The organism is Syntrophotalea acetylenivorans (genome assembly GCF_001887775.1).
GTDB lineage: Bacteria > Desulfobacterota > Desulfuromonadia > Desulfuromonadales > Syntrophotaleaceae > Syntrophotalea_A > Syntrophotalea_A acetylenivorans.
Genome location: NZ_CP015519.1, coordinates 576,714 through 633,877 on the forward strand (window position 1 = coordinate 576,714; position 57,164 = coordinate 633,877).

General features: G+C 51.6%; 55 protein-coding genes, 3 tRNA genes and 1 pseudogene (2 of these 59 cut by a window edge). 45 read left to right on the plus strand and 14 right to left on the minus strand.

Annotated features, from left to right (window positions below; translation table 11 throughout):
• The 12 genes and pseudogenes from clpP to A7E78_RS14775 form a co-directional block, all read left to right on the plus strand.
• Positions 1–582, plus strand: the 3' portion of a protein-coding gene (gene clpP / locus A7E78_RS02695; protein ID WP_072282803.1) for an ATP-dependent Clp endopeptidase proteolytic subunit ClpP. The gene continues 3 nt to the left of window position 1, outside the view; only the last 582 of its 585 coding nucleotides appear in the window; the start codon falls outside the window, past its left edge; it ends in the stop codon at positions 580–582.
• Between the two features lie 21 nt (positions 583–603).
• Complete coding sequence (gene clpX, locus A7E78_RS02700) at positions 604–1,857, plus strand: ATP-dependent Clp protease ATP-binding subunit ClpX (RefSeq protein WP_072282804.1); 1,254 nt, start codon at positions 604–606, stop codon at positions 1,855–1,857.
• A gap of 39 nt (positions 1,858–1,896) precedes the next feature.
• Positions 1,897–4,305 (plus strand): endopeptidase La, encoded by a 2,409-nt coding sequence (lon, locus tag A7E78_RS02705; RefSeq protein ID WP_072282805.1) that lies wholly within the window; start codon positions 1,897–1,899, stop codon positions 4,303–4,305.
• 112 nt (positions 4,306–4,417) lie between these two features.
• Positions 4,418–4,690: an HU family DNA-binding protein gene (locus tag A7E78_RS02710; RefSeq protein ID WP_072285014.1), complete on the plus strand. Its 273-nt coding sequence runs from the start codon at positions 4,418–4,420 to the stop codon at positions 4,688–4,690.
• A 116-nt stretch (positions 4,691–4,806) separates the two neighbouring features.
• A tRNA-Asp gene (locus A7E78_RS02715) sits at positions 4,807–4,883 on the plus strand.
• A gap of 9 nt (positions 4,884–4,892) precedes the next feature.
• Positions 4,893–4,968 (plus strand) — tRNA-Val (locus tag A7E78_RS02720).
• A 15-nt stretch (positions 4,969–4,983) separates the two neighbouring features.
• A tRNA-Asp gene (locus A7E78_RS02725) sits at positions 4,984–5,060 on the plus strand.
• 231 nt (positions 5,061–5,291) lie between these two features.
• Positions 5,292–5,960, plus strand: coding sequence for a cell division ATP-binding protein FtsE (gene ftsE / locus A7E78_RS02730; RefSeq protein ID WP_072282806.1), 669 nt, complete (start codon positions 5,292–5,294; stop codon positions 5,958–5,960).
• 76 nt (positions 5,961–6,036) lie between these two features.
• Positions 6,037–6,933 (plus strand): permease-like cell division protein FtsX, encoded by an 897-nt coding sequence (ftsX, locus tag A7E78_RS02735; protein ID WP_072282807.1) that lies wholly within the window; start codon positions 6,037–6,039, stop codon positions 6,931–6,933.
• A 12-nt stretch (positions 6,934–6,945) separates the two neighbouring features.
• Positions 6,946–8,103 (plus strand): murein hydrolase activator EnvC family protein, encoded by a 1,158-nt coding sequence (locus A7E78_RS02740; RefSeq protein WP_072282808.1) that lies wholly within the window; start codon positions 6,946–6,948, stop codon positions 8,101–8,103.
• A 24-nt stretch (positions 8,104–8,127) separates the two neighbouring features.
• Positions 8,128–9,449 (plus strand): annotated as a pseudogene (locus tag A7E78_RS02745) (S41 family peptidase).
• Between the two features lie 244 nt (positions 9,450–9,693).
• Positions 9,694–10,704, plus strand: a complete 1,011-nt coding sequence (locus tag A7E78_RS14775; protein WP_158516057.1) for a divergent polysaccharide deacetylase family protein — start codon at positions 9,694–9,696, stop codon at positions 10,702–10,704.
• 13 nt (positions 10,705–10,717) lie between these two features.
• Here A7E78_RS14775 and A7E78_RS02755 read toward each other — a convergent pair whose 3' ends face one another.
• On the minus strand, positions 10,718–12,118 hold the full coding sequence (locus A7E78_RS02755; RefSeq protein WP_072282809.1) for a ParA family protein: 1,401 nt from the start codon (positions 12,116–12,118) through the stop codon (positions 10,718–10,720).
• A gap of 139 nt (positions 12,119–12,257) precedes the next feature.
• On the opposite strand from A7E78_RS02755, the gene xseA reads away from it, so the two are divergent.
• The 8 genes from xseA (at position 12,258) to bioC (ending at position 20,483) form a co-directional block, all read left to right on the plus strand.
• Entirely contained in the window at positions 12,258–13,481 is a 1,224-nt protein-coding gene (gene xseA, locus A7E78_RS02760) for an exodeoxyribonuclease VII large subunit (RefSeq protein ID WP_072282810.1), read from the plus strand.
• Between the two features lie 65 nt (positions 13,482–13,546).
• On the plus strand, positions 13,547–13,771 hold the full coding sequence (gene xseB, locus A7E78_RS02765) for an exodeoxyribonuclease VII small subunit (protein ID WP_072282811.1): 225 nt from the start codon (positions 13,547–13,549) through the stop codon (positions 13,769–13,771).
• A gap of 20 nt (positions 13,772–13,791) precedes the next feature.
• Complete coding sequence (locus A7E78_RS02770; protein WP_072282812.1) at positions 13,792–14,682, plus strand: polyprenyl synthetase family protein; 891 nt, start codon at positions 13,792–13,794, stop codon at positions 14,680–14,682.
• 180 nt (positions 14,683–14,862) lie between these two features.
• Positions 14,863–16,767: a 1-deoxy-D-xylulose-5-phosphate synthase gene (gene dxs, locus A7E78_RS02775; RefSeq protein ID WP_072282813.1), complete on the plus strand. Its 1,905-nt coding sequence runs from the start codon at positions 14,863–14,865 to the stop codon at positions 16,765–16,767.
• Positions 16,768–16,895: 128 nt separating this feature from the next.
• Positions 16,896–17,702, plus strand: a complete 807-nt coding sequence (locus tag A7E78_RS02780; protein ID WP_072285016.1) for a 6-carboxyhexanoate--CoA ligase — start codon at positions 16,896–16,898, stop codon at positions 17,700–17,702.
• The gene (bioF, locus tag A7E78_RS02785; RefSeq protein WP_072282814.1) at positions 17,699–18,874 is read left to right on the plus strand and encodes an 8-amino-7-oxononanoate synthase; all 1,176 of its coding nucleotides are present in this window, start codon (positions 17,699–17,701) and stop codon (positions 18,872–18,874) included. Before A7E78_RS02780 ends, bioF begins: the two co-directional genes overlap by 4 nt.
• Positions 18,871–19,677 (plus strand): alpha/beta fold hydrolase, encoded by an 807-nt coding sequence (locus A7E78_RS02790; RefSeq protein ID WP_072282815.1) that lies wholly within the window; start codon positions 18,871–18,873, stop codon positions 19,675–19,677. Before bioF ends, A7E78_RS02790 begins: the two co-directional genes overlap by 4 nt.
• Positions 19,674–20,483: a malonyl-ACP O-methyltransferase BioC gene (gene bioC / locus A7E78_RS02795; protein WP_072282816.1), complete on the plus strand. Its 810-nt coding sequence runs from the start codon at positions 19,674–19,676 to the stop codon at positions 20,481–20,483. The genes A7E78_RS02790 and bioC overlap by 4 nt, the downstream gene beginning before the upstream one ends.
• Positions 20,484–20,509: 26 nt before the next feature.
• Here the strand turns inward: bioC and A7E78_RS02800 are convergent, their stop codons facing one another.
• Positions 20,510–20,809: an ArsR/SmtB family transcription factor gene (locus A7E78_RS02800; RefSeq protein ID WP_072282817.1), complete on the minus strand. Its 300-nt coding sequence runs from the start codon at positions 20,807–20,809 to the stop codon at positions 20,510–20,512.
• Positions 20,810–20,949: 140 nt separating this feature from the next.
• On the opposite strand from A7E78_RS02800, the gene A7E78_RS02805 reads away from it, so the two are divergent.
• The 3 genes from A7E78_RS02805 to A7E78_RS02815 are packed head-to-tail and all read left to right on the plus strand — an operon-like array spanning position 20,950 to position 24,358.
• Positions 20,950–21,882 (plus strand): calcium/sodium antiporter, encoded by a 933-nt coding sequence (locus A7E78_RS02805; RefSeq protein ID WP_072282818.1) that lies wholly within the window; start codon positions 20,950–20,952, stop codon positions 21,880–21,882.
• Positions 21,879–22,712 (plus strand): DUF3108 domain-containing protein, encoded by an 834-nt coding sequence (locus A7E78_RS02810; RefSeq protein WP_072282819.1) that lies wholly within the window; start codon positions 21,879–21,881, stop codon positions 22,710–22,712. The genes A7E78_RS02805 and A7E78_RS02810 overlap by 4 nt, the downstream gene beginning before the upstream one ends.
• Complete coding sequence (locus A7E78_RS02815) at positions 22,709–24,358, plus strand: putative manganese-dependent inorganic diphosphatase (protein WP_235606786.1); 1,650 nt, start codon at positions 22,709–22,711, stop codon at positions 24,356–24,358. Before A7E78_RS02810 ends, A7E78_RS02815 begins: the two co-directional genes overlap by 4 nt.
• Before the next feature lie 82 nt (positions 24,359–24,440).
• Here A7E78_RS02815 and A7E78_RS02820 read toward each other — a convergent pair whose 3' ends face one another.
• From A7E78_RS02820 to A7E78_RS02840, 5 genes are all read right to left on the minus strand, one after another.
• Positions 24,441–26,582, minus strand: coding sequence for a thioredoxin domain-containing protein (locus A7E78_RS02820; protein ID WP_083552577.1), 2,142 nt, complete (start codon positions 26,580–26,582; stop codon positions 24,441–24,443).
• 392 nt (positions 26,583–26,974) lie between these two features.
• Entirely contained in the window at positions 26,975–28,054 is a 1,080-nt protein-coding gene (locus A7E78_RS02825; RefSeq protein WP_072282820.1) for a KamA family radical SAM protein, read from the minus strand.
• A gap of 4 nt (positions 28,055–28,058) precedes the next feature.
• On the minus strand, positions 28,059–28,541 hold the full coding sequence (locus A7E78_RS02830; RefSeq protein WP_072282821.1) for a GNAT family N-acetyltransferase: 483 nt from the start codon (positions 28,539–28,541) through the stop codon (positions 28,059–28,061).
• The gene (locus tag A7E78_RS02835) at positions 28,534–29,544 is read right to left on the minus strand and encodes a D-alanine--D-alanine ligase family protein (protein ID WP_072282822.1); all 1,011 of its coding nucleotides are present in this window, start codon (positions 29,542–29,544) and stop codon (positions 28,534–28,536) included. The genes A7E78_RS02830 and A7E78_RS02835 overlap by 8 nt, the downstream gene beginning before the upstream one ends.
• Positions 29,522–30,592 (minus strand): D-alanine--D-alanine ligase family protein, encoded by a 1,071-nt coding sequence (locus tag A7E78_RS02840; protein ID WP_072282823.1) that lies wholly within the window; start codon positions 30,590–30,592, stop codon positions 29,522–29,524. The genes A7E78_RS02835 and A7E78_RS02840 overlap by 23 nt, the downstream gene beginning before the upstream one ends.
• Before the next feature lie 430 nt (positions 30,593–31,022).
• Between A7E78_RS02840 and hcp the strand changes: the two genes are divergently transcribed.
• The 4 genes from hcp (at position 31,023) to A7E78_RS02860 (ending at position 36,436) form a co-directional block, all read left to right on the plus strand.
• Positions 31,023–32,654, plus strand: coding sequence for a hydroxylamine reductase (gene hcp, locus A7E78_RS02845; protein ID WP_072282824.1), 1,632 nt, complete (start codon positions 31,023–31,025; stop codon positions 32,652–32,654).
• Between the two features lie 285 nt (positions 32,655–32,939).
• Positions 32,940–33,245, plus strand: coding sequence for a cupin domain-containing protein (locus tag A7E78_RS02850; RefSeq protein WP_072282825.1), 306 nt, complete (start codon positions 32,940–32,942; stop codon positions 33,243–33,245).
• 327 nt (positions 33,246–33,572) lie between these two features.
• Positions 33,573–35,426 carry a molecular chaperone HtpG gene (htpG, locus tag A7E78_RS02855; RefSeq protein WP_072282826.1) on the plus strand — a complete coding sequence of 618 codons (1,854 nt, stop codon included), beginning with the start codon at positions 33,573–33,575 and terminating at the stop codon, positions 35,424–35,426.
• A 194-nt stretch (positions 35,427–35,620) separates the two neighbouring features.
• A complete protein-coding gene (locus A7E78_RS02860; RefSeq protein WP_072282827.1) occupies positions 35,621–36,436 on the plus strand; it encodes a glycerophosphodiester phosphodiesterase in 816 nt (271 codons plus the stop codon).
• Positions 36,437–36,554: 118 nt separating this feature from the next.
• On the opposite strand, the gene A7E78_RS02865 is transcribed toward A7E78_RS02860, so the two are convergent.
• Positions 36,555–37,958: an MATE family efflux transporter gene (locus A7E78_RS02865; protein WP_072282828.1), complete on the minus strand. Its 1,404-nt coding sequence runs from the start codon at positions 37,956–37,958 to the stop codon at positions 36,555–36,557.
• 316 nt (positions 37,959–38,274) lie between these two features.
• On the opposite strand from A7E78_RS02865, the gene A7E78_RS02870 reads away from it, so the two are divergent.
• A complete protein-coding gene (locus A7E78_RS02870; protein WP_072282829.1) occupies positions 38,275–39,756 on the plus strand; it encodes an AAA family ATPase in 1,482 nt (493 codons plus the stop codon).
• A 274-nt stretch (positions 39,757–40,030) separates the two neighbouring features.
• On the opposite strand, the gene A7E78_RS02875 is transcribed toward A7E78_RS02870, so the two are convergent.
• The 5 genes from A7E78_RS02875 to A7E78_RS02900 form a co-directional block, all read right to left on the minus strand.
• Positions 40,031–41,452, minus strand: coding sequence for a 2-oxoacid:acceptor oxidoreductase family protein (locus A7E78_RS02875; protein WP_072282830.1), 1,422 nt, complete (start codon positions 41,450–41,452; stop codon positions 40,031–40,033).
• A complete protein-coding gene (gene vorB / locus A7E78_RS02880; RefSeq protein WP_083552583.1) occupies positions 41,445–42,500 on the minus strand; it encodes a 3-methyl-2-oxobutanoate dehydrogenase subunit VorB in 1,056 nt (351 codons plus the stop codon). Before vorB ends, A7E78_RS02875 begins: the two co-directional genes overlap by 8 nt.
• Positions 42,501–42,522: 22 nt before the next feature.
• Entirely contained in the window at positions 42,523–44,409 is a 1,887-nt protein-coding gene (locus A7E78_RS02890) for an AMP-binding protein (protein ID WP_083552586.1), read from the minus strand.
• Positions 44,410–44,421: 12 nt separating this feature from the next.
• On the minus strand, positions 44,422–45,000 hold the full coding sequence (locus A7E78_RS02895; RefSeq protein ID WP_072282832.1) for a helix-turn-helix domain-containing protein: 579 nt from the start codon (positions 44,998–45,000) through the stop codon (positions 44,422–44,424).
• A gap of 384 nt (positions 45,001–45,384) precedes the next feature.
• Positions 45,385–45,633: a DUF1858 domain-containing protein gene (locus A7E78_RS02900; RefSeq protein ID WP_072282833.1), complete on the minus strand. Its 249-nt coding sequence runs from the start codon at positions 45,631–45,633 to the stop codon at positions 45,385–45,387.
• A 105-nt stretch (positions 45,634–45,738) separates the two neighbouring features.
• On the opposite strand from A7E78_RS02900, the gene A7E78_RS02905 reads away from it, so the two are divergent.
• From A7E78_RS02905 to A7E78_RS02945, 10 genes are all read left to right on the plus strand, one after another.
• The gene (locus A7E78_RS02905; protein ID WP_072282834.1) at positions 45,739–46,929 is read left to right on the plus strand and encodes a hypothetical protein; all 1,191 of its coding nucleotides are present in this window, start codon (positions 45,739–45,741) and stop codon (positions 46,927–46,929) included.
• A gap of 34 nt (positions 46,930–46,963) precedes the next feature.
• Positions 46,964–47,959 carry a methyltransferase gene (locus A7E78_RS02910; RefSeq protein WP_072282835.1) on the plus strand — a complete coding sequence of 332 codons (996 nt, stop codon included), beginning with the start codon at positions 46,964–46,966 and terminating at the stop codon, positions 47,957–47,959.
• Positions 47,960–48,301: 342 nt separating this feature from the next.
• Positions 48,302–48,601, plus strand: a complete 300-nt coding sequence (locus tag A7E78_RS02915) for a hypothetical protein (protein ID WP_072282836.1) — start codon at positions 48,302–48,304, stop codon at positions 48,599–48,601.
• Between the two features lie 83 nt (positions 48,602–48,684).
• On the plus strand, positions 48,685–49,104 hold the full coding sequence (locus tag A7E78_RS02920) for a rhodanese-like domain-containing protein (protein ID WP_083552589.1): 420 nt from the start codon (positions 48,685–48,687) through the stop codon (positions 49,102–49,104).
• A gap of 272 nt (positions 49,105–49,376) precedes the next feature.
• Positions 49,377–49,523 (plus strand): hypothetical protein, encoded by a 147-nt coding sequence (locus A7E78_RS15000; protein WP_158516058.1) that lies wholly within the window; start codon positions 49,377–49,379, stop codon positions 49,521–49,523.
• Between the two features lie 363 nt (positions 49,524–49,886).
• Positions 49,887–50,159: a hypothetical protein gene (locus tag A7E78_RS02925; protein ID WP_145924831.1), complete on the plus strand. Its 273-nt coding sequence runs from the start codon at positions 49,887–49,889 to the stop codon at positions 50,157–50,159.
• A 377-nt stretch (positions 50,160–50,536) separates the two neighbouring features.
• Complete coding sequence (locus A7E78_RS02930) at positions 50,537–50,779, plus strand: DUF6868 family protein (protein WP_072285020.1); 243 nt, start codon at positions 50,537–50,539, stop codon at positions 50,777–50,779.
• A 203-nt stretch (positions 50,780–50,982) separates the two neighbouring features.
• A complete protein-coding gene (locus tag A7E78_RS02935) occupies positions 50,983–52,032 on the plus strand; it encodes a type IV pilus twitching motility protein PilT (RefSeq protein ID WP_072282838.1) in 1,050 nt (349 codons plus the stop codon).
• An 8-nt stretch (positions 52,033–52,040) separates the two neighbouring features.
• Positions 52,041–52,490: a hypothetical protein gene (locus A7E78_RS02940; RefSeq protein WP_072282839.1), complete on the plus strand. Its 450-nt coding sequence runs from the start codon at positions 52,041–52,043 to the stop codon at positions 52,488–52,490.
• A gap of 45 nt (positions 52,491–52,535) precedes the next feature.
• Complete coding sequence (locus A7E78_RS02945) at positions 52,536–52,991, plus strand: response regulator (RefSeq protein WP_072282840.1); 456 nt, start codon at positions 52,536–52,538, stop codon at positions 52,989–52,991.
• Positions 52,992–52,993: 2 nt separating this feature from the next.
• On the opposite strand, the gene A7E78_RS02950 is transcribed toward A7E78_RS02945, so the two are convergent.
• Complete coding sequence (locus A7E78_RS02950) at positions 52,994–53,173, minus strand: Flp family type IVb pilin (RefSeq protein ID WP_072282841.1); 180 nt, start codon at positions 53,171–53,173, stop codon at positions 52,994–52,996.
• A gap of 300 nt (positions 53,174–53,473) precedes the next feature.
• Here A7E78_RS02950 and mltA point away from each other — a divergent pair, with 300 nt between their 5' ends.
• From mltA to A7E78_RS02985, 7 genes are all read left to right on the plus strand, one after another.
• On the plus strand, positions 53,474–54,502 hold the full coding sequence (gene mltA / locus A7E78_RS02955) for a murein transglycosylase A (protein ID WP_235606788.1): 1,029 nt from the start codon (positions 53,474–53,476) through the stop codon (positions 54,500–54,502).
• Between the two features lie 257 nt (positions 54,503–54,759).
• Positions 54,760–55,032, plus strand: coding sequence for a nucleoside triphosphate pyrophosphohydrolase family protein (locus A7E78_RS02960; protein WP_072282843.1), 273 nt, complete (start codon positions 54,760–54,762; stop codon positions 55,030–55,032).
• Positions 55,033–55,043: 11 nt separating this feature from the next.
• Positions 55,044–55,388 carry a type II toxin-antitoxin system RelE family toxin gene (locus A7E78_RS02965; RefSeq protein WP_072282844.1) on the plus strand — a complete coding sequence of 115 codons (345 nt, stop codon included), beginning with the start codon at positions 55,044–55,046 and terminating at the stop codon, positions 55,386–55,388.
• An 88-nt stretch (positions 55,389–55,476) separates the two neighbouring features.
• Positions 55,477–56,001 (plus strand): nitroreductase family protein, encoded by a 525-nt coding sequence (locus A7E78_RS02970; protein ID WP_072282845.1) that lies wholly within the window; start codon positions 55,477–55,479, stop codon positions 55,999–56,001.
• 89 nt (positions 56,002–56,090) lie between these two features.
• Positions 56,091–56,489 carry an NINE protein gene (locus A7E78_RS02975; RefSeq protein WP_072282846.1) on the plus strand — a complete coding sequence of 133 codons (399 nt, stop codon included), beginning with the start codon at positions 56,091–56,093 and terminating at the stop codon, positions 56,487–56,489.
• 43 nt (positions 56,490–56,532) lie between these two features.
• Complete coding sequence (locus A7E78_RS02980; RefSeq protein ID WP_072282847.1) at positions 56,533–56,928, plus strand: PaaI family thioesterase; 396 nt, start codon at positions 56,533–56,535, stop codon at positions 56,926–56,928.
• Positions 56,929–56,939: 11 nt separating this feature from the next.
• A protein-coding gene (locus tag A7E78_RS02985; protein WP_158516059.1) for an alpha/beta fold hydrolase crosses the window boundary here: on the plus strand, positions 56,940–57,164 show its start. It continues 294 nt past the right edge of the window; the window shows 225 of its 519 coding nt (coding positions 1–225); the start codon lies at positions 56,940–56,942; the stop codon falls past the right edge of the window.

Genomic DNA, 57,164 nt, shown 5'->3' on the forward strand with positions numbered 1-57,164 from the left:
AGTCTCATACCCATGGTGGTAGAGCAGACAGGTCGGGGCGAACGGGCTTACGACATCTACTCGAGACTGCTAAAGGATCGGATTATCTTTCTCGGTGGGGCTATAGACGACCATCTGGCGAATCTGATCATTGCTCAGTTATTGTTTCTTGAATCGGAAGACCCTGATAAGGACATCCACCTCTATATCAATTCTCCAGGTGGAGTGGTAACTGCGGGCATGGCGATTTATGACACCATGCAATACCTCAAGGCCCCTGTGTCGACCATTTGTGTTGGTCAGGCTGCCAGTATGGGGGCTGTTTTGCTGGCTGCTGGTCAGGCGGAAAAACGCTTTGCCCTGCCTAATGCCCGGATCATGATTCATCAGCCTCTTGGTGGATTTCAGGGGCAAGCAAGCGATATCAGTATTCATGCGCAAGAAATTTTGCGTCTAAGGGATAATCTCAATCAAGTTCTTGCCCATCATACCGGGCAAAGTCTCGAGACCATTGCTGCCGATACCGAACGCGATTTTTTCATGGGTAGCGAAGCGGCAAAAAAATATGGTATCGTAGACGGAACAATAGAGAGAAAGTCCTGATATTAGGTTTGGAGGCGCTTTGTGAGTAATAACGACGAAAAATCCGGGTATCTTACCTGCTCCTTTTGCGGGAAAGGGCAGGATGATGTCAAAAAACTCATTGCCGGGCCCGCTGTTTACATCTGTGATGAATGTATAGAATTGTGCAAGGATATCATCGCAGAAGAGGCCAAGCTTGAGGATACTTCGACCAGCGAGGCAGGAAGTTTGCCGCGCCCCGCTGAAATCAAAGACATCCTCGATGAATATGTAATCGGGCAGGAGATGGCCAAAAAGGTCCTTTCCGTAGCTGTTTACAATCATTATAAGCGCATAGAGTACGGTGCGGCGTCTCACGGTGATGTAGAGGTACAAAAAAGTAATATTCTTCTCTTGGGTCCGACGGGTAGTGGTAAGACTTTGCTGGCCCAGACCCTGGCTAAATTGCTCAATGTGCCCTTTGCCATTGCCGATGCAACCAACCTTACCGAGGCCGGTTATGTCGGTGAGGATGTTGAGAATATTATTCTCGCTCTTCTGCAGTCCGCAGATTACGATCTTGAAAAGGCCCAGCGCGGCATCATCTACATCGATGAAATTGATAAGGTGGCTCGTAAATCTGAATCCCCTTCGATTACTCGTGATGTTTCCGGGGAAGGTGTCCAGCAAGCTTTACTCAAAATCATCGAAGGTACTCAGGCCAGTGTGCCGCCCAAGGGAGGCCGCAAGCATCCGCAGCAGGAATTTCTCAAAGTCGACACGAGTAATATTCTGTTTATCTGTGGTGGGGCTTTTACCGGTCTGGAAACAATTATTTCCAGACGCTCAGGCTCCAAAGGTATGGGCTTCGGTGCCGAGGTGAAGCAGACGAAAGAGGTCGATCTCGGCGAACTGTTGGCTCAGGTTGAACCGATGGATCTAATTAAATTCGGTCTGATCCCAGAGTTTATTGGCCGGCTTCCGGTAATAGCGACCCTTGAAGAACTTGACGAGGAAGCCCTTGTGCAGATTCTCCAGGAACCCAAGAACGCATTGGTAAAGCAGTATCAGAAGCTTTTTGAGATGGAAAAGGTTAAGCTCAAGTTCACCGACGGTGCTCTGGTCGCGGTAGCTTCTCAAGCTCTAAAGCGTAAGACCGGTGCTCGTGGGCTGCGTTCTATTCTTGAAAATTCCATGTTGGATGTCATGTACGATATCCCGTCCCAGGACCGGGTCAAGGAAGTCGTTATCAATGAAGATGTTGTGCTGCATAAAGCTAAGCCGATCGTTCTCTATGATTGCGCTGAGTCGGCCTGATAAGGGGTTTTATAACTACTAGTGATTACTGATCATATTATGAATACATTGGAACAAGGCAAAGGCAGAAGCGTGTTACCGCTTCTGCCTTTGCGCGATATTGTCATTTTTCCTTATACGGTAACTCCGCTGTTCGTGGCCAGAGCCAAGTCGATTCTTGCTTTGGAAATGGCTATGGATGGCGAAAAACGAATCTTTTTGGCGACCCAGATCGATCCCCAGATTGATGAACCTAAAGCGGACGATCTATACTCCCATGGAACCATAGCGCAAATCGTGCAGTTGCTTAAACTGCCCGATGGCACTGTTAAGGTTTTGATGGAAGGGAAACAACGTGCTTCGATAGCCAATGTGCTCTATGAAGAAGATTGCTACCTGGCTGAAGTTGATGCTCTTGAAGAAGAACAGGTTGTCTCTGCTACGCCTGAACTTGAGGCCTTAATACGCAGTGTTAACGATCTTTTTGAGGTTTATGTCAACCTTGGAAAGAAGGTGCCTGCAGAGGTTGCCGCATCAGTCTCCTCGTCGGCCGATCCCGGCCGCCTTAGCGATACGATAATCGCCCATCTCAGTGTGCGCATTGAAGAAAAGCAGGAGCTTCTTGCTGAGACAGACCCTTATAAACGTCTCGAGGATATCGCGGTCCTTATCAGTCGGGAAGTTGAGATTCTGCAAATCGAAAAAACGATTCGTTCGCGAGTCAAAGGCCAAATGGAGCGCAGCCAGAAGGAGTATTACCTAAACGAGCAGATGCGTGCCATTCAAAAGGAACTTGGCGAACACGATGAGTTTACCAATGAAATACAGGAACTAGAAGACGCTATTCGCGGTCGGCGTATGTCTAAAGAGGGGCAGGATAAGGCCCTCGGAGAATTGCGCAAACTGAAAATGATGTCGCCTACTTCCGCCGAGGCCACTGTTATACGAAACTATATCGATTGGTTGGTTGAGTTGCCTTGGAAAAAAGGAACCCGGGACCGCCGCGACCTCGATCACGCCGAACGTATTTTGGAATCGGATCATCATGGCCTTGAAAAGGTCAAAGAAAGAATACTGGAATATCTTGCCGTACAAGCTTTGGTGAAGAAGATCAAGGGGCCGATCCTTTGTCTGGTCGGTCCTCCCGGGGTGGGTAAAACTTCGCTGGGAAGGTCTATTGCGCGCTCTTTGGGCCGAAAATTTGCTCGCATTTCTTTGGGGGGCATGCGCGACGAAGCCGAAATCAGAGGACATCGCCGTACCTATATCGGTGCCATGCCAGGGAAGGTTCTTCAGGCTCTTCGCAAAGTCTGTGTGAAAAATCCTGTAATTCTTCTGGATGAGATAGATAAGGTTAATAGCGATTTTCGTGGGGACCCTTCCTCGGCGCTTCTTGAAGTCCTTGATTCGGAGCAAAACAGCACCTTTGGAGATCATTATCTAGAGGTCGATTACGACCTTTCAGATGTTCTTTTTGTCGCGACAGCTAACAGTCTGCACGGCATTTCCAAGCCTTTGCTTGACCGGATGGAAATTATTCGAATTGAAGGCTATACGGAAGATGAAAAGCTGAATATTGCTAAGTCATACCTTGTCCCCAAGCAATTGGAAATTCACGGATTCAAGACTGAGCAAGTCGAATTTAAAGATCCGGCAATTTATGAAATTATCCGTCGATACACCCGTGAAGCCGGGGTGCGTAACCTCGAGCGGGAGATAGCAAATATTTCCCGGAAATTAGCTCGAAGGTTGGTAAAATCACAGGACAAGAAACAGCATTTCCTGATCGATAAAGGGCAAATCAAAGAATTGCTCGGCGTTACACGGTTTGAATATGGAATCAAAGAGGAGGAAAGCTGTGTTGGTCTTGCCACTGGTCTGGCTTGGACTGAGGTCGGTGGAGAGCTTCTCAATATCGAAGTAGCTGTATTGCCCGGACAGGGCAAACTTACCGTTACTGGCAAGCTTGGTGATGTCATGCAGGAATCTGCCAAGGCTGCTCTAACCTATGTTCGTTCTCGTTGGCGCGAACTTGGGATCGAAAAAGACTTCTATCAGATGATGGAAATCCATATTCATGTTCCGGAGGGCGCCATACCTAAAGATGGCCCATCGGCAGGCATTACCATGGCCATTGCCCTGGCCTCTGCGCTCACAGGGAGGCCTGTAGATCGCGATATCGCCATGACTGGCGAGATCACCCTGAGGGGCAGGGTGTTGCCCATTGGAGGGCTCAAGGAGAAACTCCTGGCCGCTAAACGAGCTGATATTCACACCGTACTGATCCCTCAAGATAACGAAAAGCAATTAGAGGAAGTCCCCGAGGCCATCCTTAAAGCCTTGCAGGTCATCCCTGTAGGCCATATGGACCAGGTGGTGGAAGAAGCTCTCAAGGTGGTGGCACCATTACCCCCTTCCAAAAATCAAGATGATGGACCCCTTTCAACCAAAGGTGAAATCCGTCACTAGAATTAGAATGCATTCTTCTGTAAATAAATTCTTGACACTGTTTTTGAAATTCTGATATAAGAACTGAGTTTTCGCGGGGCTTATAAAATCTCATCCAAGTGGAGGTATGACTGTGACTAAAGCCGATCTCGTAAATGCTATGGCAGATAAAGCTGGTGTTAGCAAAGCCGATTCCGAAAAAGCTCTTAAGGCCTTTATCGACGTTGTAACTGAAGCTCTGCAGGCTGGAGACAAAGTTGCTTTGGTTGGTTTCGGCACTTTCAGCGTCGGTGAGCGTGCCGCACGCATTGGCCAAAATCCCCAGACAGGCAAGAAGATTGAGATTGCCGCTTCTAAGACCCCCAAGTTCAAAGCGGGTAAGGGTCTGAAGGACGCAGTCAACTAAGAAAAAAAATATTCAGAGTAGCCATGTTGCTCTGGTTATAAATGGGAAACCGAAATAGTCTATTTTGTAAGACTTCTTCGCTTTGACTATTCGTTGTTTCCCATTCGTTTCTTTGCGGGGCTGTAGTAGAGTCGGTTACAACGCCGGCCTGTCACGCCGGAGGTCGCGGGTTCGAGTCCCGTCAGCCCCGCCATTTAGTTCCGGGCGAATAGCTCAGTTGGGAGAGCATCGGCCTTACAAGCCGAGGGTCACAGGTTCGAGCCCTGTTTCGCCCACCAAAATTCTGTATATGCGGGGCTGTAGTAGAGTCGGTTACAACGCCGGCCTGTCACGCCGGAGGTCGCGGGTTCGAGTCCCGTCAGCCCCGCCATTTTAAAAAAGGCAACCTGTAATAGGGTTGCCTTTTTTTATTTTCCTTCGCGAAAACAAAGGTTTTTAGAGACGTTTTCCCCGGCAAGAAATTTCTTGCAGCTCCTCTTTACCTTCCATGAGAAAACGTGGTACATCATTTCATTGAATGGCCCGGTTCTTTCGCTGACCATTTTCTTAAATCTATTTGTCTTCAACGCACGCTCATATTATTTAAAAAAGGTAGTCGGGTATGATTCAGCTTTACAACGTTTGTAAATCTTATCAAAAAGACTCTTCTGCTGCTCTTCATAATCTGAACCTGAAGATCCCCAAAGGGGACTTTGTGTATATCACGGGGCCATCCGGTGCCGGTAAATCTACCCTGCTTAAACTCCTGTATTGTGCCGAAAAGCCGAATCGGGGTCAGATCCTGGTTAACGGTCAAAACATCACCCGGATTGGAACCGGCCATATTCCGCTCCTGCGTCGGCGCACGGGTATTGTGTTTCAGGATTTTAAACTGCTCGAAAACCGTACACTCTTTGAAAATGTCGCTTTTCCGTTGGAAGTCCAGGGAAAAAAGCGCTACGAAATAAGCAATAAGGTCTACCAAACGCTTAAACATGTGGGGCTGCATGGGAAGCTTCATAAGTATCCTTTGCAGCTCTCAGGCGGTGAACAGCAGCGGGTAGCCATAGCCAGGGCTCTGGTTATTGATCCGCTTATTTTATTAGCGGACGAACCTACGGGAAATCTCGATTTTGAGGTGACTTTAGGGATTGTCGATTTATTCAAGGGAGCGAACGCCCGCGGTACCACCGTTTTGCTTGCCACCCATAACCGCGAGATGATTCGTCGCTTTCCCCGTCGCGTGATTGCATTGGAGAATGGACAACTGGTTGATGACTACACACCTTAAGGCTGTTGCTTTACATGGTCTCATTTTTCCTCTAATTTTACTTGGTTGCCGTTTTCGCAAGGTTGGGGGGTGAACCGTGTTGGACCGAACAATTTATTTGATACGCCGCGTTTTTCGGAATATTAAACAAAGTCCCATACTTTGTACTGCCGCCATCGGTACCGTGGCTGTCGCTTTGACCGTTCTTGCTTTTTTCGCTTTGATTGTGATCAACGTTCAATCTGTTGCATCCCATTGGAGCGAAGAAATCCATGTTGTCGCATACCTGGATAATGAACCGCAACCGACCCGACTTGCCGATTGGCGAAAACTACTTTTGAGTATGCCGGAAGTGGCCAAGGTCACTTATGTGGATCGCGATGAGGCTTTCCGTCGATTTAGTTCGCGCCTAGGACCCGATTCAGATCTTCTGGAAGGATTCGATTCTGAAATTCTTCCTGCGTCGCTCGAAATTTCACTGAAGGTTGATCATCGTAATCGCCAGGCCGCCGAAGCTGTTGTCTCACGACTTAAGCAAAACCCCGACTTTTCGGATTTTAGTTATGGTCAGGATTGGTTGGACCGTTTTGAAGCTTTCCTCGATACGCTGCGCTTTGGCGGTTATGTGCTTGGTGCCTTTTTGCTTTTTGCGGCCCTTTTCATTGTTTCCAATACCATCAAACTCACCCTCTATGCCCGCCGTGACGAGCTTGAGATCATGTCTTTGGTCGGGGCTACATCCTTGTTTATAAAAACGCCTTTTTTGCTAGAAGGGGCATTTCACGGCACGATCGGTTCGCTGATAGCGCTTGGTGGTTCTTTTGCGCTGTTTCAAATGTTTTTGCAGCGCGGACTGACATCCCTTTTGTTGGGTGCCGGAGGCGGGCAAGTCGTTTTTCTCTCCTGGCAACAACAATTATTGTTGGTTGCCACTGGAACCACTCTTGGGGTCATTGGCAGTGTTCTTTCATTGCGTAAATTTGTCCGTATCTAGAAAGGACCCTTGATGTCCTTTTATCAAATGCTACTTTATCTTCCTCTTCTTCTGCTGCTACTGTTCGGTCATCCGGGAGACCTTTTTTCGAAGGACCTCCATGGCAATCGACAGGAATTGAAGGAGATTCGGCAGCGTATTGAGAAGCTGTCTGCCAGCCTGGAAAAGGAACAGAAGAAGAAAACGACCTTGCAAAAGGACCTGGCCGGGGTGCAGAAGCAGTTAACCCGTTTACGGGCTCGTGAGGAAGAGCATGCCAGCAACCTTAAGTCATTAAAAAAGGATATTTCCGTTAAAGAGGAAGCTATCCGTAAAATCACGGCCGCGAGCCAGGAACGCCGTAAGTTGGTCGCACGCCGTCTTGGAGCCATCTATCGTGGAGGCCAGACGCGCTTTCTGCGTATCCTGTTCGCAAATCGTTCTCCGGCTGAAATAGCCGAAGATTATCATTACTTCAAAAAGGTAGTTCAACACGACCGGAGCCTGCTGGCATCCTTCCGTCAAGAGCAAGAGGCCCTTGCTGGTGAGCTCGCCTCTCTAGAGTCCTTCGAGGAACAGCGAAAACAGCAAATTGAGCAGCTCAAGATCAGTCGTGAAACGTTGAAGAAAGGGCGGCGACTGAAAAAACAGCTGCTCTCGAAACTTAAGCGCCGACAAGGCGCTTTGTCCGTAGAATTGAAAACCCTTAAGGAAAAAAGCGCACGCTTAGCTGCTCTGGTCAAAAAGCTTGAATCCGCCCCAACCAGCAAGTATACTCAGGTATTCGGCGACTTCTCCCGCCAAAAGGGGAGGTTAGCTTGGCCTGTAAAAGGGCGGATCAAGGTACCGTTTGGTACCGGTCGTCTGGCCGGTCTTGGGACCTTGTATGATAGCCAGGGGGTCGAAATTGAAGTATCCGGCAACCAGGCCATTCATGCCATATGGGGTGGTACGGTTATTTATGCCAATAACTTCCGTGGCTTTGGCAATATGATCATTGTTGACCACGGGGACAACTTTTATTCTCTTTATGCCCAAGCCAGTCGTTTACAAAAAAAAGTCGGGGATTCTGTTTCGACCGGTGAATTATTAGGCTACCCCGGGTTTGAAGATGCCGACAGCATTTACTTTGAAATCAGGCATCACGGCACTCCCCTTGACCCACTGGCTTGGCTTAAACCTCGTACTTAACTTTGTTTTACAGGAGTCCACCTAATGCAAAACAAAAAGCGCCCGACAGCATTGGCTCTTATGTTGGTGATGGTGGTTTTTGGCTGGCTGGCGACCAGTCAAGCCGATCGCGCTGCGACTGCTCAAGAGGTAGATAGCTATCAGGAACTACAACTCTTTACCGATGTTTTGTCGATTATCCGCAGAAGTTATGTCGAAGAGGTGGATATGAAAGAGTTGGTTTACGGTGCGGTTAACGGTATGTTGGCTTCTCTCGACCCCCACTCTTCATTCATGCCCCCGATGTCTATAAAGAGCTTAAAATCGATACGAGCGGTGAATTTGGTGGCCTGGGAATAGAGATTACTATTCGCGACGGCATTCTTACCATCGTTTCTCCTATAGAAGATACACCAGCAGACCGAGCCGGTCTGTTGGCCGGCGATATGATAGTGAAAATTGAGGACCGATTTACCAAAGACATGTCCATTATGGAAGCTGTCAAGTTGATGCGGGGTCGAAAGGGCACCACGGTCAAGATTTCGATCATGCGTGAGTCCTTGGCCAAGCCGACGGACTTTGAGATTGTTCGGGAGATTATTAAAGTAAAAAGCGTCAAGGCACGTACCCTTGAGGACAATTTTGGTTATATTCGAATCGCCCAGTTTCAGGAGCGGACCCAGGATGATCTAATCAAAGCACTTGCTTCGCTAAAAGCAGATAACAATGGCATTCTGAATGGTCTGGTGCTGGATTTGCGTAACAATCCCGGTGGCTTGCTTGACCAGGCGGTTAAGGTTTCCGACACCTTTTTGGAGCAGGGACTGATAGTTTATACCGAAGGACGAGAAGAGGGGAGCCAGATGCGTTTTTCAGCCCATGCTCCTGATACTGAACCGAACTATCCCATTGTAATCTTGATTAATGGCGGAAGTGCCAGTGCTTCCGAAATTGTGGCCGGTGCTTTGCAGGATAACGATCGAGCCGTAATTCTTGGCACCCAGAGCTTCGGTAAAGGCTCGGTGCAGACCATCATTCCCATGAATGACGACACCGGTCTGCGTTTAACCACCGCTCGATATTTTACGCCCAACGGTACTTCGATTCAGGCTAAAGGAATTGTTCCTGATATCCTGGTAAAACCTGTTGAGATAAAAGAAGTCGATGGATTACAGTCGTTTAGAGAGAAAGACTTAACCAATCACATTAACTCTCCAGATGAAAACCATTCGACACCTGTTCAAAAAACAAAAAATCTAAAGTTCACCCTCGACCCCAAAAGTCAACGAGATTATCAGCTGTTGAGAGCTCTTGATCTTTTGAAAGGCTGGCAAATCCTAAAAGGCCTTAACGGTAAGGCGGCCTGACGGTCATTCGTGATAACGGTTTGCATTTCAGGGGGGTGTTTTCATCCCCCTGTTTTTATGGATAAATATGGCCAAGAAAAAAACACCCCCCCGGAAAATAACCCGTCGAAAAAGTCGGGCCCAGCGTGCAGCAAGTCATCGCTTCAGGGTAATGCTGGCAGCATTGTTCGTGACGGGGTTTTTGATCCTCTGCCTGGTGGTACTTGGATATCTTCGACAAACCTGGCATTCAAGGCACCAACCCGTGCCGATATCTGTTGTACAAACACCGGCTATCGGAGATGTCCAGCTTGAATTGGATAGCATGTTGTGGCGGGCAGGCATCTCATTTGACCGGTTACAGATTACTCCTGAATCCGGATTCTTGTATTATGAGGTGCGAGCCCCATTACCGGCACCTAAAGATCTCAAGCAGTTGCAACATCGCTTAAAGAAACTGTCGAAAGAACTGTGGGTCGAGAACAGACAGCCCGGGGGACAGCTTGTTATCCGTTTTAACAAGGAAATTTTATTCCTCATCGATTTCAAGCCTTCCAAAATCGCCGAATCGGTTCCCGTTAGACCGCGGATGGCCATCATCATGGATGACCTGGGTCATGAAACCCATTCAGCCAAAACCCTTATCGACATTCAACTACCCGTTACTTTTGCTATTCTCCCTTACACGGCACAGGCCGGTACGGTAGCTCGTTTGGCGCACCAGAATGGTTATGAAGTGATGTTGCATATCCCTATGGAACCGCAGAACTACCCGGCTATCGATCCGGGACCCGGGGCCTTGATCATGAGCATGGACCCTTTTGCAGTCCAGAATCAATTACGACAATGGCTCGATGAATTGCCTTATGTGGTGGGAGGTAATAACCACATGGGTTCACGCCTGACGGAAGATCCAGAGTCCATGGGCGCAGTGCTGGAAGTTCTACGGGAACGAAGGATGTTTTTTATCGATAGTCGGACCAGTGCTTCTTCTGTTGCAATCATTGAAGCGCGCCGAAAGGGAGTCCCGGCCATCTCGCGGGATGTTTTTTTGGATAATGTACGAGAAGTTCCCGCCATCGCGCGAGAAATTCGTAAATTGGCCGGTATGGCCCGGCGGCGGGGTTCTGCCGTTGGTATCTGCCATCCTTATCCTGAAACTCTGGCGGCGCTACGACAAGAGGCAGAGGTGCTGCGTGAACAAGGAATTGATGTTGTGCCTGTGTCTCAGTTGCTGGTGAAAGCCAAGGGAAGGACGGTCGGCAAGGGCGGGTAGTAATTTGTCCTGACTAGCGCAGTTTTTTTGAAACGTTGGATAGGGTCTGCTCAAATGCTGAACGTTGTTCGGCGGGCAATATTCCTGGGGACGATGGTGACCCGGCTCTGCGAATGAGCAGAAAACAGTTGTCTGCAACGTTTTCAGCAAGCACTGTCGTCTCCAGCAAGCGATAAAGCCTGGTTTTCTCCCGGTGTAAAAAACGACTTTCGAACTCTTTGACCTCTATGGTTTTCTGAGAAATCTCCAGGCCATTTTCGTCAAATCGGTGGAAAGTAAGGCCGGGTTTTTCAAAACCGTTTTTAGTTGATGCCATCCGCATGACAAAATAGGAACGTTGAGCCGATTCTCGAAAAAGTTCTCGTAGAGGGTTGCTCGGTGAAATTTCTTTTTGCGAACGGTAAAAATGGCGGAATACTAAATCCGAGAAACAGGATTCTTCCAGATAGCCGCTGACCTGACCATCGGATGTTTCGCAATAATACTTTGCCGAAACATCTTCTTTTTCATCAAACAAGGATTTGCCGCAAATCAGACAGTCAGGCACAAGTCGTTCACGAAGTTTCAGCAGGGCCTGATCTTGCTGCCGTTGTTTTGCAGCCAAGTTCTGGCGAAGGTCATCGATACGAAATTGTTTGCACTCCTTGAACGACAGTAGTACCTGGCGGGCAAGATGAGAGAATTGTAAATGAACATTGGTTCCCCGGCCATGGGTCAAAACAGGATAGATTCGGCCTTCGGGATTTGTGTTCAACGATTCCACTTTGGGACTCTTGGCAATATAGCCCTCCATGCAGCGGTATCCCCGATTGATCGCATAGGCCTTTAGCAGCTGGTATGCATCGGTGAAAGGACCTTTATAGCGTATGCGAGAGTCGATCAAGCAGGGCAGCAGGCGCAGAGCACGTTTGGAAATGCCCTGGCTTTCACAAAAATCGTAGAGATTTTTACAGTTCTCCAGTGATGGGGCGTCCTTGACGGGAATAATAACTCGATCGGCTGCATACAATGCATTACGGGTTAATATATCCAGGGTAGGGCGGGTGTCTATTAACACAATCCCTTTCAGTGCTCCGGTCGCCAAGGTTCGTGCCAGCCGATCAAAACCGGCCTCCTTTACTTGTGGCAGGTCTTCGAGGCGGCGATTGGAAGGGATAAACTGGACTCCATATTCTCCAACTTCCAGTAATTCCTCCGGTCGGCTACCGGTGAACAGCCCGCTTACATCGGCGTCTCCCGGGCTTTTGCCGATACGGAACATGCGATCAACAGAGAAATGATTGTCAAAACTAAACAGGGTAACCGGTAGTTCTTCGTTCAAAGCCTTCAGGTAAATGGCCAAGTTGGTGGCCAGGGTCGTTTTACCGACACCGCCCTTTTCACTTGAGATTGTTATAACGTAGGGACTTTGCATGGAACGATCCTTGGTTGATTGCTAGGCTTATACCTTATAGAAGCAAGCAGTGCGGCCTGTCAATAAAAACCCCGGGATTCCTTAGAAGAAATCCCTTGATGGATTCTTTTAATTCGGTTCGTTACAGGAAATTTGCACAATGGATTCAGGAACTGTTTTAACCGTTTCGCGATTAGTCAACCTGTTAAAGGAACTGGTCGAAGACAATTTCGTGCAAGTAGTGGTTAGAGGTGAGGTAAGTAATTTTTCTGCTCCCGCATCCGGTCACTATTATTTTGCCCTAAAGGATGATCGCCACCAAATGAAGGCGGTTATGTTCCGCATGCATAATCGTGCTCTCGACTTCGTCCCTAAGAACGGGATGGAAGTTATGGCCCAGGGGCATATGTCCCTTTATGCTCAACGGGGAGAGCTGCAGCTTGTTGTCGACAAACTGCAACCCTGCGGCCTCGGCAGTCAGCAAGTCGCCCTGGAAGAGCTTCGGGCCCGCCTGGCAGGGGAAGGTCTGTTCGACCCTTCCCGTAAACGGAAGCTTCCGGCCTTCCCGGTAACTATCGGTGTCGTCACCTCCGCAACGGGTGCTGCTGTGCACGATATACTTAACGTGTTGCGCAGACGCGGCAGTGGGCTGAAAATCCTACTATGTCCTGTGCCGGTTCAAGGGGTCGGAGCTGCCAAACAGATTGCCGCAGCCATTCAGGACCTTAATCGTCATGCCCAGGCCGATGTATTGATTGTCGGGCGCGGCGGGGGTTCACCGGAGGATCTTCATGCATTCAACGAAGAACCGGTGGCCCGTGCTATTTACGCATCAGCCATTCCGGTTATTGCAGCCGTTGGTCATGAAATCGATTTTTCCATCGCCGATCAAGTTGCCGACCTGCGCGCCCCGACTCCAAGTGCCGCAGCCGAACTGGTGGTCAAAGAGCGGCGAGAGTTGGAGAGCCATATTGATCATTTGACCTTGCGTCTTTGCGGCCAGATGAACAATCGCTTGAGCTTGCTGCGTGAGCGTATTAACGGTCTTAAAAACCGCTTACAGGGCGGGCTTTATCGTTTTGATTCGTCCAGGCAAAAGGTCCTGGATCTGCTTCGGCGTGTGGAGGCTTCAATGCAGGTTCGTCTCCAGGATGCCGCCACCAAACTACAACTTGCCGCCGGACGTCTTGATAGCTTATCGCCTCTGGCTACGTTAAAGCGGGGCTATGCCATCGTTACTCGCATCGGTGATAATGCGGCTATTCGAGATACGGCGGAACTTGAAGTTGGAGTCCCCCTGCATTTGCGCTTCTCCCACGGTAGCGCAGAAGCGGTTGTGACTTCTCTTGATTCGGAAACTTTTCGACAGAAGCCCCTTGACTGATTAGGCTAAGGGTGTCGATAATCAAGATTGATTGATTTATTTATTTGAAAAGGATTTCATTCGGCATGGCCAAACAAGATAATTTTGAAACGGCGCTGCATACCCTGGAAGGGGTGGTAGACCGGTTGGAAAATGCAGATCTGTCCCTCGAAGAGGCTTTGTCTGCTTTTGAACTTGGTGTAAAGAGTGCCTCACGTTGTCAGAAACTGCTGCAGGCGGTTGAAACTCAGGTGGATGTTTTGCTTAAGAAACAGGACCAAACTCTTACTACTGAAAAATTTCAGGAATAACCTTCTCATTCGGAGATAGAATGGATCTCAAAAACTACCTTAAAGACCGTCGGCAGCGGATTGACGCTGCCCTCGATCAGTATCTACCTGCTGAGGATTCCTTGCCTGAACGTCTTCATCAGGCTGTGCGTTATTCGGTTTTCGCCGGTGGAAAGCGGCTTCGCCCGATCCTTATGCTGGCGGCCTGTGAAGCCGTTGGTGGCGATACGGAGAAGATCCTGCCGGCAGCCTGTGCCATGGAGATGATCCATACCTATTCGTTAATTCACGACGATCTTCCTGCTATGGATGACGACGATCTTCGCCGTGGCCGGCCAACCTGTCACAAAGTCTACGGGGAGGCCCTTGCCATTCTCGCCGGTGATGCGCTATTGACCGAAGCCTTCATTCAACTCTCCGGCATGAACGGTAATACCTTCCAGGCCGACGATGCCTGCCGCCGTGCGACGCATATAATCGCTCGTTGTGCCGGTTCCAGAGGCATGGTTGGCGGTCAGGTGGTCGACATGGAATCCGAAGGCAAAGAGATCAATCTGCCGACTCTGGAATATATTCATACCCATAAGACCGGTGCTTTGATTTTAGCCTCGGTGCAGGTCGGCGCCTTGCTTGGAGGTGCAGATGAAGCATCTTACGATGCATTAACTCGCTATGCCGAAGCATCGGGCCTCGCTTTTCAAGTGGCGGATGATATCCTCGATATCATTGGTGATCAGGATTTGCTCGGTAAGGATGTCGGCAGCGATGAGGCACGGGGCAAGGCGACCTACCCGGCATTGCTCGGACTAAGCGTCGCCCGGAACCGGGCGCGGGACCTGCGGGACTTGGCATTGGAAAGCCTGGCAGGCTTCGGTGAGGCCGCTGAACCCCTGCGCCAGATCGCCCATTATATCGTCGATCGCTCCTTTTAAATAAACATGGAGTACGCCAATCAATGATGGTGCCGCAAAAAGACACCCTGCTACAGGGCAATCATTTTTCAGGACTTCGACATGTACTAGGTATGCTTTCACCCCTGAAAAATCAGAGCACCTTGCAGGCCGAAACTTTTGCTCAAGCCATCTCGTGACTATTTGCGAAAGCATAATTCAATGAGTATTCTGCAGCAACTTCAATCACCCGCTGAATTAAAAGATCTGTCTCAGGGCGAACTTGAGCAACTCACCGCTGAATTGCGTGAAAAAATCATCTCCACAGTCTCAGCCACTGGCGGCCATTTAGCGAGTTCATTGGGCGTTGTCGAGCTGACCGTCGCCTTGCATCGAGTCCTGAATTCTCCGGAAGACAAAATAGTCTGGGATGTTGGGCATCAGGCCTATGCCCACAAACTGCTCACCGGTCGCCTTGAACAATTTCATACCTTGCGCCAGCTTGGTGGCATCAGCGGCTTCCCAAAACGCCAGGAAAGCCCCCATGATGCCTTTGACGTCGGTCATAGCAGTACTTCTATTTCCGCTGCTCTCGGTATGGCCGCTGCCCGGGACTGTCAGAATAAACAACAGAAGATGGTCGCTGTCATAGGTGATGGTTCTTTGACCGGCGGTCTGGCTTTTGAGGGACTCAACCATGCCGGGCACCTGAATAAAAATCTTATTGTCGTGCTTAACGATAATGAAATGTCCATTTCCCCCAACGTCGGCGCCATCTCTTCTCTCATCAGCCGTAAGTTGACTTCCGAATTGGCGGTGAGACTTAAAAAGGAAGCTGAGAATTTTCTCAACCACGTGCCACGTTTCGGCAAAGACCTGCTCAAAGTCGCTCGACGTGCCGAAGAGGCCCTGAAAGGCTTTTTCACCCCAGGCATGTTATTCGAAGCCCTCGGTTTTGAATATGTCGGCCCCCTTAACGGGCACCGTCTCGACCAACTGGTGGACGCATTTGAAAATGTAGTCAACCTCGATGGGCCGGTTCTCGTCCATGTTGTTTCCCGCAAGGGACGAGGCTATCAGCCTGCCGAGGAAAACCCTTCTTTGTTTCACGGGATTGGTCCTTTCGACCGGGAGACCGGTGTCCCTCAAGCCAGTAAGGGAGGAAAGACCAGCTATACCGGAGTGTTCGGGAAAACCCTGGTTCAACAGGCCGAACAGGACGAGCGTATTGTCGCCATTACGGCGGCGATGCTTGAAGGAACGGGTTTGAAGGACTTTTCTCAATGCTATCCCGACCGGTTCTTCGATGTGGGGATCGCAGAGCAGCATGCGGTCACCTTTGCCGCTGGCCTTGCCAGTCAGGGCCTGCGCCCTACGGTGGCCCTCTATTCAACCTTTTTACAACGGGCTTATGACAACGTGGTCCACGATGTGGCGTTGCAAAATTTGCCCGTCACCTTTGCTATCGATCGGGCTGGCCTGGTCGGTGCCGATGGGCCTACTCATCACGGGGTGTTCGATTTCTCCTATCTGCGCCATATCCCCAATCTCACTATCATGGCCCCCAGAGACGAATTGGAACTACAGCGGGCCATGGTAACCGCCACCACAGTCGAAGGTCCTTTTGCTTATCGCTACCCTCGGGGGCAGGCTCTCGGACTTCCCCTGGGAGACTTGCCCGCAGCTGCCGATATTGGTCGTGGAGAGAAATTGCGTGATGGTACCGACGGGGTTGTTTTTGCTCTTGGGGTAGTTTGTCGTGATGCTTTGCAAGCGGCTGCAGTATTGGAAAAAGAAGGGTTGTCGCTGGCTGTAATTGATGCCCGATTCCTTGCCCCTCTTGACAGATCAATGATCTCAGATGAAGCACGACGTACCGGTTTGGTCTTTACCGTAGAGGAAAACGTATTGGCCGGAGGTTTCGGTTCAGCGATACTTGAATTGCTCGCCGAAGAGCAACTTACCCCCCGTGTACTGCGTATGGGACTACCCGATAGTTTTGTTGAGCAGGGAACTCAACAGGAACTTCGCGCCTTATGTGGTATCGATGGTCCTGGAATTGCCAAACAGATTCGGAAATTTTGCAACATGGCTAAACCCGAGCCATCGGAAGAGTCCTCAAACTAAGGCAGAAACCAATTGATCGGGCCGCCTTCGGGCGGCCTTTTTTGTGTCGCCCCATATCCTATGCAACTGTCAACCAATAGTCCTCGGCAGGTTGACAATGTTTGGATGGCCATGCTAGCTTTCGAGCCATGAAAAGACCACTATTCAGTATTCGCATGCAGGCTTCAATAAACGGAAAGCACCTATCCGGCGCAGAGCGCCTGAGTGTCGCGGATGACCTTGAACGGTTAGCTGCAGGCATGGTGAAGAGGGCTTTGGGGCATATGCGAGGCAGGGCAGAGAAAATACAGCTTACCATTGAAGAAGTAGAAACTGGGCAAATCGACACTGGAGTCCTGCCGGATTTGCATACGTATCTAGTGGACGATTATCATCATGGCCGACGGGCCGCAACCGCTATTTTAGTTAAATCGGGCGTAACTCCTGTAGCAATCGCCAGGGCCATGGATGCTATGGCCTCCGGCGCAGCACCTGACGGTCGCAGTATGCGCGGAGCGATGCTTATCGATTCAAAGAACGGTAACCGTCTTGAACCGGATAAGGCGCGGGGAGTTCGTGTCAGTCGCATGGATCTGACCGAGCAAGCCCGTCATGAATTGATCCTCGGGCTGCAAGCTTTGGGCCTTGATAATGACCATGTTCGTGAAGCTCTGGTTTTAGCCGCAAAAGTTATTACCGCTCCCGGAATCGTAGCCGAGCTCTGTTGGTCCGATGATCCTGACTATACCGCCGGCTATGTAGCAAGTGTTCAGCAGGGGTATATGCGATTTCCTCATCTTAAACCTCTGGGGGACGAACGGGGAGGGCGGGCATTTTTCCTCGCATCCGGGGAGCATGATTTGTCAGAGCTTATGGATTATCTGCAATCCAAGCCTTTACTCTTTGATCGTATCGGTCGATTGTACCGGGCTAAACCCTGGAGTGAAGACTTATGATCGACTGGCAATCTCAGCTTAACAGCCTGAATGACAGGGGCTTGCTTCGCCGTTTGCGTACGGTCACTAGCGATCAAGGTGCATACGTCGAAATCGATGGCCAAAGGGTCCTGCTCCTTTGCTCTAATAACTATCTAGGCCTGGCTACTCACCCTAAAATAATCGAAGCAGCCCAAAGGGCGACAGCTCGCTACGGGGCGGGCAGTGGCGGCAGTCGGCTGATTTCCGGATCCATGAGGTGTCATCAGCTGCTGGAAGAAGACCTGGCGGCCTTCAAGGGAACTGAACGTGCGTTACTGTTCAATTCGGGTTATGCCGCCAACTGCGGAATCTTGCAGGGGCTTTTGGGGGAGGGCGATCTTATCTTCTCCGACTCCCTCAATCACGCATCCATAATCGATGGTTGTCGCCTGAGCAAAGCTCGAACGATAATCTATCCTCACGGAGATTTTGAGGCTCTTGATGCCCTGATGATGCAGGAAGTTTCTCGTCGCCAGGGCCGCTGGTTGATGGTCACCGATGGCGTGTTCAGCATGGATGGCGACTTGGCGCCATTACCTGAATTGGTAAAACTAAAGAAACGGTACGATGCCCTGCTAATGGTCGATGATGCCCATGGAACCGGTCTTTTAGGTGCCGGAGGTCGCGGCACCGGTGAATATCTGGAATGTCTGGAGGACATCGATCTGCATATGGGCACCCTGGGCAAAGCGTTAGGGGGGGCGGGGGCTTATTTGGCAGGACCCTCAGCGGCTATCGAGCTACTTATCAACCGGGCACGTTCCTTTGTTTTCTCTACCAGTCTTCCTCCGGGAGTCCCCGCAGCAGCTTCGGCTGCCCTGGAAATCGTTGCCGGATCAGAAGGCGACGAACTGCGACAAAGGTTGGTTGAAAATCGAATCCGCTTTATCACCGGTTTGCGTCAGGGGGGCCTGGAGGTAGAGGAGCACCCCAGTCCCATCGTACCTATACTTACAGCCGAACCGGCACCGACTATGGCTGCCAGCGAGCGTTTGATAACTGAAGGATACTTTGTTCAGGGGATTCGCCCTCCGACGGTGCCCGCTGGCAGTTGTCGATTGCGGGCCACCCTGATGTCCCTGCATCAGCCATCCGATCTGGATGCCGCGGCGAAGGCAATCGTACAAGCCGTGCAAGGAGCCTCTCAATGAAAGAGTGGAATTTGGCAGACGGTCGTGTCCTGCGGTTTCGTCAGGCCGGCAGCGGTCCCACCCTGGTGCTTCTGCACGGCTGGGCTATGTCTTCAGCGGTTTTTGACGAAGCGGTACAGAATCTAAGTAACGAATTTTGCGTACTGGCACCCGATCTGCCCGGGCACGGCCAATCGACGAGCTGCAAAGATTATAGCCTCGATTCTTTGGCCAGGGACCTGGCCTTATGGATGGAAGGGTTGCAACTCACCGATGTTCGTCTTCTGGGCTGGTCCCTCGGCGGTCAAATCGCCCTTCGACTGGCCAGCCTGACCAAACATCGTCTGTCCCGTCTATTACTAATAGCCACTACGCCACGATTCGTGGCTGACGAAGAATGGTCTCACGGGCTGGCCGAAGGCCAGGTGCGTATCATGGCGCGGGGGCTACAGCGTCGTTTTGCCAGGACCCTTGAGGACTTTTTCAACCAGCAATTCGGTGAACAGGAGATAAATTCAGGCCGTCGGCAGTGGCTCAGTGAACATCTTTCGCCATCGGTCATGCCACCGCAGCAGGAAGCCGCTTTAGGCGCCTTGGAGACCCTGCGAACGAGCGATTTGCGCGCAGAGTTGGTCGAATTAGAGCTGCCCACGCTGGTTCTGCATGGGACAGAAGACAAGATTATTCCTTTGGGTGCTGGACGTTATCTTGCCGGGACTTTAGCACAAGCCCGTTTTCAACCGCTGGAGCAGGCTGGACATGCCCCCTTTCTCAGTTGTCCTGAAGAGGTCTTTCAACTATGGCGGGAGTTTTGCCAACCATGATAGCAGCGGTAGATAGTCGCCGTTTGCGACGCAATTTCAGTACAAGCGCCGACAGTTACGATCACCATGCCCAGGTTCAAAAACAGGTCGTGGCCAATCTGTTGAACTTTATCGCACCCTCCTGCCCGGAACAGGGGACCTTCCTTGATGTCGGCTGCGGCACCGGGACTCTGTCTTACGAACTCTGTAGAATCCATCCTCAACTGCAGCCCGTTCTGTCGGATATTGCCCATGGTATGACCTTGCAAGGTCGCAGCCGCCTGTCTAAAGCATTGGCAGTCGATGCTGCCGCCGAAGCCTTGCCCTTTGCCGATTACAGCCTGGATATGGTCTGCTCTTCGTCCGTCTATCAATGGGTTCTTGACCTCCCAGGCGCCTTTGCCGAAAGTGCTCGGATTTTACATGAGGGAGGTCTCTTCGCCTTTGCATTGTTCGGGAAGAATACCCTCAGGGAGCTTAAAACAGCTTATCGGGAGGCAGCAAGAATCCATGGAGGGGAGACAGGACACCTGCACGAGTTGCCGGATATGGCTACCGTTGAACAGGCCTTGAATGCGGCCGGATTTGTGCAGATAGAGCTCCAACGGCAGGAACTTGTTGAATACCATAGGGATGTAACGGATCTGTTGCGCAGCCTGAAACGGATCGGTGCCGGCAATGCCAGTTCAAGAGCCCCCCGCGGTTTGGCATCCCGCAGCCAACTACAGAAAATGACCGCTATCTACCGGCAACGTTACGGGAAGAACGACCAAATTCCAGCAAGTTACGAAGTCCTATTCGGGATGGCGACAGCCCCGACACGATAATAATAACGTAAGATAGCCAGAGCGGGTTATTTGCAGGGGGCTTGTTTGAAGAGAGCTTGGATGATCAGGCGGGCTTGTTCCGAAATGACCGAATAGTAAACTTCTACGCCGCTGCGCCGTCCTTCTATTATGCCTTTGTTCTTGAGCAAGGCAAGGTGTTGGGATACGGTGGCTTGAGGCAGGCCAAGGCATTCCCATATTTTTTTGACATTACAGGCTTCCGACAGCAGGCCGGCGACTATTTTAAGCCGAATCGGGTGGCCGAGAACCTTGAGAATTTCTGCTTCTCGCTCGTAACTTTGGGTCTTGATAAAATCTTCTGGCATGTTTTCCTCTGTGTCGGAAGTATTGTAAGAAATTGAATATATGAATATTAGTGATCGGATTCTTTGATGTCAATCGCTTTTTCCAGCCATTAACAAAGTCATTCAGCAACGCTGATAATTTCCAGGAGATATTTCGATAAATGGTAGCCGCTTTCTTTTTTCTGCTCGGGTTGGCGATTCTATATGTTGGCGCTGAAACCATGGTCAATTCCAGTTCTCGTTTAGCCGCTTCCTATGGGATACGCCCATTGATTATCGGCATGACCGTAGTTGCTTTCGGTACCAGTATGCCGGAAATGATGGTGTCCTTGCTGGCTTCTTTTAAAGGATCGACTGATATTGCAGCCGGCAATATCGTTGGTTCCAATGTCGCCAATATCGGACTGATACTCGGTTTTACCGCATTAATAGCTCCGCTTTTAGTCCCCCGTTCGCTTCTTAGACGGGAGGTGCCCTTCATGATCGGCGCCTCGCTGTTGTTGTTCGTACTGGTGCTCGATGGATATCTCGGCTTTTATGACGGGGCGCTCTTATTTGCCCTGTTATTGGTATTTCTCGGTTATTGTCTGCGTACAGCACGCAAAATGGGAGATGACGCCGGTCAGGGTTCTTCCATGATGGCCAGCAGGTCCCGACCCAGGGATCTGTTTCTGGTGTTGATAGGGATTGCAGGCCTCGGCATCGGCGCGGAAATGATGGTTCGTTCTGCGGTGATCCTGGCCCGTGCATTTGGTATCTCGGAGTTGGTTATTGGGATCAGCGTGGTGGCCATCGGCACCAGTTTGCCGGAGTTGGCCGCCAGCGGTCTCAGTGCTTTGAAGGGACACGCCGATCTGAGTATCGGCAATGTGCTTGGCAGTAATATTTTCAATATTCTATTCGTGCTCGGGATCTGCCCCATGATTCGTCCCATGGCTGTCGACCCGTCGTTGTTGCAGTTGCAACTGCCTGTCATGCTGGTTTTCTCTATCGGTCTTATTCCTTTGCTGGGACACCGCTATAAAATCTGCCGCTGGAAGGGGCTCCTGCTTCTTGGCGGTTACCTGGCGTTTATTATAGGACTTTTTCTATGAGATTTATCTGGAAGCATCTCTTCATTGTTTTTGGATTATCATTCCTCCTTTTCGCTAGTGCAGAGGGTCAGGATCTCGCTACCACTGTTGACCCTGACGAAAAGAGAGAACCTGTACATCCCGCTGTCGAACAGTATCGCTACGATATTGCTTTTTTATGGTTTGATCGTCTGGCCGAAGCTCAATTAAGCCTTCAGCCGGTCGAAGAGCCGAACCGCTGGCAGGCAACCCTGGAAGCTAATACACTCGGTGTTGCAGCATGGTTAACCAGCGACCGTGCCCAAAGTTATGTCTCCTTGATGCAACTCGACAAGGAAGAGGGCTTTACTTCTTTACGCCATGATTCGAACATCAGTAAAACTAAAGAAGGCCGGAAGCGGGTGCGACTCAAAAGATACCTGTTCGACCACAAACAACAGAAAATAATCCAGAGGGTCACTCGTAACGGTCGGCAAAAAGAGGATCTTGTTCTACCGATGCCTCCGGTCAAACCTAACGATATTCTGACCGCCTTTTATAATTTCCGGCAAGGTGTTTACGGGCCATTGGTCAAAGGCGCAAAATATCGTATACCGACTTATAGTCGAATGGTTGCCAGTGAAATTATCGTTGAAGTGCTGGCAGATAAGCAGAGACCGCGCAGCCCCAAATTCCCCAAACAAGGGCTCCTTCTCAAAGTACAGATCGACAAAGAAGTCTTCGATACCGACAACGGCATCGTGTATGTCTGGCTGGATGCTCAGGGCAGGCCGGCTCAGGTCGTGGTAGAAGACGTTATCGGCATGGGGGATGTGCGTTGTACTTTACAACAGAAAGGGCAGAGTTCATGATCGAACCCCTGGTATATGTTGTCGGCCACAAGCATCCCGATACGGACTCAATATGCAGCGCCATCGGTTATGCCCGTTTGCGTCAATTGCAGGGTTTGACCGGCGTGACCGCTGCCCGTGCCGGAAATCTTAATCGGCAAACGGAATTTGTACTGAAACATCTCGTTGTCGACGTTCCGCCCTTGCTCACCGATGTTTCTCCCAGGGTACGGGATTTGGTCCGTTCTCCCGCCGTTACCATCGGTGGTGAGACCCCTCTGGCCATTGTTTTAGAACAACTCCATCATCATGATGTCCGTCTTCTACCGGTAATTGATGAGGAACAACGCCCGCAAGGCCTGATGATGCTCAAACGAGCGGCTGAAGGATTTTTACTGCCGTCCGATGAAAGTGCAAGCCGGCGGGTATTGACCTCTTTAGCGGCACTGCAGGAATGTCTGCAGGGCAGGGCCCTAAACAGCATCGACGATAGGAAACTCGAAGAGCTGGAACTTTATGTCGGCGCTATGGCCTTTGAATCCTTTGCAGAGCGGGTGGCCCATTGCGACCCGCGCCGGCTGCTTATCATTACCGGGGACCGACAGGAAATTCAGGCTCACGCCGTAAACCTCGGCGTACGCGTTCTGGTGATTACCGGTGGCGGAACCATCTCGCCGGAGTTATTGACGATGGCCCGTCAGAAACAGGTAACCGTTCTCAGTACAAACTTTGACACCGCCACAGCCGCCTGGCGAGCGCGGCTGTCGACCCCGGCTCATTGTCTTATGGAGCGCAACTGTCCTACGGTGGGTCTTCTCGATTGTCGCGAAGATTTACGGCTGAAATTGCTTCATGGGGGATGCCCTGGCGTCCTCGTCCTCGATAGCGCCGGTAAAGTCACCGCTGTAGCCACTAAAAGCGACCTTTTGGTTGAAACGCCCCTCAAATTGATTCTGGTCGATCATAATGAACTGTCCCAGGCCGTAACCGGTGCCGACCGGGTAGAGATTCTGGAAGTGATCGACCACCACAGGCTGGGGAACTTTCATACCGAGAAGCCGATTCGCTTTATCAACCAGCCATTGGGAAGCACCTGCTCTCTTGTTGCCAGTCTCTACCGTCAAGCTGGATTGGAACCCGAGAAAGAGTGCGCGGGTTTGCTGCTGGCCGGGTTGCTCTCCGACACGGTCCTCCTCAAATCCCCCACCACCACCGATATTGATCGAGAGTTAGCCTCCTGGCTGGGAGAGCTGGCACAACTCGATCCGCAAAACTTTGGTCAGGAGATGTTCGCCGCGGGCAGTGTCCTGAGCGCTTATGAAAGCACGGAACAATTGATCCTGTCGGACTTTAAGGAATATCGTGCAGGAGAACGCTTGTTCGGGGTAGGGCAGGTGGAAGTGGTTGGATTTGAAGAATTTCACGGTATTAAACAGGCCCTTCGTCAAGAACTTGCTGATTTGCGACAACGACGAGGCATGTCAGCCGCCGGACTGCTGGTGACGGATATCGTGCGGGAGACCAGTTTGTTGTTGGCCGACGGGGAAGCCGATTTGCCCTATCGAATTGGCTATCCGGAACTGGAACCGGGACTGTACGAACTGCAGGACGTGCTGTCCCGTAAAAAGCAGTTGGTGCCCCATCTGCTTAAAGTCTTGCAAGGCTAAGAGACAAATATTTACCTGTTGTTATCAGTACGCAGAAAAGCCGGGATTAAATCCCGGCTTTTCACGTTGGAAGCTGTTTTGGTCAACCTTCCAGCATGGCGATCAACTCGTCAACGCTGGTTACCGGAGCTTGACAGGTTTCGCCCCGGCAAAGATAGGCGGTTGTCTGACCATCGATGGCCGCCTTGCCCTGCAGCAAGGGGGTCAGTTCGTTGAGTTGCGTATCTTCCGCATCGGCGCATAACACCAGGGTGCGGGGTAAAAACCGCTCGCGCAGGGCCCTTAACATTTTATCCATGCCCGTCCCGTTTAGGTCGCTTGCCAGGACCACCACATCCTTGGGACCCAGAGCAAAGTCCAAGGCGCAGTAGAGCAGAGATGTGCCGGTGGGATAGCGGGCGGCTTGGGCAAGGCTGGTTTTAATAGCTGCCTCGCCCCGCTCGGTCATGGCTTGATCGCCGGTCAAGGCCGCAAGCCGCAGCAAATTCCAGGCAGCAGCCGAATTGCCCGCCGGTACGGCACCATCTATGATTGTTTTACTGCGAGTCAATACGGTTTCCGCATCTTCTGCACTGTCGAACAGGTTGCCCTGGCCATCCCCGAACAAACGTTCCATATCTGCAGTCAGTTCCAGAGCCATAGCCAGATAACGGCTGTCGAAGCCCGCCTGATAAAGTTCGATCAAGCCCCAACAAAAGAAGGCGTAATCGTCGAGGAAACCGGGCACCGCCGCTTCGCCCTGACGGTAACGACGCAACAGACGACCATCATCGCGGCGCAGGTTATTCAGGATGAAGTCTGCGCTGGCACAGGCGGCAGCCAGATACTCCTCCTTATCTAGAACCGTTGCCGCCCTGGCCAAAGCGGCGATCATCAAGCCGTTCCAGGCGGTCAGTATCTTGTCGTCCCGATGGGGCCTTATGCGTTCTTCCCGGGCCGTAAACAACATTTGCCGCCCAAGAGCCAGCACTTCGCCAAGCCGTTCCGGTTCAATGCCGAACCAGGCGGCCCACTGATTAACATCCATTTCCAGCCGAACAATGTTCTTGCCTTCAAAATTACCTTGTTCAGAGACTTCATAACAGTGAGAAAAGATGGTGCCGTGTTCATGACCGAGCACTTCCTCGACCTGTTGCGGCGTCCACAGGTAAAAAGTCCCTTCGACTCCCTCGGAATCGGCATCCTCACCGCTGTAGAATCCCCCCTGTTCATCGGTCAGGTCACGCAGAACATATTCGCTGACTTCGTCGACCATGGTGGAAAAGAAAGGATCTCTGCTGGTTTGGTAGGCATCCGCCGCGGCCAGGGTCAGCAAAGCCTGGTCATAAAGCATCTTTTCGAAATGGGGGACCCGCCAGTGGGCGTCGACGGCATAGCGATGCACACCAAAACCGATGTGGTCGTAGGTGCCGCTCAATCGAATGTTTTGCAGGGTTCGCATGGCCATGGTCTGCGCATTTTCAAGCCCGAGGCGCTGACCAAGGCGCAAAAGAAGGGAGAGGTTGTGGGGAATAGGGAATTTGGGCGCCTCGCCAAAACCTCCCCGGTCCTTGTCAAAGGTCTTGAAAAAATGGGAATAGGTTTGCTCCAGGGGCTCTTCGGTGAGGTGTTGGCCCTCGGTATTGCCTGTAGCCCCCTTCTCAAGATTTATCAGCGATTCAGTCAGTCTTTGCCCTGAATCGAGGAGTTGCTGGCGATTGCTCTGCCAGGTATTGCCGATCCGCTCGAGTATATCGGTGATACCGGCCATATCCCCCCGCGCCTCGCGGGGCATATAGGTGGCAGCGTAGAAAGGCTGTTTGTCCGGAGTGATAAAGACATTAAGGGGCCAGCCGCCTCCGCCGGTGAGGATCTGGCAGGCCGACATGTAGGTGTTGTCCACATCGGGGCGCTCCTCGCGGTCGACCTTGATCGGGACGAACAAGCGATTGAGAACGGCCGCCACTTCCTCGTTTTCAAAGGATTCGTGTTCCATGACGTGGCACCAGTGGCAGGTCGAATAACCAATGGACACCAGCACAGGTTTATCCTCGCGCCGGGCCAGAGCAAAGGCCTCTTCTCCCCAGGGGTGCCAGTCGACGGGGTTTTCGGCGTGCTGCAGCAGGTAAGGGCTCTTTTCGAAGATCAGGCGGTTATAGTGATCGCCGCCGTCGGCAGGCAGGGTGCTGGTATCAACGGCGGACAGGCGACTGACGGTGTCTTGCTGGACGGGGTCCTGTTTCATGACAGCTCCTCAGGGCGCGGAAAAAATTATCCATAATCAGATTTGATGCACTCGCAATAAAATCATAGGATGGCGAAGCAAAGATTTCATCCGACAAGGCTTGGTGTTTTTTCAGGGGGGTGAAGAAATACATCGAGGTTGTCGAGGTCCTGAAAAAACGCCGTGACGCCGCGGGTCGGACTTTTTGCGACACCATTATTTTTCAGGATAACAGAACCCGCCGATGCGGGCAAACCGCCGTCATGACTTGTGAAATAAAAAAGGCCCCATGAACGGAGGGCGGTCATGGGGCAAGGGCTGGCCGCTGAACAAAGCAGCGCGGCCGGCATCGCGTATAGTTTGGTCAGGCTGTGCCAGGCAAACCGTAGAAGCCATCGAATGCCGATTAAGACTCAGGCCTGAAGGGCGACCTGCCAAAGCTCTTCTTCCTTGGGCTGGGCGTTAGCGTATCGGTAATCGTGGCCCAGATAGTTTTTCAACAGAACCTCGCTGCCCAGGGATTGCAAGTATTCAGGCAATAGAGGAATTTTCCCGCCGCCTCCAGGGGCATCGATAACGAAGGCCGGCACCGCAATGCCAGAGGTGTGGCCTCGAAGCCAACGCAGAATCTCCAGCCCCTCTTCGACGGTGGTGCGGAAATGCTCGGTGCCCAGCACCAGGTCGGCCTGGTAGAGGTAGTAGGGCTTGACCCGGATGCTCAGCAGTTTTTGCATCAGCCGACGCATGGTGTGCGGATCATCGTTGACCCCGCGCAGCAGCACGGTCTGGTTGCCGAGGGGTATCCCTGCGTCGGCCAGGCGGGCGATCGCTTTGGTCGATGAGTTGGTGATCTCGTCCGGGTGGTTAAAATGGGTGTTGAGATACAGGGGATGATAACGGTGCAGCATGCGTACCAGTGCCTGGGTAATACGTTGGGGCAGCACAACCGGCATGCGGGTGCCGATGCGGATGATCTCCACCGTAGGGATGGCTCTCAGCTCCTTGAGTATCGCCTCCAGCTGCTCGTTGCTTAGCAGCAGCGGGTCGCCGCCTGACAGAATGACATCGCGGATCTCCGGATGGTTGCGGATATAGGCCAACCCCTGGGCGATGGTGTCGCGGCTGATCTGCATATTCTCCTTGCCGACCTTGCGCTTGCGGGTACAGAATCGACAATACATGGCGCACTCGGAGCAGACCATGAACAGCACTCGGTCGGGGTAGCGGTGCACCAGATTCGGCACCGGGCTCTGTTCCTCCTCGTCGAGGGGGTCGGCGCAGCAACTCCCTTCTTCCAGCTCGTCCATTGAGGGGACCGCCTGGCGCCAGATGGGGTCGCCTACCGATTGAATCAAACTCAGGTAGTAGGGGGTGACTCGCATCGGATAACGCTCGGCAACATCGGCTAGAGGCCGGGGGTCGATACCGTAACGACGGGTCAGCCGGGTCGGAGATGTGATGCTGGCTTGCAGCATTTTTTGCCAGAGTTCCATTACCTCAGGAGTCCTTCATAGTCGTAAAGCGTTTGACATAAGTCAGCCGGTCGTCTCCGGGGCGATAGAAGTCCCGGATGCGGTTTTCTTCGCAGTATCCGGCCTGGCGATAAAACTCACGAGTCCGCTGGTAATGGCCCTGGGACGAAGTTTCCAGGCAGATCATCCGTCCGCCGGCGGCACGGGCCTGCCGCTCGGCATGACGCATAAGCTGTCGCCCAATTCCCTGCCCCTGGCAATCCGGGTCAACGGCGATCCAGTAGATATCGTAGGTCCCCTCGGTCATGGGCACCGGACCGTAAAGGATATAGCCTTGCACCTCATCGCCGCCATTGGCAACGGCGACGCGGTAGTCCTGCTGCAGCGGATCGTTGATCATGATCTCCAACAACTCCAGAGCGCAAGCGATCTCCACCTCGGTAAAGGCCTCGCATTGGTGCAGAATCAAAATCAGGGCGGGCAGGTCGGTAGCGCGTAGTTCACGCATGAGATATCTCCTTGCGGCGCTGAGCCAGGCTCACCATCCGGGCAATGAATTCGGGATAGGTCATTCCTGCGGCGCGGGCCGCCCGGGCCAGGCCGGCGTCCGGTGCTATGTCGGGGTTGGCATTGACCTCCAGGATATAGGGCACCCCCTCCCTGAATCGGATATCGATGCGGGCGTAATCCCGGCATTCCAGGATTTTGAAGGCTCTCAACGCCACATCCTTGATCAGCACCTCTTCGCGAAAGCGCAGCGTTGCCGGGCAGACCGGGCTCGTGCCGCTGAACTCCGCGGAGTCTTCTTGCCACTTGCCGCTATAACTGACAATGGGGTGGGGCAGGGCCGGATCGAAGCGAATCTCCGAGATCGGCAGTACCACCGGCGGGCTGTTGCCGATGATGGCCACGTTGAATTCACGACCGACGATGAACTCTTCGACCAGGGCGTCCTGGCGATAGGTTTGATGGATATAGCGGATCCGGTTGTGAAGGGCCTTTTCGGTAGCGACGATGCTGTCGCCGGTAATGCCGAGGGAGGCGTCCTCAAAACGCGGCTTGACGATCAGGGGATAGGTTAGTCCCTTGATTTTTGGAAGCTGACCACCGTTCCGCACCAGGATATGGCGGGGGGTAGGCAGATGATGGGCGTTGAACAGGTCCTTTGAGCGGGCCTTGTCCTGGCTCAGGCCTAAGCAATAGGGAGTGGCGCCGGTAAAGAACAAGCCGAGCAACTCCAGCAGGGCGGCTACATGCATCTCACGGCTGCTGTCGCCCCAGAAGCCTTCGCACAGGTTGAACACCAGGTCGCAGGCACTGTTTCTTAGACAGGTGATAAATTCGCCGATGTCGGCAAGCAGGGGCACAAGTACCGCCTCATGGTGCAGGCTGTGCAAAGCCGCCAGTACCGCTTCGGCTTCGTGCCGGGCGCCCTGCTCGGACAGCAGGTCGATGGACTCCCCCCGGGCCGGAGTCGCCGGGGCTTCGTTAAAGCAGACAGCAATCCGCATGGCTAACCCCCTTAACCAGATGGTGACGGGCAATGGCCGCATCAGCCACACCGAGAATCAACTCGTCGTAAGACAGACCCGCTGCGCGGGCCGCCTTGGGGAAACAGCTGTTCTGCTCAGGGCGAGGCAGCACGCCGGGCAGGGGATTGAGTTCGATAATGTTTGGCTGACCGCTGGCGTCGAGGCGCACATCGATGCGGCACCAGTCCCGACAGCCCATAACCTGAAAGGCCTTTTTGCAAACCCTTTCGATGGCATTGTGCAGCGACGGATCAAGAGGTGCCGGGCAGGCAAAAATATCCAAGGGTTGCTCTTCGGTGTCCCAGATCCATTTGGCCTCAAAAGAATAGATAGGATTGACCCCGGCCGGCAAAGCGGCGAAGTCGATCTCGACAACGGGCAGTATACGCAGAGATTCGCCGTTTCCGAGCAGCGCCACGGTGAACTCACGACCAGGCAGAAACTCTTCGATCAGCACCGGCTGACGGTACGTTTTCAGCGACCATTCCACCTGACGCAGCAACTCCTTGCGGTTAGTCACCAGAGCGCGGTCGGTGACTCCCTTGCTGGAGCCTTCCAGAATGGGTTTGACGATCAGCGGATAGCGCAACCGGGCCGGAACATCTACCAGACTCTCTACCAGGGCGAAGCGTGGCGTCGGCACCCTATGGTAACTGAGAATCTCCTTGGTGCGGCGTTTGTCCAGACAGTTGCCGAGGGTCAGCGGATCGCTGCCGGTGTAAGGCAAGCCGAGCATGTCGAGCAGGGCAGGGATCTGGGCTTCGCGGCTGGCACCGAGCAGACCTTCGGCCATGTTGAACACCAGGTCCGGTCGCAGAGCCTGAAAGCTGGCAAAGGCGTAATGGTCGGCCTCCACCAGGGATACCCGGTGGCATTGAGAAAGGGCGGAGCGAACAGCATCGATCGTGTCGAAATCGTCCCACTCGGCGTAGAGGTCTTCCGCTGCGGCAAGAGGAGCGACGGAGGGCGAATTGGATGGCGCGCAGGCGGAATCCTGGCGCAGATTGAACGTGAGCGCGATGTGCATATGTAACCCCTTTTATAAAGCCTGACGGAACGAATTCCTCCATTTGGAGGACACGGTTCATTCATCGGACTCGGGACGCCTGTCGGCGGGTGGCTATAAAAAGGGGTTGCTTTTTATGCTGTTCGTCGTGCATCTCCCGGGCCGGAATGCGGCCGATGAAAAATCATATACTCCTCCAAATATCACCTGTCAACAGGAAAAATCACGCCCCTTGTAAAAAGATATAAGTATTATAATTTCAGATATCTACAATGCTAGCTTCTCATGTAAGGCACTGTCCTCTAAAGTTTTCTGAAAGGTCAGTTTTTGAATAAACATAAAAAATTGATCCGTATCAATCTCCTGCTTGATCGGAAAGTTTAGGCTGAGCCCAACAATCAGCCAAAAGAAATGTTTAGATTTCTATTTTTCCTCAGCAAAGGAGAAACACATGTTTTGTCATCAATGCGAGCAAGCAGCCAACGGTACCGGCTGTAATAAAGTAGGAGTTTGCGGTAAACAGCCCAATGTGGCAGCGCTCCAGGACAATCTGCTGCACGGCCTGCAGGGGCTCGGATTTTTTGCCAGCAAAGCCCGTAAGCTGGGTGCTACCGATCCTGCTTTCGACGCTTTTCTGATTGAGGGGCTGTTTGCTACGGTGACCAACGTTGATTTCGATGCGGCCCGTCTTGCCAATATTATCGTGCGTTGTGCCGAACTTAAAAATAAAGCCCAGAAACTGTACGAGGACGCCTTTAAAGAGGCCCACGGCATCAAGGCACGAACTTTTGAGAATGGCGCCCCGTCCTGGGTTCCGGCAGCGGACCTGGTAACTCAGGGCGAGCAGGTCGGCATCGAAAAACTGCACAGCGATCCCGATGTTCGTTCCGTGGTGGAAATACTTATTTACGGCCTCAAGGGCATGGCCGCCTACGCCGATCACGCCCGTATCCTCGGCAAGACCGATCCCGAAGTCACCGCCTTTATCGAACAAGCCCTGGCCGCTACCTGCGACCCGGAGCTCGGCCTGATGGATTTCGTCAACCTGTCGATGGAATGCGGCAAGCACAACCTGACCGTCATGGGGCTGCTCAATGAAGGTCACGTCGACAACTACGGTCATCCCGTACCGACGCCCGTTAATACCGGAACCAAGGCCGGCAAAGGCATTCTGGTTTCCGGTCACGATCTGAAAATGCTCGAAGAATTGCTTAAGCAGACCGAAGGCAAGGGCATCAACGTCTACACTCACGGCGAGATGCTGCCAGCCCACGGCTATCCGGGTTTGAAAAAATACGCCCACCTCGCCGGCAATTTCGGTGGCGCCTGGCAGGACCAAGCGAAAGAGCTGCCCCAGTTCCCCGGTGCGATCATCTTTAACACCAACTGCATTCAGAAACCAGCGGACTCCTACAAGGACCGGCTCTTTACCTGGGGTTGCACGGCATGGCCTGACGTGACCCACATCGATGGTTTCGACTTCAGCGCCATCATCGACAAGGCTCTGGCTTGCCCCGATGTGGCCGAAGCTCCTGGCAAAGAGATCCTGGTCGGGTTTGGTCACAATGCGGTACTCGGTGTCGCCGACAAGGTCATCGAAGCGGTCAAGGCCGGCGATATCAAACATTTCTTCCTCATCGGCGGCTGCGACGGTGCCAAGAGCGGACGCAACTACTACACCGAGTTCGCTGAAAAAGTGCCACAGGATAGTGTTATCCTGACTCTGGCTTGCGGCAAATACCGCTTCAACAAGCTTGATTTCGGCGACATCGGCGGTATCCCGCGTCTGCTCGACATCGGTCAGTGCAACGATGCCTATAGCGCGATCCAGATCGCGGTCGCTCTGGCCGGCGCCTTCGACTGCGGCGTCAATGACCTGCCTCTGAGCATGATTCTCTCCTGGTATGAGCAGAAGGCGGTGGTTATCCTCCTGACCCTGCTGCACCTCGGTATTCAGAACATTAAGCTTGGACCCAGTCTGCCGGCTTTCCTCACCCCCAACGTCCTCAACTTCCTGGTGGAGAATTTTAATATTGCTCCCATCACCACTGCCGAAGAGGACCTGAAGGCGATTCTTGGCTGATAAGAAGCAACAACAGCATAACCTCCCATTCGTATCGGGCGGCGATCCCCCTCGCCGCCCACTTTTTCCGAGAGGCAAAAGCTGTTAAAACCTATATGTAATCTGTCTCACACCCGCTCCTTACAGTCGTTAAAGACCAAAAGGCGCAAAGAAAGACAAAATCGAAAAGGAAAGGTCTTGATTCCCTTGGCGACTTTGCGGCTTTAGTGAGCGAAGCGAACTAGCGTGAGCCTGGTTTTGAATTGCGGTAAGATAAAATAGTTAATCACGAAAGAGAGGACCGATATGAATTCAATCCATCTTAAAGATGCCGAGCAGGTACCCATCAATATTGCAGCACACAAACTCTTTGCTTCGGAGAGAACCGAGGTCATCCATCTGTGCTTCAAGCCCGGCGAGGAACTGGCAAAGCATCCCAACCCCTTTGATGTCATTTTTTATGTGCTCGAGGGCAGCGGAACCCTTGAAGTAGGGGAGGAGAGCGCGAATCTTGGAGCCAACACCCTGATTGAAATCCCGGCGGATGAGATGCGTGGCTGGACCAATACCGGTTCGGAAGATCTGCGGGTGCTGGTGATCAAGGTCCTGTAAATCGCATGAATAATAGCCGTAAATATAAAAGGACGTTTGCTAAAATGGCGGGCGTCCTTTTTTCTAATCTGAAATCAGGAAACAAGGATTCTCTTTCCGTCTTCGCGTGAAAAAGAATATTTCCGCCCCTGTCTCACGAGAAACGGCGAAGCACGCGAAGGTAAACAAACGCCTGAATCCTTCTTCTCGATTTTTTGCCACCATTTACTGATCACTCATTACTCGTTACGCCTTAAAGCCCCAAAAGGTTGACAAACGGTCTCTCCATGCCTACATTTGGCTCTGCTTTCCGTAACAAACTCATGATTTCAGGAGGACAGACCGAACATGGCCGAGCAAAACGCGCCCGAAAAGGGCAATATTTCTATTCATACCGAGAACATTTTTCCCATTATCAAAAAATGGCTGTACAGCGAAAAGGAAATCTTCCTGCGGGAATTGGTCTCCAACGCTGTTGACGCCATCACCAAATTGCAACATGTCAACCTTGTCGAAGGCCTGCAACTGGCCGAGGACTATGAGGTCAACATCAGCATCGACAAAGATGCCTGCACTTTAACCATCAAGGACAACGGCATCGGCATGACCGCCGATGAGATCCGCAAGTACATCAACCAGGTCGCCTTCTCCTCTGCCGAGGAATTCGTCGAGAAGTTCAAGGGCATGGAGGACAAGAACCAGATCATCGGCCACTTTGGCCTCGGGTTCTATTCCGCCTTCATGGTCGCCGACAAGGTCGAAATCCGCTCCCTGTCCTATCAGAAGGATGCCGCCGGCGCTCACTGGACCTGCGAAGGCACCACCAGCTACGAGTTGGAGGAGATCGATAAAAAAGACCGTGGCACCGAGATCATCCTTCATCTCGAAGAAGAGGAAAAGGAGTTCCTCGAAGCGAACAAGGTACGCGAAGTGGTCAAGCGCTACTGCAACTTCCTGCCAGTAACGATCAAACTTGAAGGTGATCAGGTCAACGACAGCGCGCCGCTGTGGAACCAGTCGGCCAGCGAGGTGACCGAGGAGCAGTACAAGGAATTTTACGCCAAGCTCTATCCTATGGCAGACGAGCCCCTGTTCTGGATTCACCTTAACGTCGACTTCCCCTTCAACCTCAAGGGAATTCTTTACTTTCCTCGCCTAACTACTGAATTCGACGTGGCAAAGAGCCACATCAAGCTCTTTTGCAACCAGGTGTTTGTCTCCGACAATTGCCCCGAGTTGATTCCCGAATTCCTCACCCCCTTGCAGGGCTGCCTCGATGCCCCCGATCTGCCCCTGAACGTATCCCGTTCTTACTTGCAGAACGAACCCCAGGTTCGCAAAATCCGTGAGGTCATCACCAGCCGGGTTGCCAGCAAGATCAACGACCTGGCCCGGCAGGACCGGGAGGCCTTCAGCAAAATCTGGGAGGACATCCACACCTTCGTCAAGTACGGCATGATGCGCGAAGACAAGTTTTACGACAAGATCAAGGACCAGGTTATCTTCCGCACCACCGACGATTGCAAGTACGCCACCCTGGACGAATACCTGGTTCGCGCCGCCGCGAAACACGACAAGAAGGTCTACTACGCCAACGACGAGGCGGCCCAGGCCACTTACATCAAGCTCTTCAAGAGCCAGGACATGGAGGTTGTTCTTCTCGACGCTTTGATCGACAGCCACTTCATCCAGTTCCTGGAGATGAAGAACAGCGAGATCAAGTGGGAACGCGTCGATTCCGACGTCACCGAAAACCTGCTGGAAGAAGACCGCAAGATCGAGCTGGCCGGTCCCGACGAGCAAAAGTTGCAGACCGAGCAGGTCAAGACCTTCTTCGAAGAACACCTTAAAGCCACTGGCCTTGAGGTGCGAGTTGAAAGCCTCAAGGACGACAGCGTCTCCGGTATGATCCTGCTCTCGGAGCAGACCCGTCGCTTCAAGGAGATGACCCGCTCCATGAGCCAGGACGCTGACATGCCCGACATGTTTGCCGAGCACACTCTGATGGTCAATCTCAAGAGCCCGGTGGTGCAGAACATTATCAAGCTGCAGGATGCCAAGCAAGAGGAAGATGCCACCATGCTCGTCGAGCAGGTCTATGACTTGGCCATGCTTAGCCAGCGCTCTTTCGACAAGGAGCAGATGGAAGCCTTTTTGGCCCGCAGCAACAAGATTCTGGAAAAGCTCGGCGGCATGGGCTGATTTGGAAAATGTAGACGTGAAGGGAAGGGGCGAACCGCAGTTCGCCCCTTTTTTGTTTCTATCTCAAGATTTGTTGCAGTAGCGGTCCCTGCTGAAAAGAGAAACCCTTGGCAAGATGTGGTTGCCTCAACTATAATAGGAGGCACTGAGGTTGGCCGGGTTATCACAGAACCCACCGTCGCAAAAGGGGAACAATGCTCAAAAAGCCCATCTGGATAAGCCATCGCGGCTACGCGAAAAAGACCGTTGAAAACACCCGGGCCGCGTTTTGCGCCGCCGTCGATCATGGGTTTTCCTGCCTGGAAACCGATCTGAGACTGACCCGGGACGGGCGTATCGCCCTGGTCCACGATCCTGATTTGAGGCGTCTTGCCGGTGACCGGCGCAGGGTGCAGGACTTAACGGCAGCGGAACTGGCCAGTATTCGCTTGAGGTCCCCTGATAAAACACGCCCTGGTCCCAATGCCTCCGTCTCCTCGAACAAGCAAATAGATGATGCAAACTCGGTGATGTTCTTCGACGATTTTGCCACCGAATTTTCCGAGTGCCGATGGGTGCTGGACATCAAGCCGGAGGCAGGCGAAAAAACCATTCTGGCCCTGGCCCGTTGGGCTAAAGCTAAAAACTTGGTCGATAAAATTATTCATAACGCCAAGATGCTGACCTGGGATGCCGGCCATCAGGCGCTTGCAGGCAAGCATTTTCCCGGGCTGCAGTTTTATCCACGTCAGCTGGAATGTTGGCGGGCTGGCCTCGCCGCGCTGTCCGGAGTTCCTGCTCTCGGTGGAATTCAGTCCGGCAAAACCTATGCCTTGCCTCCCTCTGTTTCTGGCCTGCCCCTGTTTCGGTCGTCCATTGTTCGGCACTTTCACAATAGGGGCGCATCTGTCGTGGCTTTTCTTCCCCCGTGCGGGGTCACGGCGGGGAGGGCGGCTGCGGTTGGCTTTGATGAAATTTTGACCAACCATGAAATATTGCCGGAAGTAGCTCCCGGGGTCGGAACAATTTAACTTTCCGAGCTTGACTAGAATTCTCGCAATTATCCCCCGCAAGTATCGCTTACAGGTGAAAAGGGGGAGACACTCCCCATAATTTCCCCCAAAACGGAACTCCTGTCAGCTTTAGGCACTAGCTACCATCCCCCACCACAGCCAGGGCCTTCCATTTACCACTTCGGTAACGCAGATAAAACACTCCGCTGAAAATCAGAATAAAAGCAACAAGCGCCAACCAGGCCGCCAGGGGCGGCAGGGCCAGTACTTTGAGAAACACAGCCAGCACCGGCACCAATAGCCAGTGCAGGGTCACCGAGGCACACATGGCCCAGAAGGTATCGCCTGCGCCGCGCAAAGCGCCGCTGAATACCACGATAACCGCCTCGGCCAGGACGTAGAATGCGGCCAGGCGCAACATGCTGGTTGCCAGGGGCGCAGCTTGTTTGAAAAGAACATCAGCTTGGCGGGGTTCAAAAATCGTCACCAGTGCTCCCGGCAGGGCAACGAACAGAAAGAGAATCACCAGCGAGTAGCTGCAGGCCATTTTGAGTCCAGAGCGGGCGACGCGCTGGGCAATATCCGGTTGACCGGCTCCCATGTAACGGCCCACCAGGCTGACTACCCCGATCTGGATGCCGAGCAGCGGCACGAAGGAAACCAAGTCCCAATTAAAAACGATAGTCACCGCTGTTGCCGTTACCGGACCGTGACCATGAAAGATCATGATCATTGTGGTGAAAGCGACCAGGTTGAGAAACATCTCAACTCCGGCCGGCGACCCATAGCGCAACAGCTTGGACATGACCGCCCGGTCGAAGCGTAGAGCCTTCAGAACGTTGTACTCGTGGCGATTAGCACGCCCCAGGTAGGTTGCCAGCAGCACAAGCAAACCACAGAAGCTGCCGAATAACGTGCCGTAAGCGGCGCCTTTCAAACCTAGAGCGGGCAGGCCTAAATTGCCGAAAATCAGCCCATAGTTGGCGATGATATTGACCACCATGGCGACCATGGCAGAGAACATCACCACCCGGGTGCTCCCGATGCCTGAAAAGAAGCTGCTCAGGCAGGTGCGCAACAGAACCAGGACGGCTCCGTAGAGCAGGATGTCGAAATAGACGCGCTGCTGCGCCAACTGCTGCGCCGGCAGATTCATGAATTCGAAATAGGCATGGCCCAGCGGTCGCGCCGCCAGGATCAGCGGTGCCGCCAATAGCGAGATCAGTACCGCCTGGCTGACCACCAGGGCGCTCTTTTCCTTGCGTCCGGCCCCCAGGTACTGGGCCGCCAGAGCGGTTACGTAACCAATTAGACCGATAAAAAAGGTCATCATCGTGAAGGAGGCCAGCCCTCCTGCCATGGACGCGCTCATGGGCACTGGACCGAGGCGGGACAGAAAAACCCGGTCGGTAAAGATAAGCGCTGTTTCACAGCCGTGGGAGATGACCATGGGCAGGGCCAGAGCGATCATCTCGCGCAGGCCGCCTTGACCGTGGTGATCCGTTGCGTTCAACTGCATATTTTTCGAAGTTTCGTTCATGATATCAATTATTTGTTGCGCCCGTCTTGCGGATAAAAAACCGCTGGTTCACCAACGGTGCCAGCACTTTTCAATAGAATCCTTTTCCATAAGGAAGTCAATGCGATACTGCTACTGCAGGTTCAGAAGTATCGTTGATGCATCCATAAAATATGAAGTCACACAGGAAACCAGGTTATGGGGGATGTTCCTGTTTTACTTTGGTATGCAAGGCATGTTAGAAAGACTTTGTTTTTCATTATAACTACTTGTTCTTAATACCGTTGTCTATCTGTGAAACCTTTTCTGTGACATCATTCAATTCAGGGGAAAGTCCATGGACCGTTTCAACGATCTTGAGATCCTCATAGACTCGCAGTATCCCATAATATGCATTGAAACCCACGAAGAAGCCCGTGCCGAGGACATCGTTGCCGGTATCTGCGAAAACATGGGACTTCCATTTTTTCACTGGGTGGCTACTGAGGGGGTAACCAGACGGGGAGAACCGCAAGCGGTATATAAGACCAAGAGTGCGATGGAGGCATTGAACTTTGTTTCTTCTTCCTCTCTGGAGGCGGTTTACCTGCTGAAGGACCTGCATTGTTACCTTGAAAATTCTGTCACGGTAAGAAAATTACGGGATATTTGTCATGTATTCCGTCAGAAGCGAAAGTCCCTCATTCTTACTGCACCAAATTTCGACATTCCTCCTGAGTTGGCCAAAGATGTGGTGTTCTTTGAGCTGTCCCTGCCTTGTGCAGAAGAACTGAAAAAACTTGTGATCCAAGTGGTCCGCAGCGTGTCCAAACGGCGAAATGTTGCTGTCGAGATCGATGTTGCTACTGAGCGTAAGCTCGTACAGTGTCTTCAAGGCCTAACGCTCAACGAAGCGGAAAGGGTGCTCACCCGGGCTATTGTCCAAGATGGAAAGTTGGCGGCTGATGATCTGCCGCTGATTCTCAGTGCGAAAAAACAAAAGATTTCCCAATCTGGTTTGATCGAATTTTTTCCTCATCAGGAAAAGTTTGACGATATCGGTGGTCAGAACAATCTCAAAGACTGGTTGAATCTAAGAAAAGACGCCTTTTCCGAGGAAGCGAAGCGTTTCGGTATCGATCCACCACGGGGGGTGTTGCTGCTAGGTATTCAAGGGTGCGGGAAGAGTTTGATGGCCAAGGGTATCGCTCAGGCCTGGGAGCTGCCTTTGTTGCGACTCGACACCGGTTCTCTTTACTCTAAATTTATTGGCGAAACGGAGTCCAATGTAAGGGAAGCGATTCGCCTGGCCGAGTCCCTTGCCCCGGTGGTGTTATGGATCGATGAAATTGAGAAGGCCTTTACAGCCCCCAGCGGTTCAGATGCCGATGGCGGCGTTTCGGCTCGCCTGCTGGGGACTTTTCTTTCGTGGATGCAGGAGAAAAAGGCTCCGGTTTTTGTCGTGGCAACCGCCAACAACATCTCTTTGCTTCCGCCCGAACTGCTTCGTAAAGGGCGGTTCGATGAAATATTCTTCGTGGACTTACCGGAAACACAGGAAAGGGCTGAAATTTTCCGCCTTCATTTACAACGGCGCAAGCGGGATCCTGCCGCTTTTAATCTTCAGGCTCTCGCCACCGCAGCGGAAGGGTTCAGCGGGGCAGAGATAGAGCAGGGCATTGTCTCCGCCCTGTATTCCGCCTTTTCAGGGCGCCGCAAACTTACTACGGATGACATACTTCAGGAACTGAAGGGCACCCGACCTCTTTCTTTGACCATGAAAGAAAAAATCGATCAGATGCGCAGATGGGCGGAGGGGAGGACGGTTTCTGCCGCTTAAAACTCTTGGTTCTGTCGTTGAAGTTGGGGTTGACTCTATCTTGAAATTTTGTGCTGCGTCGTTTGAAAACTAGGGTCTGTGAATTAATATCCCATACTTCATCATCATACACGCAAGGCTGAGCTTAGAAGTGACTTTACCCCTCGAGTTATCGGGGTGATTCGCAATTAAGCGGTACCTTGACTGGCTGGACAGCACATTCCTTAGGTTTGAAAAGACAGGGGTCCTCAGATAATTCTGAGGACCTCTGTTGAATAACAGCTATAATTCCCCGTTACAATTTTGTTTCTCCTGCCGCATCCCAACCAGCTTTAACAGCTTTCAGGTTGATGTCGACCAAAGCTGGTTTCTTAAAGGTTTCTCCAAGGAAGCTATTCAAGTCATCCAGACTGAACATTCCGGATATTTTCGCATAAAATCCCAACACCACAACGTTGGCAGCCTTTGCTGAACCGGCCTCTGTTGCCAGATCGGTCGCCGGAAGGGCGAAAGCCTTACCTTTGAGATCTGGTGGGACCTGATCGATCAAAGAGCTATTATAGATAATCAGCCCGTCTGCCTGCACCAGTGGCCCGAATTTTTCTAGGGAAGGGCGATTCAAGGCGACCAGCACATTTGGATCGTCAACTATCGGAGAGCCGATGGTGTTTTTACTTACCACCACCGAGGCGTTGGCCACACCGCCGCGCATCTCCGGGCCGTAGGAGGGTAACCAGGTGACCTCCATGTCGCGCTGCATGGCCATTTGCGCCATCATCATGCCGAGGGACAGGATTCCCTGGCCGCCGAACCCGGCAAACTTGAAGCGCATTTCATCGCGCGGCATTTCAATCTGTTGGTCGCCTTTATCGACCTTGTCCACCAATCCCAGCTGTTCAGCCACCGCAGCAAATTCTACCCTCTCGCAAGGACGTTCTACCGCTTCCCCCTCATCTGCAATATCCTTAAATACGCCGAAAGGGTATTGCTTGCTGACTACCTCGTCGATCCACTCGCAGGCCTCTACGGGATTCTTTTTCCAGTTCGTGGGACATTGTGACAGCACTTCGATAAAAGCATAACCTTTTTTGTCTCGCTGAATTTCCAGGCCGCGTTTGATTACCTTGATTGCTTGCCGAATGTTTTTGGGGTTGTTGACGCCAACCCGGGCGACCAGAGTCGGTGCTTCCAGCCCGGCGATCATCTCAGCCATCTGCAGTGGAAAACCGTCATTTTTAACGGTGCGTCCGGTGGGGGAGGTGGTTGAGGTCTGATCGATCAACGTGGTCGGGGCCAACTGACCACCGGTCATGCCGTAGATGTTGTTATTGACGAAAAAGACAATCATGTTCTCGCCACGGTTGGCTGCATGGATAGCGTTACTGGTGCCGATGGCGGCCAGGTCGCCGTCCCCCTGGTAGGAGACCGTGATCGCATCGGGGTTGGCGCGGCTGATGCCCGTGGCAACGGCCGAGGCCCGGCCGTGGGCGGCAGAAGCGCATGCACCTTCGAAGTAATAATAGATGAAGACCCCGCAACCGACCGGACCGACATAGATGGTGCGATCCTGAATACCTAGTTCAGCGACCTGATCGGCGATGATTTTGTTCAGAGTGCCGTGGCCGCAACCGGGGCAGTAGTGGGTGGTCTTCTGCAGGCTCGGCTTGCGCTCAAAGGTGTCGAAGAATGCGGTCGATTTTTCGAATACTTTAGACATTTTTCGCCTCCTCTAGACACAGTTTGGCCTGTTCAACCAGCTCATCCAGACCAGGAAGATTACCACCGACCCGGCCGTAATGTTTTACCGAATGTCCTGGCAGGGACAAGCGCACATCCTCGACAAACTGTCCACGACTTAATTCCACCGATAAGACCGGGACCCCCGATTTAACAACTTGCTGATAAACCTTGGTGGGGAAGGGCCAGAGAGTCTGTGGCCGGACCAGGGTGGCGTTGATTCCCTGGTCCTTCAGCAGGTCTACGGCGCTGCGCAGCATCCGGCCGGTAATACCGTAACCTGTCAGGACGATGTCTGGGACATCGGCACCGTAGACTTCAGCCTTGGCTTCGCTGTCAGTGATCTGCTGGTACTTGTCATGGAGCTGATTGATGTGGACTTCCATATCGTCAAAATCGAGATAGATCGAGGTGACCAGGTTGTTGTTGCTCTCCGGTTTTGTGTCGAGGGCCCAGGGCTTTTCACTTCTTTGAGTCGGCTCCTGCCGGACGTCGATCGGTTCCATCATCTGCCCCAAGGTAGCGTCGGTAAGCAGGAAAACCGGAGTACGCCATTTATCGGCCAGATCGAAGGCCTCTATGGTCATCCGATAGGTTTCTTCCACCGAAGCGGGTGCCAGGACGATGGCCCGGTAATCGCCGTGGCCTCCGCCTTTGACCACCTGGTAATAATCGCTCTGTTCCGGGCCGATGTTGCCGAGACCGGGACCGACCCTTTGGACGTCGACGATAACGCAGGGCAACTCTGCACCGGCCAGATAGGAAATCCCCTCCATTTTCAAACTGATGCCGGGGCCGGAGCTGGCCGTCATAGTGCGTAGACCGGAGGAGGCGGAACCGAAGACCATGTTGATGGCCCCGATTTCACATTCGGCCTGAACAAAGACCTTGCCAAGAGGGAGAAAATACTCGCTGGCGGCATGGGCGATTTCACTCGCCGGCGTAATCGGATAACCGTAGTAGGCGTCGCAACCGGCGACGAGAGCGCCGATGACCACCGCCTCGTTTCCTTTAACTAATTTCTTCAAAATAGAGACTCCTGATATCTATTTATGGGCGCTTAACTGTGACTCCACCAGGCTCAGGGCAGACAAGATAACAGTTGCCGCAGCCGATGCATCCTTCGCCTGAAACCACCGTGGTTGGGTAGCCAAGGGCGTTGATCTTGTCGGAGGTGCTCAGGATCTTCTTCGGGCAATGGATAATGCAGAGCCCGCAGGCTTTACACAAGTCCGCATGGATGATTACGGAGGGTTTCCTAGCGTCTGTGTCGACTGCTGCCTCTTCGTGGAATAATTCATCTTTGATGCCGAGTTGTTCTCGGGCAATGTCGCGCAGCTTGTATTTCTGTACTTTGCCGCTGGCGGTCATCGGATAAGCGTCGAGAAAAAAGACATGTTTCGGTTTCTTAAAGGGGGCAATGCGACTACGGGCGAAGTCGATGACGTCTTCTTCAGTGATATCTGCACCCTCTTTGCGGATGATGAAGGCACCGACCACTTCGCCGTATTTCTCATCGGGAATACCGATAACCTGGACATCGAGAACCCCTTCCATGGTGAAAAGGAATTCTTCAATCTCGCGGGGATAGATATTCTCGCCGCCGCGGATGATCATGTCTTTGATTCGCCCGGTGATGCGGAAATAGCCATCTTCATCCATTTCCGCCTGATCGCCGGAGTGCAGCCAGCCCTCGGCATCGATTGCGTCACTGGTTTGCTCCGGCATATTGTAGTAGCCCTTCATGACGTTATATCCACGGCAACAAAGCTCGCCGCGTTCGCCTGTTGCTACATTTTTCCCGGTATCGGGGTCGATGATCTTGACTTCGATTTCCGGCAGTGCCGCACCGACGGTGCCGGTGCGCTGGGCCACAGAATCGTCAGTTCGGGTCTGGGTGATTACCGGCGAGGCTTCGGTCAAGCCATAAGCGATGGTGATATCCGTGCAATGCATTTTCTCCATCACTTGACGCATGGTTTTCTCAGGGCATGGGGAGCCGGCCATGATTCCGGTGCGCAGGGAACTGAGATCGAACATGTCGAACATCGGGTGATCCAGTTCAGCGATAAACATGGTGGGTACGCCGTAGACCGCGGTACACTTCTCTTTCTGGATTGCCGCCAGGGTCAACAGGGGATCGAAGATTTCCAATGGGACCAGGGTGGTTCCGTGGGTCAGTGCCGCCATTACTCCGAGCACGCAACCGAAACAGTGGAAAAGGGGTACCGGCAGGCAAAGGCGGTCGGCCTCGCTGAACTTCTGGCGATTGCCGATGTAATAGCCGTTGTTGAGGATGTTGTAGTGGCTGAGCATTACCCCTTTAGGGAAGCCGGTGGTCCCTGAGGTGTACTGCATATTGATGACATCGTGCGCGGAGAGAGAGTTCTTGATCGCGTTCAGCTCGCTGTTATCATCCTGGTCACCAAGCAGCATCAACTCTCGGGTGTTATATGTGCCACGGTGCTTCTCCTGGCCGATGAAAATAACGTTCTTCAGCGCCGGGAACTTCTCGCTTTTGAGCTGTCCCCTTTTACAAGAGGAGAGTTCCGGTATCAGATCGTTGACCGTTTTCAGGTAATCGTGATCGCGGAAGTGTCCGATCAGGGCCAAGGCCTTAAGGTCGGCCTGCTTAATCAGGTATTCCAACTCGAAACTGCGGTAATGGGTGTTGATGGTAACCAGCACCGCGCCGATCTTAGCGGTGGCGAACATGAAGGTGGTCCAGTCCGGGACGTTGGTCGCCCAGATACCGACATTGTCACCCTTTCCGATCCCGATCGCCAACAAGCCTTTGGCCAGACGGTTGACCCGGTCGTCGAACTGCTTGAAGGTGAAGCGCAGATCGCGGTCCGGATAGACAATAAATTCATGATCTGACAGGCGCTGTACCTGCTCCTCGAAAAAGGCACCTATCGTTTTGTCTGTATGTGGCATAGCGGCCGTCTCCTAACAGGGGGTGTAAACGACGGCCAGAATACGCGCGTTTTCGTCGCCTTTGGCATGGACATCATGGGGAATGACCGAATCGTAATAGATACTTTCGCCCGCCTTCAATTCATAAGAAGTTTTTCCGTAGGTGATTTGGATGGCACCGGAAATAACAAAGATAAATTCCTCTCCTTCATGAGCAGAAAGCGGTGGCGCCTCACCGCTGAGTGGCTTGACATCGATCATAAAAGGTTCCATGTGACGGTCTAGCTTGCCGGCTCCCATTGAATAGAAGTCTAAGTTGCTGCTTGTCGCATTCGGATCTTTCCCGGAAAAGCGGATTACGCCGGGAGCTTGAGCCGATTTGAAGACTACCGGGCCTTCGATCGGATCATCATCCAGCAGGGTGCCAAGACGAACACCCAGGGCTCGGGAAATCTCCATCAGGGGTGTGAGGGAAGGTAGCAGGGCTCCTTCCTCAATCTGCCGGATCTGGTCGATATGGCAGTGACTCTGTTCGGCTAATTGCTCGACAGTCATCTCTTTGGTTTCGCGCAACTGGCGTACTTTGGCTCCGATCTTGACCTCTGTAGACATTTTCTCTCCTTTTTAGACAGTGTTCTATATGAAAAACATAGATAGCTGGAAGCTTAACTCTCTAGGATTTCATAACCTGCCCCATAAGCCGAAAATGGTCAAGAAAGAAAGTTTGTCCTGGCTTAAGTTTTGTTTTGGTAGGATTAAAACCTGATTATGATTGGAGGTTTTATGAGCGTATTTTATGCGTTGTAATCTTCTTTTAATGGAGGTTCGCAGGGTGAATATAAAGATGTTTGTCGGTGATAAGGGTTTATTTGCATGTTGACATAGGATGGCTGATGGGAAGGAGTTACTGGCTAATTCACATAGCGCCCCAGTTGTCCTTCTTGAAATCCGTATATGATCTTGATGTATAATTTTCAGCTAGAGATCTCCCTTGACTTAGTGGTAACCGGCAGACATACCTTTGTCATAGCTTGTTACCGCCTCATTCAAGGATCTAAGCAGCTCATCCAGATTAATGTGCTGGGCATGGGCCATTGTGCGCAGTTTCATGAAATGCGACGAAACCTGGAAAATGCCTTTGTGGATATCGGGGCAGCCGTATTGCCGAAATACGCCATAGGTTTCGGGATGGTCTTGGATTACGTCCCAAACCTTCATGTCTCCATTGATCACCTGTCTTTTCATCGTCGACTCCTGCTAAAATAAAGACTCCTACTTCTATAATCCTCCTTCCCGATTTCGGGCGTCAAGTAGCTTTGGGAAGGCAGAGGTATTGCATAAGGGAAATCGATGTTTGTGCCTTTCTTTTATACCCTTCGTAAACGAGGAGTGATGGTCACACCTACTGCCTTTCTGCGTCTGCAGAAAGCCTTGAGTCTGAGGCTGGTGGTTTCGCTGGATGACTTTTACATCGTGGCTAGATCGATTCTGGTAAAGAGCGAACGGGATTTCGATACCTACGATCAGGTGTTTGCCGAGTTGTTCGCCGGGGTAGAAACGGTGCCCCTGGAGGGACTTGAGCTGGATGAAGCAGCTCGCCAACTCCTTAAAACCTGGGTAAAAACGCCCCAGGACCTCGCCAAAGCCCTTGGTTTGACCGAGAAGGAACTTCGCCGATTGACCGCTGAAGAGCTGGAACAGTATCTGCTGGACCGGCTGAAGGACCAGAAAGCAGTGCATTACGGCGGTCGCAAATGGATCGGCGCCGGTGGGGTTTCCCCCGTCGGCCATTCGGGAAATAGACCTGGTGGCATGCGCATCGGTGGCGGGTCCCGCGCTCGAAGCGCCAGCAAGGTGGCTTTGGAACGACGCTATCGGGATTATTCTCGTACGGCTCCTTTAACGCGCAGTCAGATGGGAGAGGCTCTGCAGCGGCTTCGTCATCTTAAACCGGTCGGACCGATGGATGAGTTGAACCTGGATAAAACGATCACTGAAACTATGCGTAATGCCGGAGAAATTGAAATTGTCTTTGACAGGCGCATGGTGGACCGTCTCAAAGTCTTGCTCCTGATCGACAATGGTGGCTGGTCTATGGACCCTTATGTGGAAACAGTCCAGGCGCTGTTTCATCACGCCCGCTCCCAGTTCAAAGAGCTTTCCATTCGCTATTTTCACAACACCATCAGAGACCGAGTCTGGTGCGATGCCGAACGTCGCCATAAGCCCGAACCTGTAGAGGATCTTCTGCGGCGCGATCCCGAAACACGGCTGATTTTCGTTGGGGATGCCAGCATGGCCCCGGAAGAATTGCTCGACATCAACGGTTCAATCGAAATCGAATTCCGCCAGAAGAAACCCAGCATCGAGAATCTGAAAATGCTGGCAGGGGCTTTCCGTCATGCCGCCTGGTTCAATCCCAGTTCCTCGTCATTGTGGAGTTATGGTGAAACCATCAGCATTATTCGTGATATTATTCCCATGTTCGAGTTGAATCTGGATGGGCTGGAAAAAGGGGTTCGGCATCTCAGTGCCCGTTGATTGTGTAGACCCTTTTGGTTCAAGGGAGGATAAAGTGCCGGAATACAAATGGAATCCCCAATCCCTGCTGGAGCTGTCCAATGGCTATTGGCAAACCAGTGTCCTGCATGCGGCGATCAAGATCGACCTTTTTAGCGTTTTGGACGAGCAGGCATTGCGGGCTGAGGAACTAGCCGATAAAATCGGAGCCGACAAGGATGGCCTGCAAAGACTCCTCACCGCTTTAGTCGCAATAGAACTACTAGTTAAAAAGGACGACTGTTTTTCCTGTACTCGCAGCGCTGCCGTTTTTCTGTCTCGCCAATCCCCGTTATATCTCGGCAATATCATTCAACATCACCGGCAACTTATGGAATCCTGGGCGCATCTGGATGAAGCCGTCATGACCGGTCAGCCCGTGCGGGCAGCTTATGCCGGCGACGATCCCGAATGGCGTCGTAATTTTTTGTTGGGGATGCATGACCTGGCCATGTTGTTGGCGCCGAAACTAATCTCCCAGATCGATCTGGGTGGGCGCCGGAGGTTGCTTGACCTGGGAGGAGGGCCGGGCACCTGGGCTATTCATTTCTGCAAGAAATATCCAGAACTGCAAGCCACTGTTTACGATCTGCCGAGCAGTCGCTCTTTTGCTGAGGAAACCGTTGCCTGTTTTGGTCTAGAGGAGAGGGTCGGCTTTGTCGGTGGTGACTTTTTACTGGAGAAGGTGAGCGGGAGCTACGACGTGGTCTGGCTCTCCCATATCCTGCACGGGGAGGGACCGCAGGAGGTGCGCATTATTCTGGACAACGTGGCCTCGGTCCTGGAACCGGGAGGGCTATTGCTCATTCACGAATTCGTTCTCGACGACGCTGGCAGCGGGCCGCTGTTCCCGGCCCTGTTTTCGCTGAACATGTTGCTCGGCACCCCGGCCGGCCGCAGTTATTCAGGCGAACAGCTATTCGAACTCTTGCGGGATGCAGGTTTTAAAGATACGCAGAACCTGGACCTTGATTTGCCCGGTAGTTCTTCGGTGATCGCCGCCAAGGTTTAAGCCGGCCGTTTTTACAAGACGATAAACCTGCTAGATGCTGGTGGTGGATACAACCTGCGGGGCCCGCCCCCTCCTTTACCGTGCCTTTAAACAAGACATAGTTGCTGAAAGTGCCTGGATAGTAGTCATTGGTTTGCTGTTTTTGAGCTTTTTTGTTTTTCATTCCTGTTGTCTATAAAGCGATCCTCTGGAAACCCTGGGGGTAGATCGCCGTAAGCCCTGTGGTTTGGCGTATGATTCCCAAGGCGAGAGTGTATTTTTACGAAACTCGGTATGAAATCTGCTGGCAACAACTTAACTATGACCGATTTCGTAATAAAACCTCAGCCTGGGAGTACTACCATGGAACCACTTGACAAGGATACGGCAAAAAAACTGTATAAATATTATCGCCAGAATCGTGACGGCATCCGAAACTGCCCCGAGATGGGAACCATCTGCCTGATCTGTGAATCAATCAATATAGATCCCGTTGAAGGAGTGCCCAATCAATTTGTCTGCCGCAATTGCCGTTTCAAATTTATTCGATACCAGTGCAGTGCCTGCGGGAGCACCGTCGACAGTCGTGACCCCCGGAATCCTCTCTGCGAAGAGTGTGGTTTACGCATTTGTACCTGTGGAACCTGCGAATGTGAGAAGTAGTTTGTCTGGCTAATTGTTTCAGTTGTACACTGAGGAATGTCCAAACGTTTTGTATCGGTTATTGATTTACCAAGGGTTCCCTGATGAAAAAATATCGCTACTTGTTGCTGTTTGTTTTGCTTCTAGGGCTATCGACCTCCTGTAACGCTACGGGATATCTTAATCAGCCTTTGACCAACGCCTTGGTTGGTTCGGGGATTACCATCGTGGATATTCGTACCGAAGGGGAATGGCGGGAAACAGGAGTCGTCCCCGGTTCGTTGTTGATGACCTTTTTTAGACTGGACCGCAGCTACGACCTGGAAGGTTTTGTTGCCGAATTAAGCAAACATGTTGAGAATGGGGACGATGTCGCTCTTTTGTGCCGCCGAGGGAACCGCTCGGCCAAACTCGCTGCTCTGCTCAGTAAACGGGGGTTTACCTCCATCACCAACATTACCGGTGGTATAAGCCTCGCAGAAGGCAACGCAGTGCAACTGGTTGCCTATCCGTCAGTGCCATAAAATGCCCCGTAGGTTCGCGACAGCGGGTGGAAAAATCTTTGTAAATACAAAAGGGAAGGGTCGGTCAAGGTGCATCCCTTTTATGTGCGTTAAAACTTCCGCTATGTTTCTGCCGGGGGGATGGTCCTACGAGAGCCAGCCGCAGAGCACCAAATGCAGGGATGCGGAGCAAATCATGATCATTTAAGGTATAATGGACTAAAATGCAACTGTGACGGTTTGCCTGAGTGGCAAACGGGTACCTCCTCACCTGGAAGAAAGGGGATATTATCATGAAACGGATTAAAGTATTATTCGGAGCACTCTTTTTGCTGTTTGTTCTGGCCGGTTGCGCTACCACCGGCGGCACCGGACATGGAGGCGAATCAGTGAAATGCCCGGCGTGTGGTTTCGAGTTCAACGTTCCTTCAGATGCTTGATCCCGCTGATGGATTGTTTCCAACTGGAAGTTAAGGCCATAACAGTAGTAGGGGAAGGGGCGGACTGAATAGTTCGTCCCTTCCGTCGTATATACCTTTTGCAAAAAAATTGCGTCGGGGTCCAAGTGGCCTTTACACTGTTAGAAGGGTGGAAAAGATCTGCTGATGTTTGCATTCTCGGTTGGAAATATTATAGTCTAAAAGCAAGACCGATTCGGTAATAGATCAAGAGGAGTCCCTTATAAACGATTTACCTTCCAGGAGAGATTCTAATCCGGGAGAGGTCCAGTGTCTCTTTTACAGACTGTGAATCGCTGGTATTGGATGCCCCACAAATTTTCTGCAACATTTTTGGAGGCGATTATGAAGGGTAGCGAGCTACTTGAAAAGATCGACTTGTTGATTGACCAGGGCAACATGACCTGGGAAAGCCCCGGACGCAATGCAGACCTTGATATAGCCCGCTTTTGTAGCGCTGTTCAAGGGCTGGTTCATGAAATATATGGCGCTGATCACCCGTATCTGCAAAAAGACACAGAGGGTTCCAAAGAACAACAAAATGCGCTTGGTGAAGGGATGTCGGTTTTGAAATCTATTCGAAAGGAAGTAGAGTACTCTTCTCAATTGGGTCATTGAAAAAGAACAACATCTACGCATGATCAAATAAGGGCATCGACTTGGGTCAGTGCCCTTATTTTATTTTCAGGTTGTGAGTGGAGGGGACACATGGGCGAGGCGATCAGAGTTAGTTCGACAGTGCTTCAATTACCCTCATGATTATCTCATAGCCGACCTGCTTTTGAGTTTATGCTCAAAGTCTCTAAGGCCCCAACGTAATGGCATTTAGGAAAAGGAATTTAGAGATGCATCAGGTTGGCCTGTATTGAGCGATGGGTGTGGTATAAATTATTTCAGGATAACGCCACATCTTGTTCTCGGCAGATCTTCTGTGACAGAAGCCGCAGGAGATGCTTGAATTGCTGGTTCGCCTGTTTTTTAGAAAGGAATCGCCTATGGACCTCAATTTTCTTCGCTCCTTTTTTGCCTGGTGTACCGTCATCAATCTCTGTCTCTACTTTCTGTCTTTTCTGATTTGTGCTTTTGCCGGGGATTGGGTTTATCGTATGCACAGCATGTGGTTCCCCATGACTCGGGACGCTTTTAATCTGGCCATCTACGGATTTATCGGTCTCTACAAACTGTTTATTATTGTCTTCAATGTCGTACCGTATATTGCGGTGGTTATTGCAAGTTGAACTCGTATTCGGTTAATGGCAAGACCAGGCTCTTCTAACGAAGGGCCTTTTTTTGCAAACGGCCTGAGGTTTTACTAAGGCATATAAACTGCAGCATTGCTCTGCTGTCTTTTGAAAGATTCATGTTTGATATTCAATCAATTGAATAATACATTAAAATCAACCATTTGAAGACCCGCCTTGGTGCGGTCGAGGACTATGCTATGGCAAAAATTGACGCTCTGTTCAAAATTTTGAAAGATAAGGGGGGCTCGGACCTGCATTTGTCTCCGTCCAATCCGCCATTGATTCGCCGTTCGGGCGACCTTGAACCGGTTATCGATCGCGCCATTGGCCGAGATCAGATCAAATCCCTGCTTTATGAAATCATGACTGAGTCTCAGCAAAAAAGCTTTGAATCGACCCATGATCTCGATTTTGCTTATGAGGTTCCCGCTTTGGAATCTCGTTTTCGTGCCAATATCTTCATGGGTCGTCTCGGTATCAGTGCTGTTTTCCGGCTGATACCTGCCAAAATTCTCACCGCAGAGCAGCTGGGTTTAACTCCGGGGATTCTCAACTTTACTCAATTCAAAAAAGGCCTGGTTCTTGTTACCGGACCGACGGGCAGCGGAAAGTCGACTACATTAGCTGCGATGATCGATCATGTTAACAAGACCCGGAAAGAACATATCCTTACCGTTGAAGACCCGGTCGAATTTGTCCACATCAGCCAGAAGAGCCTTGTTAACCAGAGGGAAGTCGGTCGCCACACCCAATCCTTCGCCGCAGCTCTTAAGGCGGCCTTGCGAGAAGACCCCGATTTGATTCTGGTGGGTGAAATGCGTGATCTTGAAACTATCGAGCTGGCCATTACCGCAGCGGAAACCGGCCACCTGGTCTTTGGCACCTTGCATACCAATAGTGCTGCTAAGACCGTCGACCGCATCATCAACGTTTTTCCCACCAACCAGCAAGAGCAAATCAGGGCTATGCTTGGAGAATCGTTACAGGGTGTAATTTGTCAGCAATTACTACGTACCCTGGATGGGAAACGCTGTGCGGCCATGGAAATTTTAGCCGTCAACCCGGCGGTGTCGAACTTGATTCGCGAAGGTAAAACATTTCAGATCCCATCGATAATACAAACCGGCCGTGCTCAGGGAATGCAATTGATGGATCAGGCGATTCAGGACTTACTCTCCGAAGGGAGAATTAGCCGCGAAGAAGCTTATAAATACGCTACCAACAAGTCGTTGTTTCAGGAAGGTTGAGAACTGTTATGAACGATCAAAAAATTACTAAAAATCGCCGAAGTGTTTCATTCACTCTTGCCGATGGTAGTAACGTGGAAGGTTATGTCTTTCTCAGTCTTTACGAGGCGTGCCACGAAGGACCACAAAGAGTAGGCGATTTGTTGAACAACGTAGAGACCTTTGTCCCGGTAGACACGTCCAGCGGAATGCTTCATCTGAATATTGGCAACATCATTGCCGCCTATACGCCGCTTTCGGAAGAGAAAAGTGATCTTATGACCCTTGGCGCGAAACATAAGGTGCAGATAACCACATCTCTTGGATCGGTCATTGACGGGGAGATCTTTGTCAATCTCCCCCATGAACGCAATCGAGTTAGTGATTATCTTAATCAAGGAGAGCGATTCTTCCGTATTTTTTTGGCTGAAAAAATAGTATATATTGGGTCCGGATATATCGTCACCGTAAGGGATTGACCCGAAAATTCGGTGTTTTAAGTTTCGTATAGTTGGGGACTAGTTTTGCAATTAAGAGCCATTGTTATCGATGACGATGAGGCATGCCGCTTATTGTTGGTCCAGATGCTGAAAAGAAGAGGTTACGAAGTTTTCAGTTTGCCAAGCCCAGAGGCATGCCCTGTATTTAAAGATTCAGAGTGTACTTGTCCACAAGAGGCTGCCTGCGGCGATTTTTTACTTACAGACAATCAAATGCCGGGTATAACCGGTCTAGAATTTGTCGCTCGCCAAGTACAGGCTGGTTGCAAAGGGGATGTTTCCAACAAAGCCGTGCTTTCAGGCACTTGGAGTCAAGAGGAATTGTGGCAGGCTCAACAACTCGGATGTAAGGTTTTTGACAAACCCTACCGAACCGGGGAGATTGAAGCTTGGCTCGATGCCCGGGAAAAACTTATCCCGAAGGATAGAAGGCTTCTCGATGCTGAAACTTTTACTGTGGTTGGTCGCGATAAATCTTGAAGTCAGTTGTCAGGCATCAAGTCCGCCATATTCTGGAACGTATTGTTGACCTTGTTACCCATGATGGCGATGGCAATAATACAGACAATGATGATCAATGCCAGCATTACTGCGTATTCAGTAGCGGTTGCACCTTCTTCACTTTGAATGAAATCACCATAATTCAAGGATATTTTTGACATAATGAAGACTCCTGATAATCATGAGAGGCTTTTCTGCGAAGACGATAATCTTTTCATTCAGCGTATCCACTTTTCAGGGTATGTCAAGTAGCCTAAAAACTGTATATCTTGTTGGTTTGACTTAACAATTTCATATACAAACAACCGTATGGTGGCTCTATGATTTTTGAAAGTCCGTCCAGGTTTAAGGGCCCTCTTGTTTTTTTCTATATATTTATTCTGCTGATACTTGCTTCCTGTGGACGGCCTCCGATCCCTTCGCCTCCAGTACCACCTGTAATACCCCCGCCGATTGAACCATTGCAATCAGTAACCTGGCAAGATGTGCCCGACTGGAACAGCGAAGATTTGCGGCCTGCTTTGCAAACCTTTATCATCAGCAGTCCTTCCCTGAAAAGAGACCCACAATGGCAAGCCGTCTGTGACGAAGCGCTGCAGGTTAATGCTACGGACGAAGAAGCCGTCCGCCGTTTTTTTGAAACCCGGTTTGTTCCGCACCGTGTGAACAACTCAGACGGAACGGACCGTGGGGTAATTACCGGTTATTACGTTCCCGATTTGCAGGGTAGCCGCACTCCTGACGAAAGTTACCGTTATCCTGTGTTGGCCGTTCCCGATGATCTGCTGATTGTCGAACTGGGCGCCCTTTATCCGGACCTGAAGGGGCGCCGTTTGCGGGGTAGGCTCGAGGGCAGGAAGGTTGTTCCTTACTGGAGTCGGGCTGAAATCGACACTGGACAGGCACCGGTTGAAGGCAAAGAACTTTTCTGGGTAAAAGATCCCGTAGACCTGTTTTTTTTGCATATTCAGGGTTCCGGCCGGATTTCCACCGAAGATGGCGAGCGGGTAATGGTCAACTATGCCGATCAGAACGGGCATCCCTACCGTTCTATCGGGCGATTACTTCTTGAATCAGGAGCCATGACCAGAGATCAGATGTCCGCGCAAAATATTAAGGCCTGGGGCCGGCGCAACCCGGATAAGGTGATGAAACTTTTAGGAGAAAATCCCAGCTATGTTTTTTTTCGTTCTGCTGAACAGGACCTGACGAGTCCCCCCGGCGCCCTTGGTTATCCATTGACCCCCGAACGCAGCCTGGCGGTCGACCCGACAACCATTCCTCTCGGTGCTCCGGTCTTTATCGCCACCACTTGGCCGAACAGCCAAAGTCCTCTGCACCGATTGATGGTAGCACAGGACACCGGTGGGGCGATCAAGGGGGCTGTGCGAGCCGACTTTTTCTGGGGTCTCGGTAACGAAGCCGGAGCGAAAGCGGGCCGAATGAAACAAGATGGAAGGTTATGGGTTCTTTTGCCAAGAGCTGACTAAACGGCTGAGCCTTTATACATTGATGAAGAACTTGCTTTTGACCGCCGCTCATGATATCGCTGATATCTGCAAAGCAGGTCTGCTGTTCAAGACTGGCATTATTTATGTATATTCCTATATTTAAGTTGATCTTAGAATGGGCCCATACCACATCGGCCACAATGACCATGTATCAGCTGTTGCAATAGTCATACGATCATTCATTGTCTTACATTTACTCCAAGCCCCCCTCTTACTCTAGTAATAGTGTAATTACCATGACCAAATATCACGATATCTACCGAGCCGCTCTGGCCAAATGGGGTGAAGAGGCCCAATACGACCAGGCGGTCGAAGAGTGTGCCGAATTGATAACCGCTTTGAAGCATTTCAAAAGGGACAAGGTCGGGCGACAACAAATTGTCGACGAACTTGCCGATGTTGCCTTAATGGTCGGTCAACTATCCTACATGTTGGGCGAGGATACGGTAGAAAGAGCTATCGAATCCAAAATCCTGAAGCTTAAAAAGCTACTTGCTCCCGATAATTAGACTGAACAATCATGACACCCTTTGCCTATTTTCCCACTCCGCAGTTTTCCGCCAAAATGGAGAAAATTCAGAAGTCGGATCCCCCCGGTTATCGTCGAATTCTTCAGGTTATCGAGAGACTATTGATCTATCCGAGCGATGCGGATGGTCAAATGCGTGGCGTTCACCACGGTCGACTTAAAAAATACGTTGGTCGCCGGGACTATCGACTCATCTACGAGTGGTGTCAAATATGTCGAAAAAAGAGCCGCCGTATGGCGAAGCAGTGCAACCACTGCATCAAAGTCCCAGATCACAGTGTTATTTTTTTTGACATCTATCATAAAAATGAACTGGCCCATCTGAAACATATCTAAATCCTTTTCTCAAAGTTGGAACTGCAGTTGGTTCCAGGTATGATTTCAGACAAAGATTTCTATCCATTTTTTTAAGAAAGAGACTAGGATGCTGGATTTGTTACGTAAACGACGCAGCGTGCGCCGTTTTCTGGAACGCCCGATCGAGGCAGAGAAGGTCGAACTCCTGATTGAAGCCCTGCTTAGATCCCCCTCGTCTAAAGGACGTAATCCCTGGGAGTTCATCATCGTAACCGACCCCGAACAGCGCGCCAAGCTGGCAGCAGCCAAACCGAGGGGAGGTTCCTTTGTTGCCAATGCGCCTTTGGCGATCGTCGTTTGCGCCGATCCCGACAAATGCGATGTCTGGGTAGAGGATTGTTCCATCGCGGCAATTATTCTACAGCTGGCCGCATTAGAGCTGGGACTCGGTAGCTGCTGGTCCCAAATTAGAAAACGCAACCATATCGATGGCGACCCGTCATCGGACTATTTGTGTCAACAACTCAACCTTCCTGATCGATACGAAGTTGAGGCAATAATCGGCATCGGTTATCCTTTAGAAGAAAAAGCCGGTCATGACAAAAACAGTCTGGCATACAACAAAATACACAGAAATGTTTTTGGAAGTTAATGTCGACAAGTTCCAAACAAGGACAACTATTTACAATCCATAGTTAATGTAGTTTCTTGGCTTTACTCTTTGGTCTGGAGGCAACTATTATGACAGTCGTCAAAGATACCCACAGCAAAGTTATCGGTTACATTCTCTGGCTTTTTGGTTTTACCGGATCGCATCGTTTCTATTACGGAAAGCCTATCTCCGGGACGATCTACTTCTTCACCTTTGGTCTGTTGCTTATCGGCTGGATTGTCGACCTCTTTTTGATTCCCTCCATGGACCGGAAGGCGGATTTGCGATTTGAAGCGGGCAGGGCAGACTACAATATCGCATGGATTTTGTTGGTCTTTTTCGGCATTTTTGGAATTCACCGTTTCTATCTAGGCAAATGGATCACCGGTATCATTTATTTGCTTACGGGTGGATTTTTCCTGGTGGGCGTGCTTTATGATTTTTGGACCCTGAACACCCAGATATCAGAAGTTAATCGTCAAACCTGACCAGGAGTTGTTGTTTGCACATCTATAGAGAGGAACAAATACCATGAACCTCGACAAGGATCGTGGGTGTTTTGTTTGCGGTCCTGATAATTCCATGGGCCTGCAGGCAGTTTTTTCTTGCGATAAAGAGTCGAAGCAATCCTTCTGTCGATTGACCATCGAAGACAACTTTCAGGGCTGGCACTCTATAGTCCATGGCGGCATCATCGCCTCCTTGCTTGACGAAGCCTGCATTTACGCGGGGCGGGCCTTGGCGGAGACCCTAGTAACTGCTGAATTGTCCGTGCGTTATCGCAAACCTGTTCCCGTGGGGCAAGAGGTTGTCATCACCGGGAAAGTTCTGGAAAAGCGCCGGAAGGTTTTAAAAGTTAAATCGTGCCTTGAGCTTAACGGTGAAATTCATGCCGAAGCGGAAGGCAGGGTCTTCTTGGTTGATTGAAGAAGATGCCGTTGGATGACGCTAAACTGACAGTAGTTTTTGCTCATGGCAAAGAAAGTGGCCCCTGGGGGACTAAAATCACTTTGTTGGCCGGGATCGCCAAGGAGCACGACTGTCATGTTGAGAGTGTCGACTTTAGAGGAGTCAGCGACCCGGACGTTAGGGTCAGCATCTTAAAAGCCTTTCTTGCCAAACTGCAGGGCCCCTTTTTCCTGGTCGGCTCCAGCATGGGGGCT

Bases quoted from the DNA above. Each gene is read 5' to 3' on its own strand.
- dxs (WP_072282813.1), top strand. From the start codon at position 14,863: ATGAGTATTCTGCAGCAACTTCAATCACCCGCTGAATTAAAAGATCTG.
- A7E78_RS02950 (WP_072282841.1), bottom strand. From the start codon at position 53,173: ATGTCAAAAATATCCTTGAATTATGGTGATTTCATTCAAAGTGAAGAA.
- xseB (WP_072282811.1), top strand. From the start codon at position 13,547: ATGGCCAAACAAGATAATTTTGAAACGGCGCTGCATACCCTGGAAGGG.
- A7E78_RS15000 (WP_158516058.1), top strand. From the start codon at position 49,377: ATGAAACGGATTAAAGTATTATTCGGAGCACTCTTTTTGCTGTTTGTT.
- A7E78_RS02900 (WP_072282833.1), bottom strand. From the start codon at position 45,633: ATGAAAAGACAGGTGATCAATGGAGACATGAAGGTTTGGGACGTAATC.
- A7E78_RS02830 (WP_072282821.1), bottom strand. From the start codon at position 28,541: ATGCGTGAACTACGCGCTACCGACCTGCCCGCCCTGATTTTGATTCTG.
- lon (WP_072282805.1), top strand. From the start codon at position 1,897: ATGAATACATTGGAACAAGGCAAAGGCAGAAGCGTGTTACCGCTTCTG.
- A7E78_RS02935 (WP_072282838.1), top strand. From the start codon at position 50,983: ATGGCAAAAATTGACGCTCTGTTCAAAATTTTGAAAGATAAGGGGGGC.
- A7E78_RS02780 (WP_072285016.1), top strand. From the start codon at position 16,896: ATGAAAAGACCACTATTCAGTATTCGCATGCAGGCTTCAATAAACGGA.
- htpG (WP_072282826.1), top strand. From the start codon at position 33,573: ATGGCCGAGCAAAACGCGCCCGAAAAGGGCAATATTTCTATTCATACC.
- A7E78_RS02940 (WP_072282839.1), top strand. From the start codon at position 52,041: ATGAACGATCAAAAAATTACTAAAAATCGCCGAAGTGTTTCATTCACT.
- A7E78_RS02915 (WP_072282836.1), top strand. From the start codon at position 48,302: ATGGAACCACTTGACAAGGATACGGCAAAAAAACTGTATAAATATTAT.
- hcp (WP_072282824.1), top strand. From the start codon at position 31,023: ATGTTTTGTCATCAATGCGAGCAAGCAGCCAACGGTACCGGCTGTAAT.
- A7E78_RS02875 (WP_072282830.1), bottom strand. From the start codon at position 41,452: ATGTCTAAAGTATTCGAAAAATCGACCGCATTCTTCGACACCTTTGAG.
- A7E78_RS02770 (WP_072282812.1), top strand. From the start codon at position 13,792: ATGGATCTCAAAAACTACCTTAAAGACCGTCGGCAGCGGATTGACGCT.
- A7E78_RS02920 (WP_083552589.1), top strand. From the start codon at position 48,685: ATGAAAAAATATCGCTACTTGTTGCTGTTTGTTTTGCTTCTAGGGCTA.
- A7E78_RS02805 (WP_072282818.1), top strand. From the start codon at position 20,950: ATGGTAGCCGCTTTCTTTTTTCTGCTCGGGTTGGCGATTCTATATGTT.
- bioF (WP_072282814.1), top strand. From the start codon at position 17,699: ATGATCGACTGGCAATCTCAGCTTAACAGCCTGAATGACAGGGGCTTG.
- A7E78_RS02890 (WP_083552586.1), bottom strand. From the start codon at position 44,409: ATGCCACATACAGACAAAACGATAGGTGCCTTTTTCGAGGAGCAGGTA.
- A7E78_RS02820 (WP_083552577.1), bottom strand. From the start codon at position 26,582: ATGAAACAGGACCCCGTCCAGCAAGACACCGTCAGTCGCCTGTCCGCC.
- A7E78_RS02975 (WP_072282846.1), top strand. From the start codon at position 56,091: ATGACAGTCGTCAAAGATACCCACAGCAAAGTTATCGGTTACATTCTC.
- A7E78_RS02790 (WP_072282815.1), top strand. From the start codon at position 18,871: ATGAAAGAGTGGAATTTGGCAGACGGTCGTGTCCTGCGGTTTCGTCAG.
- A7E78_RS02965 (WP_072282844.1), top strand. From the start codon at position 55,044: ATGACACCCTTTGCCTATTTTCCCACTCCGCAGTTTTCCGCCAAAATG.
- A7E78_RS02755 (WP_072282809.1), bottom strand. From the start codon at position 12,118: ATGCAAAGTCCCTACGTTATAACAATCTCAAGTGAAAAGGGCGGTGTC.
- A7E78_RS02970 (WP_072282845.1), top strand. From the start codon at position 55,477: ATGCTGGATTTGTTACGTAAACGACGCAGCGTGCGCCGTTTTCTGGAA.
- A7E78_RS02835 (WP_072282822.1), bottom strand. From the start codon at position 29,544: ATGCGGATTGCTGTCTGCTTTAACGAAGCCCCGGCGACTCCGGCCCGG.
- A7E78_RS02930 (WP_072285020.1), top strand. From the start codon at position 50,537: ATGGACCTCAATTTTCTTCGCTCCTTTTTTGCCTGGTGTACCGTCATC.
- A7E78_RS02860 (WP_072282827.1), top strand. From the start codon at position 35,621: ATGCTCAAAAAGCCCATCTGGATAAGCCATCGCGGCTACGCGAAAAAG.
- A7E78_RS02960 (WP_072282843.1), top strand. From the start codon at position 54,760: ATGACCAAATATCACGATATCTACCGAGCCGCTCTGGCCAAATGGGGT.
- A7E78_RS02925 (WP_145924831.1), top strand. From the start codon at position 49,887: ATGAAGGGTAGCGAGCTACTTGAAAAGATCGACTTGTTGATTGACCAG.
- A7E78_RS02825 (WP_072282820.1), bottom strand. From the start codon at position 28,054: ATGGAACTCTGGCAAAAAATGCTGCAAGCCAGCATCACATCTCCGACC.
- A7E78_RS02740 (WP_072282808.1), top strand. From the start codon at position 6,946: ATGTCCTTTTATCAAATGCTACTTTATCTTCCTCTTCTTCTGCTGCTA.
- A7E78_RS02870 (WP_072282829.1), top strand. From the start codon at position 38,275: ATGGACCGTTTCAACGATCTTGAGATCCTCATAGACTCGCAGTATCCC.
- ftsE (WP_072282806.1), top strand. From the start codon at position 5,292: ATGATTCAGCTTTACAACGTTTGTAAATCTTATCAAAAAGACTCTTCT.
- A7E78_RS02815 (WP_235606786.1), top strand. From the start codon at position 22,709: ATGATCGAACCCCTGGTATATGTTGTCGGCCACAAGCATCCCGATACG.
- A7E78_RS02865 (WP_072282828.1), bottom strand. From the start codon at position 37,958: ATGAACGAAACTTCGAAAAATATGCAGTTGAACGCAACGGATCACCAC.
- A7E78_RS02895 (WP_072282832.1), bottom strand. From the start codon at position 45,000: ATGTCTACAGAGGTCAAGATCGGAGCCAAAGTACGCCAGTTGCGCGAA.
- A7E78_RS02840 (WP_072282823.1), bottom strand. From the start codon at position 30,592: ATGCACATCGCGCTCACGTTCAATCTGCGCCAGGATTCCGCCTGCGCG.
- bioC (WP_072282816.1), top strand. From the start codon at position 19,674: ATGATAGCAGCGGTAGATAGTCGCCGTTTGCGACGCAATTTCAGTACA.
- xseA (WP_072282810.1), top strand. From the start codon at position 12,258: ATGGATTCAGGAACTGTTTTAACCGTTTCGCGATTAGTCAACCTGTTA.
- A7E78_RS02810 (WP_072282819.1), top strand. From the start codon at position 21,879: ATGAGATTTATCTGGAAGCATCTCTTCATTGTTTTTGGATTATCATTC.
- A7E78_RS02905 (WP_072282834.1), top strand. From the start codon at position 45,739: ATGTTTGTGCCTTTCTTTTATACCCTTCGTAAACGAGGAGTGATGGTC.
- A7E78_RS02980 (WP_072282847.1), top strand. From the start codon at position 56,533: ATGAACCTCGACAAGGATCGTGGGTGTTTTGTTTGCGGTCCTGATAAT.
- A7E78_RS02800 (WP_072282817.1), bottom strand. From the start codon at position 20,809: ATGCCAGAAGATTTTATCAAGACCCAAAGTTACGAGCGAGAAGCAGAA.
- A7E78_RS02850 (WP_072282825.1), top strand. From the start codon at position 32,940: ATGAATTCAATCCATCTTAAAGATGCCGAGCAGGTACCCATCAATATT.